The sequence below is a fragment of the Caproiciproducens sp. genome, from assembly GCF_053840905.1.
Window position 1 is genome coordinate 1 of sequence record NZ_JBNLXQ010000016.1, and the last position, 51,404, is coordinate 51,404.

Sequence of the window (51,404 nt, forward strand, 5' to 3'; positions counted from 1 at the left end):
TCATCGGCACCGGCGCCGGACTGCCCAGCTTTATGAATATTCCGGGCGAGGAGCTGGTGGGGACTTACTCGGCCAATGAATTCCTGACCAGAGTGAACCTGATGAAGGCCTATCTGGACGAATACGACACCCCGATCATCCGGCCGAAGAACGTCGCCGTTGTGGGCGGCGGCAACGTGGCGATGGACGCCGCGAGGACCGCCAAACGTCTGGGCGCGGAGAAGGTGTATATCGTGTACCGCCGCGCCGAAGAGCAGATGCCCGCGCGGAAAGAGGAAATCCACCACGCGAAGGAAGAGGGTATTCTCTTCAATCTTTTACGCAATCCCGTTGCCATCCACGGCGACGAAAACGGCAGGGTGAAGTCGATCGAGTGCATCGAGATGGAGCTTGGCGAGCCGGACGCCTCCGGCAGGCGCAGGCCGGTGCCCAAAGAGGGCTCGAACTTTGAAATCCCGGTGGACTGTGTGGTCATGGCGATCGGCAACTCGCCGAATCCGCTGATCCGCTCCACGACAGAGGGCCTGGAAGCGAACAGGAAGGGCTGCATCGTTGTGGATGAAGCGACCATGGCGACGACCCGGGAGGGCGTTTACGCCGCGGGTGACGCCGTCAGCGGCGCCGCAACCGTGATTCTGGCCATGGGCGGCGGCAAGGAAGCCGCCCGCTCCATCGATCAGTATATTCAGGCGAGGGGAAAGTCCTGAAGACTGTCCGCCAAAGGGTGTCTGCCCTGCGGCGGCTTCTTTCTGATTTTATATGGAAAAGGTGGGGAAGATCGTGTTAAAAAATATGAAAATCGGGAAAAAATTGATAATATCTTTTCTGATCATCGCGTTTCTTTCGAGTTTCAGCGGTGTGGTAGGATTTGTCATTATGAGGACCATGAATCAGCAATATTCGGGCGCGCTGGTTCAGTATGGGTTTGCGCAGGGCGATATCGGCCTGTTCAATACTGAGTTTAATAACAACAACGTCATTATGAGGGACATTATTATTCAGCCGGGCGTCAACGAGAGGCTGAAAAGCAAAGAGGAACTGGATCAGTCCAGCGAAAAGTTGGTACAATACCTTACCAAAATGAAATCCGGGATCGTCGGCAGCAGGGAACAGAGCTACTACGATACGATCATGAGCGATCTGCAGGAATATACGGTTGCGCGGGATCAGACGGTTCAACTGGCCATTTCCGGAAAAGACACGGACGCTTACATCATGATGTTCCAGAAATGTTCCCCGCTTTCCGCGGAGCTGCGCACAGCCATCGATTCTTTGGTTACGGAAAAGACGAATTCGGGAAACCAGTTGTCCAAAAGCCTGACCATGCAGGGAGAACGCGCTTATGTGATGATGAGCGCGATTCTTCTGATTTCCATTCTGCTGTCCGTTCTGATCGCAGTCTTCATTTCACGCGGAATCAGCAGGCCGGTTTCCGAATTGCTGGGCGCGGCACAAAAAATGGCCCAAGGCGACTTGAAAGTTCAGGTGAAGGTAAAATCGAGGGATGAAATCGGCCAGTTGGGAAACGCGTTTGCGGAAACAATCGAAACCCTGAATCAGTACATAACGGATATTCAGTCCACACTGCTTCAGGTGGAACAGGGAGATTTAAACGTGGCGCGCCATTTTGAGTATAAGGGTGATTTTATTCAGCTGCAAAAGTCGATCGAAGCGATCATCCTGTTTATCAACGATACGATTATCCAGATGCAGCAAGCCTCTCAGCAGGTCGCAAGCGGCTCCGAGCAGCTGTCCTCCGGCGCTCAGGAGCTGGCGCAGGGCGCGACGGAACAGGTGAATTCGGTGGAAAGACTGTCAGCCGCGATTGCCGAAATTTCAGCGCAGGTCAAAGAGAACGCGGAGCATGCGGAAAAGGCCAGCGCCAATGTGGATGATGTGAACTCTGAAATAGAAATCTGCAATCAGCATATGCAGAAAATGGTACAGGCCATTTCCGGTATTCAAAATTCCTCCCAGCAAATCGAAAAGATCATCAAAACCATTGAAGACATCGCTTTTCAGACCAATATTCTCGCGCTCAACGCCGCGGTAGAGGCCGCGCGGGCCGGAAGCGCCGGAAAGGGATTTGCCGTGGTAGCGGACGAGGTGAGGAACCTTGCGGGCAAGAGTGCCGCGGCGGCGAAGGACACAACGTCATTGATTCGTAACTCCATCAGCGAGGTGACGAACGGGACCGTCATCGCGGATGAAACCGCGAAATATCTGCTTCATGCGGTAAAGAGTACAAAAGCTGTTTCTGAAATTGTAGAACATATTTCGAAAGCCAGCGTGAGGCAGTCGGACGCGATTGAGCAGGTGAACCGTGACGTGGAGCGGATTTCCAGCGTGATTCAGACGAATTCCGCAACGGCCGAGGAAAGCGCGGCGGCAAGCGAGGAGCTTTCCGGACAGGCCCAGATCATGAAAGCCCTTGCGGAACAGTTTCAGCTCAGGGAGGAGGCAGCCGGTCAGGCTTCGGTTGGGGATGAAGAAGAACCCGAAAATACCGTATCAAACATTGGAATGCGTCAGGAGATGACGTCCATCTGATCGATAAAGCTCTGTGATACAATCCCGGGAATCCTGTTCTGGCGTAAAAATACCCCCAAAGCCAGCAGCTTTGGGGGAGCCGTTTTATTTGTACCGTGCGGTGCCTCTGCCGAAAAATGCGCGTCACCGGGAAGGTCAATCGGCTGTATTTTCCGCCGCAGGCGTTTTGGCGGGACGCAGTGCGATCAGGCCGATCAGCAGAGCGCACGCCAGGATGCACGCCGTGACCAGAAACGTATTGTGGAAACTGGAGGCAATCTTTTGGGGGCTTGCGCTGCCGATCGACGTCGTGTGGGCGAACGCATAGAAGACGGCGCCGATCACCGCCGCGCCGGTCGTCAGCCCGATGGTGCGCGACAGATTGAGAAGGCCCGACGCCAGTCCGCGCTGTTCGGGCTTCGCGTGCGAAATAATGGAGGCGTTGTTCGGCGTCTGGAAGAAAGCCAGGCATCCGTTAAAGAAAAACCATATCATGGAAAACGTAACGTTGCCTGTCGAAAGGCTGACCGTCGACATCAGCAGGGAACCGGCCCCCATGGCCGTTATTCCGAAAATCATAACGGGAAAGTCGCCGAAACGTTTCGCGGCGGCAGCCGCCAGCGGCGTCAGCAGTGCGCAGCCGACCGCGCCCGACATCATCATGACCCCCGACACGGAAGTGGAAAGCCCCTTCGCCTGTTGAAGGTAAAAAGGGAAAATCACAACCGCCCCGGTCGTGGTCGTGTAAATCAGCACGCTGATCGCAAGGCTCGCGCTGAATGCGGAGTTCCGGAACATATTCAGGTCGACAAGCGGGAGGTCCGTCCTTTTTTCAAGGAACAGGAAGACGGTGATACCCGCGGCGGCTCCGGCGCCAAGCAGGAGAACGCTTTTGCTGAGCCCCTGATTTTCGGCGAGGGTAACGCCCAGCACATAGCAGACCAACGTGGCGGTCAGGACAAGCAGGCCTCGTATATCGAGTCTTTTGACCTTCTCCGTAATGGGGATGGCGGGGAAGCGCAGGGCGCACAGGAACGCGGCGGCGCCGATCGGCACATTCAGAAAAAAGACCGATCTCCAGCTGAAAACGCCGATCAGAAGCCCTCCGACAGAGGGTCCCAGGGCGAAACCGGTCGGGAGCATGACGGTCAGAATCGACATGGCCCGGGTGATTTTTTCTTTCGGAATCATGTCGCCCGCGATGGCGAAGGACAGCGCCATCAGAATCGAGCCGCCGATTCCCTGAAGGGCGCGGAACGCGATCAGTTCGTAAATGGAACCGGACGCGCCGCACAGCAGAGACGCCAGCGTAAACAGTCCGATGCCGAAGAGAAAAATCCTTTTTTTACCGAAGATGTCGCCGATGCGCCCGATACCGACGATCAGCGAGGTAACGGCCAGCAGGTAGCTGAGCACGACCCATTGAAGGCTTGTAAAATTTGCGTTCAGGGCTTTTCCGATCGTTGGCAGCCCGATGTTGACGATGTTGGTGTCGATTGCGGACATCAGCGTGGTCAGGGAAAGGACAAAAATGACTGAACCGTATCCGGTCGTTTTACCGGATTCACTGGTCTGGGACATGACGGTTACTCCTTTATTGATGCCGCTTTCCTTTTTTCGCCGTGTTGCCATCCGGAAGAAGGGAACGGATCATGATAGATTACTCCTTATATAAGGATAAACCATCTCTCCGGGTTTGCCTAATTGCCGTTGCGCATAAGGGATATAGCTGAAACGCATAACTCATGAAAGGAACAGGATGGTCAGTTTAGAACAAATACGGTATTTTCTCGAAATCGTCCGCTGCGGCAGCCTGAACAAAGCCTCCGAACGCCTTTATATCTCACAGCCGTCGCTTTCAAAACGGCTCCGGCAGCTTGAAAAGGGGCTTGGCTGCGAGCTGCTGAACCGAAATTACGACGGCGTGAAGCCGACTGCGCAGGGGAAGCTCCTCTATGAGAGGATGAGCGGCGTGATGGATCAGTTCGATCGGACGGTCGATCTGGTGCGGCGCTCCGGAGAAGTCCCTCAGCTGCGGATCGGCGGGCTCGAAAACCTTGTGACGTATTTTCTTCCCCGATATATGGAAAAGCTGAAAGCGGGCGGGCAAAATCAGGTGACCGTCGACACCTGCCTTTCCAACGGGGAACTTTTGGACGGCGTCAAAAACGGGAAATTCGACATGGCGCTGCTTTCCAATGCGGAGCCGCAGCGGAGCGTTGCCGTGATCCCGCTCATGACGGAGCCGCTCTATGCGGTATTTCCCGTGACCCATTCCCTTCGCTGCCGGGAGGAGATCAGCTTCAGGGATATCGTCCTGCATGAAAAGCTCGTGCTCTATAAGGACCCGTGCACGATCCGCGCCTCCATCCGCAGGGAGTGCGGGCGCATGGGAGTCGTACCCGATATTGCGCTGGAGCTTGATCTCACGGAGTCGCTTCTCAGCTATGTAAGCAGCGGGGAGGGGATTACCCTTTTGCCCTCGATTGTGGCGAACGGGATTCAGTCCCCGTCCATTGCCGTACGGAAAATCAGCCGGCCCGCGATTTACCGGGAAATTTCCGTCGCCATGAAAAAAGAAAAAGTACCCGCTTATCTGCCAATGTTTACCGAAGACACAGCCGCTAAGGGCTGAACCTGACAGATAGCCGGGTTGTTTCCACCGGAAGTCCGGAGAGATCACTTTTGCGGCATCCCTGCTGAAAGCCTGAGAAGAAGGTTTCGGAAAAGAATTACGAGCGGTCGATCGACGCGTCTACGACTTCAAAGTGGTCCTGAATCGCGCGGACCGCATCGTCCTCGTCGTTGCGGCTCAGGGCGTCCACCAGCTTTTCGTGCGACAAATGGAGCTGTTCCGCCTGTTCGTCATCCTGTACGATGCGCCCGTACATAATGCTGATAAAATCATTGATGGTCGAAAGCATAGCCATGAAAATCGCGTAGATCAGCTTATTGCCGGCGGCTTCACAGAGAAGCGTATGAAATTTCTGGTCGAGCAGGGAGGCTTTTTCGGCGTCCGGCTCCTCGCGCATCCGGCGTACCAGCTCCGCCAGCTTGGCCGTCTGACGGGGAAGGATGCGGCTGGCCGCCAGGCGCGCCGTCTCGGATTCCAGCCCTCTGCGCAGCTGGCTCACCTGCCGAAAGTTGGTTTCTCCCATCATCATCATAATCCGGAGCGTCTCGCCCAGATTCTGCTCCAGGTCGCACGATATAAAATTCCCTCCGCCGTGTACGCTGGAGATGAAACCCATCATGCTCAAGGTACGCATCGCCTCCCTTACGGAGTTGCGGCTTACCCCGAGCAGATCCGCCAGATCCCGTTCCGAGGGCAGCCGCTCCCCCCGCTTGAGGTTCCCGCGCCAGATTTCATCCTTTACGTAATCAATCACCCGTTCATAGGCTTTTTCACTTTTTTCCGCTTTTGCGTCCATAGAAGCATCTCCCTGCAGCCAAGCTGTCTTTCCGTGGTTTTCCGCCGAAAATTCCTTTGATAATCGATGCGGAGAACCGCGGAATTTGTTTATTTTTAAGTTTGATTTCTGAGTTCCGTGTAACTATGTATTATAGCATTTCCGTGTGTCTTAAACAAGAGTGCATTCAGCTGCAGAGACAGCAGGCCGCCGGCTGGTTCCAGCCGGCGGCCTGCTGCTAGTATGGATAAACGAGTATGGATAAAAAGGAGTAAGTGAATTTATTTGACGCCCATCCAACCCGAGATGACCATGCGCTGTACTTCGCTGGTTCCTTCGTAAATCTCGGTGATTTTTGCGTCGCGCATCATGCGCTCAAACGGATATTCACGGGTGAAGCCGTAGCCTCCGACCAGCTGCACACAGCGGCGGGTTACGTCGCTGGCGGTGTCGGCGGCAAAAAGCTTCGCCATCGCGGCAAGGTGGCTGTATGGGTCGCCGTCCTGTTTGGCCTGCGCCGCGCGGTACGTCAGCAGACGGGCCGCGTCGACATGCGTCTGCATATTGGCCATTTCAAACTGCGTGTTCTGGAACTGGCTGATGCGTTTGCCGAACTGGATGCGCTGGGTAATATAGGGAATGGTCTGATCGATACAGCCCTGAGCGATGCCGACGGCCTGTGCGGCAATGCCGATCCGGCCGCCGTCCAGCGTCATCATGGCAACCTTGAAGCCCTTGCCGATTTCGCCCAGAAGATTCCCCTTGGGAATCCTGCAGTCTTCAAAGACCAGCTCGCAGGTGGAGGAGCCGCGGATTCCCATTTTCTTTTCATGGGAACCGATGCGGAAGCCGGGGGTGTCCTTCTCGACAATAAAGGCGGAGATGCCCTTGGTTCCCAGACTCTTATCCGTCATTGCGAAAACAACAAAGACGGACGCAAAACCGGCGTTGGTGATGAAAATTTTCGAGCCGTTAAGAAGCCAGGAGTCGCCCTTGTCCTCGGCGACCGTGCGCTGCATGGCGGCGTCGGTCCCGGCGCCGGGTTCGGTCAGGGCAAACGCGCCCAGTTTTTCGCCGGAGCACAGATCCGGCAGGTACTTTTGTTTCTGCTCCTCCGTGCCGAAAGCGAAGATCGGCCAGGCGCACAGGGAGGAGTGCGCGGAAAACATGGTGCTGGTGGCCGCGCAGTGCTTTGAGATTTCCTCAACCGCGGCAATATAGGAAAGGTAGCTCAGGCCGGCTCCGCCCGCTTCTTCCGGGTAGGCCATGCCCATCATGCCCATTTCGGCCAGCTGATGCCAGGTTTGCTCGGGAAATTTCTCCTGCTCGTCAATCTCCGCGGCGAGCGGAGCGACCGACTTTACGCAGAAATCATGCAGCATATCCAGAATATCCTGTTCTTCGGCGGTAAATTTAAAATCCATATTAAAAGACCCCTTTCTTGTTAATCGATCTCAGGCTCTTGCTTTTTTGATCTCGGCAGTCAATGCGGGGACGATCTCAAAAAGATTGCCCACAAAGCCGTAGTCCGCGACACCGAAAATCGGGGCGTCAAAATCCTTGTTGATCGCCACGATGACGTCGGAGGAGCTCATACCGGCCAGATGCTGGATAGCGCCGGAGATGCCGCAGGCAATGTACAGCTTCGGTCCGACTGTTTTGCCGGTCTGGCCGACCTGATGGGAATGGGTGATCCAGCCCTCGTCCACCGCCGCGCGGGACGCGCCGACGGTAGCGCCCAGCACGTCCGCCAGTTCACGGAGGACGGCAAAGCCTTCCGGCCCGCCGACACCGCGGCCGCCCGAGACGATGATGTCCGCGCCTTCAAGATCGACGATTTCGCCCGCTGCTTCACGGATGGTTTCCAGCAGTCTGGTACGGATCTGGTCCGCGGATACATGAAAATCCTCGCGGAGAATCTCCGCCCTGTCCTCGCAGACGTCGGGCTTCTTAAAGACTCCCGGCCGCACCGTACCGAGCTGCGGGCGATGGTCCGGGCAAAGGATTACCGCCATCAGGTTTCCGCCGAATGCCGGTCGGGTCCAGGCGATATTGCCGCTGGCTTCGTCGATGTCCAGCGCGGTGCAGTCGGCGGTCAGGCCGGTGCCGAGGCGGCAGGACAGGCGCGGCCCGAGGTCGCGGCCGTTCGGGGTAGCGCCGATCAGCATACTCGTAGGCGCGTATTTTTCAAGCAGGTGCGCCAGCGCGGCGGTGTAAGCGTCCGTGGTGTAGCGCTGGAATTCCTCGCCGTCCACCACGATCACCCGGTCCGCTCCGTGAGCGCCCGCTTCTTTTACGGCTGCATCTGTGTGGCAGCCGATGACAACGGACACCAGCTTTCCGCCCTGCTTGTCGGCCAGGCGGCGTCCGGGGTTCAGTAATTCTATTCCGACATTCTTGGCAGTGCCGTCTTCATTGGTTTCCAAAAATACCCAAAGGTCTTTGGTCTTGGCTTCCATTTCCCGATCCCTCTCTTTCAAATCACATGCGCTTTGCTCAGCAGCTCATACAGCTTGTGAGCGGACGCTTCGGTGGTTTCTTCCTTGACCACAACGCCGGCTTCTTTGCGCGGCGGCACATAGGTGCGCTTCACTTTTGTGGGCGAACCTTTCAGGCCGGCGTGCTCCGGGTCGATGTTCGTCAGCTCCGCTGCGGTAAGCTGAGCGATCTGCGCTTTGCGTGCCGCCATCTTGCGTTTGATGGTGGGGAAACGGGGATCGAAAGAGGGTTTGGTAAAGGTGATCAGGCAGGGAGTCTGTACGCCGATGACTTCCTTGCCGTCTTCCGCCTCACGGTAGACATGAAGGCCGTCTTCCGCCGATTTTACTTCCAGCGCGTAGGTTACCTGCGGGCAGCCCAGGTGTTCCGCGATTTCCGGGCCAACCTGTGCGGTATCGCCGTCGATCGCCTGCTTGCCGCAGAAGATCGCGTCAAATTTCGCGCCTTCCAGCTCTTCGACCTTTGCGATTGCCCTGCTCAGGATATAGCTGGTGGCCAGCGTATCGGAACCGCCGAAGATGCGGTCCGTCACCAGGTAAGCGTTGTCGGCGGCAATGGCCAGACACTCCCGCAGCGCGTTCTCCGCCTGCTTCGGGCCCATGGAAAGCACCGTGATTCTGGTGTCCGGCGCGTCGTCCCTCAGGCGTGCCGCCGCTTCCAGCGCGTAGCCGTCGAATGGGTTGACGATACTTGGCACACCGTCGCGCACCAGGGTGTTGGTGACCGGATCGATCTTGATTTCATTGGTATCCGGTACCTGTTTGACACATACAAGAATGTTCATATCGTTACTCCTTTTAAATGATTCTCCTGAAACTATTCTCCCTTTCTCGTCAGGCCCATACAAACCTTGCCGGGGTTCAAAATCAGCTTCGGATCAAATACCTTTTTAATACCGCGCATCAGCTCCATGTTCACCGGGCCCATTGCGCTTTCCAGGAAATGCACCTTTCCGTAGCCGATGCCGTGCTCGCCGGAAATCTGGCCGCCGAGCTCCACCGTCTTCCGGTAGAGAGCGCTCAGGAACTGATCGACCTGCTTCTTGAATGTTTCCTCTTCCATTTCCGTGGAGCAGGTGTAGATATGCAGGTTGCCGTCGCCGGCGTGACCGAAATATTTTACCTCAAAATCATAGTTTTGCTTGATCTCATTGACATATGCGACATAGGACGCAATTTTGTTTACCGGAACGACCACGTCGCATTCATCCAGCAGCTTGGTCTGCTCCTCGATGCCCTCCAGGAAAGAGGAACGGGTCGCCCAGATGTCCTTCAGCTTTGGCGCCGTATCCGCCACAAGGACGTCCAGCGCGCCTTCTTCCACCAGCATCTCGGACGCGCTCTCGACGATCGGGTCCAGCTCATCCATGGAATCGCCGTCAAAAGTAACCAGCAGATAAGCGCCGACCTCCGTGCCGTCGATCTTGCGCGGGAAGACCTGCTTGCCCAGATACTCTTCGGAAGAAATCAGGATTTCTTTCTCAAAGAACTCCAGTGCCTGCGGACGGAAATGCTTCATAAAGAATTTCGGTACGGCAGAAATGCAGACTTCCAGATCCTCGAACGGGGCCATCAGGCTTACGGTGGCCTGCGGGGCGGGGATAAGCTTCAGGGTCAGCTCGGTGATGATGCCCAGCGTGCCTTCCGAGCCGATCATCAGGTTCGTAAGGCTGTAGCCGGAGCTCGTTTTGGAAACCGTGCCGCCGAAACGGGTGATGTCGCCGTTCGGGAGGACCACGGTCATGGCGCGGACATAGTCGCGGGTAGCGCCGTATTTTACGGCGCGCATGCCGCCCGCGTTGGTGGCCACGTTGCCGCCCAGGGTCGCCATCTTCTCGCCCGGGTCCGGGGGATACATGCAGCCGTGCTTCAGCGCGTCGTCGGCCAGCTGCTGCAGCAGGACGCCGGGCTGTACCGTGACCGCGAAGTTTTCAAGGTCGTAGGACAGAATCTTGTTCATGCGCATGGTGCAGAGCACGACTCCGCCGCAGACCGGGGTGCAGCCGCCCACCAGACCGGTGCCGGCGCCGCGGGTCGTGACAGGGATGTTGTGCTCACAGCAGATTTTCATGATGGCGGAGACTTCTTCCGTGCTCTGCACGTCGATGGTGACGTCCGGCATGCGGGTACCGTAAATGGGCATTTCGTCGCGGGAGTAGTCCGGGTTGACATCTGCGCCGGTGACCACGTGACCGGGCGCCGCTTTTTCCAGTTCGGCAAGAATTTCCTGTGTGACCGGATTATAATTTGCCATGATAAATCCTCCTGATAAAATATTTTTATAGCTGTTAAGCCGATTCTCTCACCATAACGGAGATGCCGTTGGGGATCACGACCAAATGGGCGTCCGCGCCCTTGATGCCCCTTGCTTCCTTCAAAGCGGTATCCACATCCGGGGCCCACGCGATCTTCATGTCCTCAATGGTCTTCCGCTGCGCGGGTTCCGTGACAAAGATGACGGGGTGCTTGCACAGCACGCGGCAAAGGATCTGGAATTCCCACTGGTCGGGCCGGGTCCGGTCCTGCGGGGTGGCGAGGATCTGTTCCGTCAGATTCTGTGGGGAAACGCAGTCGCGCAGCGCATGGTAAAAGCTTTCTCCGCCGTGTCCGTCGCTGCAGGAGCTGACCATGATCAGCACGGCGCCCGGCGCCGCCGCAGCTTCCGCCGCGGTAAGGCCTTTTACGCTCTGGTAAATATTCTGGTCCAGCGGGTAGCCTCCGTTGCTGGAAATCACGATATCGCCGCGTTTTTCCGGCTGTACCTGACAGTATTTCAGCAGCAGGTCGCAGCCCCGGCGGTGGGCGGTGACGGCGTCCCCGGCGAAGGCGGCCGCCACACGTTTATCTTCGTCAATAATGACGTTCACTATGTATGCCAGATGCGCCATTTTTGCCGCGGCGAGCATATCCCTGTGCAGCGGGTTGCCGTCCAGGACGCCGGTGCGCGCATAAGGCGAAGCGATAAATTCGGAGCAATGGTTGCCCAGCACCGTCACCTGATCGCAGACACCCGGCAGCACGCTCTTGCGCCCTCCGGAAAAACCGGCGAAGAAGTGCGGTTCGATAAAGCCTTCGGCGACGAGCAAATCTGTTTGTGCCGCTATTTTGTCGATCACGCACGCCGCTCCGGAGGGGAGCACGCCGATCTGCACGTTGCCCGACGCGTCCCGGCTGTCATGGATCACGATTTTTTCATGCTCCGCGATATCGCGGCCGAGTTTCGCCGCCAGCTCTTCCTTGCCGGTCGGACGGTGGAACCCGGTAGCCACCAGCAGGGTGATGTCGATGTCCGGGCTGCCCTCGCGCAGCTCGGCGAGCATGAAGGGAAGAATGTGCCTGCTCGGGACCGGACGCGTGTGGTCGCTGATAATGACCGTGCAGGTCTTTTTGCCGGCGGCAAGCTCCCGCAGGCGGGGGGAGTCGATCGGATCGGCCATGGCGGCCAGCACCAAACCGTCCTCCGTGTCGGCGGCTTTGAGTTCTTCCACATGGGATTCCAGAATTTCCGCATCGCTCAGATCCGCGTGCAGCGGCATCCCGGATTTGCCAAAGGGAATCATGATGGACATGAAAGCGCCTCCATTCTGATTTTACACCAACCGTTTTTACAGATGCAAGCGGTAAAAAAACCGCCTTAAAATTGGTAGCTCCACTTATGTATGCTACCATCTTACCACATTTTATTTTTAATACAATGCCAAATCGAGTGATTCTATTTTTCTGACAAAATTGAAGTTGGATATTCGTCAAATATACTAAAATATAATTTTTGATATAACTTCATATGGACTTTATGCTGGTTTGGGGATATAATGTATCCAGTATAGAAATATTATTTTCCGAAAGGATTCATTTTTGCTGTTATTCGTTTTATATATCGCCGGAATGTTTGTCGAAACTGGTAGAACCAAAAGCAGGTAAACTGTGACTATTGCAGCCACTGAAATAAATAGGGGAGGTCTCTTATTATGCTTCAGTCCTATCTTGCTCTGGTGCCAATCGTCTGGCTGATTATCGCGCTTACATATCTGAAGATGCCCGGCCACAAGGCGTGCCTCAGCGCGCTGGCCGTTGCCGTCGTCCTGGCGCTGACGCTTTGGCACATGCCGGCGGCGGACTGCGCCACCTCCGCGCTGGAAGGCTTCGCCACCGCGCTGTGGCCGATCATTCTGGTTATCATCGCCGCCATTTTCACCTATAACCTTTCCTTAAAAACCGGCGCCATGGACATCATTAAGCGGATGCTCACAGGCGTTTCCGCCGATAAACGCCTTCTGATCCTCCTGGTGGGGTGGTGCTTCGGCGGATTTCTGGAGGGCATGGCCGGCTTCGGCACGGCAATCGCCATTCCGGCAAGCATGCTGGCCGGAATGGGCATGAATCCGATTGAGGCCTGTGTGGTCTGCATGATCGCCAACGCCTTTCCCACCGCGTTCGGTTCCGTCGGCATCCCTACCGTTACCCTGCAGGCGGTGACCGGGCTGGACGCGCTGCCGCTGGCTTTTACGACGGTGTTTCAGATGGTGCCGTTTATGATTCTGGTTCCGTTCCTGATGGTCATCGCGGGCGGGGGCGGCGTCAAGGCGCTGAAGGGCGTTGTGGGCATCACGCTGGTGTCCGGCCTGTCCTTCGTCCTTCCGGAGCTGGTTGTTTCCAGATTCCTCGGGCCGGAGCTGACCGTCATCGTGGGCTGCGTCGTCTCGCTGGCCTGTACTTTCCTGATGGCCAGAGCACGGAAAAATAAGCCGGTTCCCGCGGAATATGATATGAGCGCGGGGATTGCCGGCACGGCGCAAAAGCAGGACGAACCGGCAATGCCGCTCGCGGTGGCCGGCCTGCCGTTTATTCTTATTTTCGTACTTCTTCTGCTGACCTCCAAGCTGGTTCCGCCGGTCAACAGCTTCCTTTCTGTTTTCAAGTCCACCGTAAAGATCAGCACGGCCCCAAGCGCCGGTCCTGTTTCTTTCAGCTGGATCAATACGCCCGGCGTCATCATTTTTGTCGCCACAGTGATCGGCAGCCTTGTGCAGAAGGCCAGCGGAAAGATGATGTGGCAGGCGCTGACCGGCACGGTGAAGCAGATGTCTAAAACGATCGTTACCATCATGTCCGTGCTTGCCGTTGCCAAAATTATGACATATTCCGGGATGATCGCCGATATGGCGCATCTTTTTGTCGTTCTCACCGGCCGCTACTATCCGTTTGTGGCGCCGGTCATTGCCGCAATCGGTGCGTTCGTCACCGGCAGCGGCACCAACACCGAGGTGCTGCTGGGAACCTTGCAGACGGCTGCCGCGCAGCAGATCGGCGTTTCCAAGTACTGGCTTGCCGCGGCGAACTCTCTGGGCGCCGGCGTCGGCAAAATCATGTCTCCCCAGTGCGTTGCCACTGCGGTGGCGGCTGTCGGCCTCGTCGGTCAGGACAGCAAAGCGCTGCGTGCGGTCCTCAAGTGGGCGCTCATTATGCTTGCGATTGCCTGTGTGGTAGTCGGCTTCGGCGTTCCTCTTTCTCCTGCCTGAGCACTGCTGACGGCTTCCGGGTGTTTTGGATACAGCCGGACGTCCTTTCAGCACATCAGGATTTCTGATTCACAAACAAGCTTGGCATGCGTTGTCATATATCTCCTTCCAGCGACCTAAGGAGCCCTTCTTCCGCCGATGTTTCAGCGGAAGAAGGGCTCCCGCCGTTCTATGCGACGCGAAACGATGATATTGCCTTTTCCGTTGGGGGGATGGAATTGTTTATTGTTTCTATTCGGTATTTGCAGTATAATATAGCCAAATTATGCCAGCTGGAAGCGCTTACGGCAACGGCGCGGAAGGCCGCTGATCGGCGGGTAAACGGGTAAAAGCGGAATGCTCCAAACCCATGGCTGCGGCGATTGGATCTCAGTTTATCAACAGGAGAATGGAATGATGGAGAGAAAGCGCAAACTTTTCTGTGAGATATCACCCTTTACATACAAATTATCTTTACTGAAGTGTCGGGTGATACGCCATGTTTTCAATTTGACCTGTCTTAAAAAATTCGCCACAACAAAAAGCAACGAGCGTTTACCCGTTTTGGTATATAGACATAAATCGTTGATTCGCCGGAAGCTGGGAAATGTAGATGTACAGTTACAAAACAATAAAGCGGCGAATTTAAATATTGCCGCACCCAAAGTGTCAAATGTTATGATACGCCCCGGAGAGTGCTTTTCGTTTTGGAAATTAGTAGGTTCCTGCACTGTGAAAAAGGGGTATAAAGAAGGGTTGACCATCAGTAACGGACAACTGGGGAAAGATATTGGCGGCGGTATGTGTCAATTTACAAATTTGATCCATTGGATGGTTCTGCATACCCCCATGCAGATTGTGGAACATCATCATCATGACGGATTGGATTTGTTCCCCGATTATGGCAGGCAGATTCCGTTTGGGGTTGGGACTTCGATTATGTACAACTATCTGGATTACCGTTTTATCAATCCAACCGAGTACGTCTTTCAGCTGATCGTTTATACGACGTCGGAATATTTGTGCGGGGAACTAAGGGCTGATCGGGAACTTCCGTATAAATATCATATTAAATTGACAGATGAATTTTTTTCCGAAGAAGCGGATGGGATATTTCGCAACAACTGTATTTACAGAGAATGTTATGATAAGAAAACAGGCGGGCTTATTACAAAAGAGCTCCTTAAAAGAAATCATGCAAAAGTGATGTATGATACGAGTAAACTCTCCGTAACGGAACGCACTGTGTAAATCTTCCGAAGTTCGGGATGCACTTCCAACTTTTTCTAAGACCGGCAGGGTATCCCTGAAAAGCAAAAACGACTTTCGCGGTTTGTTTAGGGCAGGCAGCCGGAAAAACTGCTTCAATGAGGTGTGAAATATGAGCCAAAAAGAGTTTAAACGGGAAAGCAAAGGACAAAAGCCTGTGCTGGCCATTTGCTACGATTTCGACAAAACCTTATCGCCGGATAATATGCAGGCGCAGGGTTATATTCAGTCGGTAAGATATGACGTAGGGGATTTTTGGACGGAATCCAACGAACTGGCCGAAAACAACGAGATGGATCAAAACCTGGCATATATGTACAAAATGGTTCAGACAGCGGAGGGGAATATCGTCTTTACCAAAAAGACGTTGGCCGATTACGGCGCGCGGGTCAATCTGTTTCCCGGTGTGGAAGATTGGTTCAAAAGAATCTGTGAATATGGGACTGCAAAGGGTGTTATTGTTGAACACTACATTATTTCCTCCGGGCTGAAAGAGATGATTGAGGGGACGTCTGTTGCCAGACAGGGCGTTTTCAAAAAAATATACGCAAGTTCATTTTACTATGATCCCCAAACCGGCGTTGCAAAATGGCCCGCGCAGGTCGTTAACTATACAAATAAAACACAGTTTTTGTTCCGGATTGAAAAAGGAGTCCTGGATATCAACGATCAAGGGGTCAATGATTCTTTTGCCCCTGAAGAAATGCGTGTACCGTTTCGCAATATTGTCTATATTGGCGACAGCGACACAGATATTCCCTGCATGAAGCTTGTAAATTCCTACGGCGGGCATTCCATTGGCGTTTATAATGCCGAGACGAATGATAAATCTAAAGTTTATAAAATGATGCACGACGGCAGGATAAAGTATTATGTACCGGCTGATTATTCGCAGGGAACGGAATTGGACAACTTGGTGAAGTCAATTATTGACCGTACAGCTGCCAATGAAATTTTGGAAGATATTTACTATCAATGTAAAAAGGAAAACCTTGAGGCCGATAAACAAAACAATGAAGAAGGCCGCAAAAAAACGGATTTATTCATTGCGCTGGAAAGCAGCAGAAGTTTTGCAACGACACATTCCACAATCAAAGAGCTTACTGGCTTTGACGATTGGACGTTAGACGAAAAGGAACTGTTATTTAACATTGCGGTTGAGAACAGCCAGGTGTTTTATGTCCTGGGGGATTTGGACGTAAAAATTTTCTATCAGAATCTGCTTAGGAATATTCCAAGACTTACGGAAAACGCAAGAAAAGTAAAGGACAAAATTGAAAAATAAAACGGATCTAACATCCTTCGTAAAACCTTCATAAGCATATCCGGCTGTTGTGCACTTCGCACAAGTGTGCTTAGAGTACTCTTCCGGCTTCCTGTAAGACTGCTTATATACACACCAAAAGGGAAATAATGATGACAAATGCCGAATTCAGGAGAAATACAATGATCTGTAAAATTGAAAAAGTCCCTGCGGAGGAATAAACTCCGATCCTCCGCAGCCCCGGAGCCGTTTTTGCCTGAACCCGGTTCGTGCTTTATCCTAATATGTGCAGCGTTTACAGCGTTCCCGGTTGATTCCGCAGCAAAGCTGACGTTCCTCCCCTGCCGAAGGTGGGGGAGGAACGTGTTTTGTTTCGTAAACTAAGATGGAGTTGCCGCAGAATGAATTTCAGGGAAAAAGAATAAATATGGCATTCTTTTTCTTTTTGGGATACACTAAACGAAACAGAAAAAAGAAGGTGATCAAATGCCTGATACTGAAAACAGGGTGCCCAATCGGCTGATCCATGAAAAATCTCCTTATCTGCTGCAGCACGCCTATAATCCGGTCGACTGGTACCCGTGGGGAAAAGAGGCTTTTGAAAAGGCGAAAACGGAGGACAGGCCGGTCTTCCTCTCCATCGGCTATTCGACCTGCCACTGGTGCCACGTGATGGAGCACGAAAGCTTCGAGGACGACGAGGTCGCACAGGAGCTGAACCGGAATTTTATCGCGATCAAAGTGGATAAGGAGGAGCGGCCGGACGTGGATGCGGTTTACATGACGGTCTGTCAGACGCTCACCGGCAGCGGCGGGTGGCCCCTGACCATTCTGATGACCCCGGACCAGCGCCCGTTTTACGCGGGAACGTATTTCCCGAAGCATTCCCGGTATTCCATGCCCGGGCTGATGGACCTGCTTGCTTCCGCCGCGCAGCAGTGGCGGGAAAACCGGAAGGAGCTTCTCGGCTCCGGCGAGCGCATTGCCATGGCGCTTCGGGGACAGACGGTGAAAAAAGCGGGCAGGCTCACAAAGGACCTTCTGGTTTCCGCCCGGTCATGGTTCCGGCAGACCTTTGACCGCCAGTACGGCGGGTTCGGCGCCAGCCCGAAATTCCCGTCTCCGCACAACTTGCTGTTTCTGCTTCAGTATGCTATGCTGGAAAAAGACGGGGACGCTCTTCAGATGGCGGAAAAAACCCTGCGGCAGATGTACCGCGGCGGGATTTTCGACCATGTGGGCTTCGGCTTTTCCCGTTATTCCACAGATGACAAATGGCTGGTCCCCCATTTTGAAAAAATGCTCTACGACAACGCCCTCCTGACCATCGCGTATCTGGAAGCGTTCCGGATCACTCAAAACGATTTCTATAGAGCGGTCTCCGTAAAGACAATGGAGTATATTCTGCGGGAAATGACCGACGAAAACGGCGGCTTTTACTGTGCGCAGGATGCCGACAGCGACGGTCAGGAGGGAAAATACTACGTTTTTACCCCGGATGAGATCGTTTCCCTTTTGGGCGAAAGCGACGGCCGGGCCTTTATCGAATATTTCGGAATGACGCCCGGGGGCAATTTTGAGGGAAAAAACATTCCGAACCTGATCGGAAACCCCGATGCCGAGCATCCGGACGAGGCGATCGAACGGCTGCTTCCAAAGGTGTATGAATACCGCCTGACGCGTACAAAGCTGCATAAGGACGATAAGATCCTGACCTCCTGGAACGCGCTGATGATCACGGCGTTTGCCGATGCCTATCGGATTCTGGGGGATGACCGTTATCTGGCCGCGGCGGGAAAGGCGATGCGCTTTCTCCAAAGCAGCCTGACCGACGAGCGGGGCGGCCTGCGGGTACGTTATCGCGGCGGGGAGGCCGCGGGCACGGGCGGGCTGGACGACTACGCGTTTACCGTGTGGGCTTTGCTGAGCCTTTACGACGCGACCTGCGACGTGGATTATCTTCAGCGGGCGGAGGAATGGAACCGGACCATGCTGGACCGGTTTTACGACGGGGAAAACGGCGGCTTCTATCTTTCCGCAAGCGACGCGGAACCGCTTATTTACCGTCCGAAGGAGACCTATGACGGGGCGATTCCGTCCGGCAACTCCGCGGCGTCCCTCTGCCTGGTAAAGCTGGCGGCTCTTACCGGAAATCCGGCTTTGCAGGAGGCCGCGGATCAGCAGCTCCGTTTCATGGCGGGCGCCGCGCAGGAGTTTCCGGCGGGGCACAGCTTTGCGCTGACGGCCATGACGGCCGCGCTGTACCCTTCCAGGGAAATCGTGTGCGTGGTAAAGGACAGCGCCGATTTTGAACGGGTCAGATCCCTGCTGAACAAAAAAAGAATGCCCAACACCACCGTGCTTATAAAGAGCGCGGAAAACGCGGAGCAGCTGGAGAAGCTTGCGGAATTTACGGCGGAATATCCGCTCGGGGATGGCCGGAGCGCTTATTATATCTGTCAGAACAATACCTGTTCGCCCCCGATTTATGATCTGGAAGAGCTGGAACAAAAACTGTCGCAATAAAAGACTCCGTGCGGAACCCGCTGGTTCCGCACGGAGCGATTTTTGATGAAAAGAGGAAAAGAACTTATGGTAAAAGTAGGATTTCATGATTTGGACTATGTGAAGAACGACAGCCTCAAATATGCCATCATTGCGGCGCGCATGGGAGAGAAATGGATTCTCTGCCGCCATAAAGAACGGACAACCTGGGAAATTCCGGGCGGCCACCGCGAGAATGGGGAAGATATCCACGACACCGCGAAACGGGAGCTGTATGAGGAGACGGGCGCGGTGGAATTTCAGATCAGGCCCGTCTGCATTTATTCGGTGGAAGGGGAGGACGACCTGATACATAATGCGAAGCCCACTTACGGCATGCTGTTTTACGCGCAGGTGGAATCCCTTTCCGATTTGCCCGCCGATATGGAAATGGCCGAAATCCAATTTTGCGCGGCGCTGCCGCAAAACCTTACCTATCCGCAGATTCAGCCCGTGCTGTGGCGGTGGGTCGTCAAAAACGAAAAGCTTTAAACGGTTTGCGCCGCGTCCTCGCAGGAACGCATCGCCAGAATGGTCTGTTCGATCAGGTAATCCAGCTCCCAGCCGAGCATCTCCGCGCCGCGCCCGATCACTTCCCGGGAGCAGCCCGCCGCAAAATTCAGACTCTTGTACTTCTTTTTGACCGATTTCAGTTCCAGGTCCTGTACGCTCTTCGAGGGGCGCATCAGCGCGACGGCACCGATCAGCCCGGTGAGCTCGTCGACGGCGTAAAGCACCTTTTCCATCGTGTGCTCCGGTTTGATATCCACAGTCAGCCGGTACCCGTGGCTTGCGGTCGCGCGGATGATATCCTCGCTGACTCCTTTTTCGCGCAGGATGGCCTGTCCGCGAATGCAGTGCTCGTCCGGGAAAAGCTCAAAATCCAGGTCGTGCAGGAGCCCGACGATGCCCCAGAAGTCCTGTTCCTCCTCAAAGCCGAGCAGTTTGGCAAAATATCTCATGGTCCCTTCCACAGTGAGGGCGTGTTTCAGATGAAACGGGTCCTTGTTGTACTCTGTAAGGAGGGCCCATGCCTGCTCCCGCGTAATATTCAAATCCATTTGCTACATCCTTTCCGCAATCAGCCCGCTTGCTTCCGGCGGCTCTTCTACCGGACGGGTTTTGCCGACATTTTATTATTTTGTCTTTTATCATACTGTCGCCCGGATAAAATGTCAATCTATTACCGCTTTGATAGGAAAAGACTTTTTATTTCAATAACCGATTGATAAAGGCCGGCTGGTACGGTATAATTTATTCCGTGAGATCTGCAGCAATTCCATTTCCGTTTGCGGGATAATACACGTTCCTCCCCCGCCAAAGGCGGGGGAGGAACGCAATTTTGCTGCGGAATCAATTGGAAATGCTGTAATGATAAAATTGATGATGACTCAATATACAGGTGGGAAAGAAATGTTAAATGAATTTTCGAGGACGGAGCTTTTGCTGGGGGCTCCCGCGATGAAAAAGCTGCAGGAAGCGGCGGTGGCGGTGTTCGGGATCGGCGGGGTCGGTTCCTACACGGCCGAAGCGCTCGCAAGAAGCGGAATCGGCGGCATCGCGCTGTTTGACGACGACAAGGTCTGCCTGACCAATATCAACCGCCAGCTGATCGCCACGCGCAAAACGGTCGGCAAGGCAAAGGTAGAGGTGATGCGCGACCGGATACTGGAAATCAATCCTTCCGCAAAGGTGGAGATTTTTCCTATGTTTTATACGGCGGAGAACGCCGATACCGTCGACCTGTCCCGATATTCCTATGTGGTGGACGCGATCGACACCATCTCCGCCAAGCTGATCCTGATTGAAAGGGCGAAGGCTGCCGGTGTTCCCGTCATCAGCTGCATGGGGGCGGGGAATAAGCTTGACCCCACAAAATTCGAGGTCGCCGATATCTATCAGACCTCCGTCTGTCCCCTTGCGAGGGTGATGCGCAATGAACTGCGTAAACGGAACATCCCTTCCCTGAAGGTGGTGTACTCCAGGGAGCCGCCGATGACGCCGATCGACGACGACGCCACCAGCTGTAAATATCACTGTATCTGCCCGCCGGGCACAAAGCGCAAATGCTCTATCCGCCGTCAGGTGCCGGGCAGCGTTTCCTTTGTCCCTTCCGTCGCGGGACTGATTCTGGCTGGGGAAGTCGTCAAGGATATCGTCCGGGAATAAAACAGAAAACAGCAGGAGCGGGATCAAAACCCCGCTCCTGCTGTTTTTTCGCCGATCATTAGCTGATAGCCGACGTTTTTGACGCAGTGGATCCGGATGCCGGAATGAATCCGTTTCAGCTTGTGGCGCAGATAGGTGATATGTACCTCGAGGCTGTTTTCCGCCGTGGAGTTTTCAAAGCCCCAGAATTTCGTCAATAAATTTTCCCTGCTGCTGATATTGTGTCCCTGTAAAAGAAAGAATTTCATCAGCTCGAATTCCTTGTTGGAAAGAGGGACGCTTTCTCCGGCGTCGGACAGCTCGTAGGTGCTCAGGTTCAGCTTCAATCCGCCGAAGGACAGGGTATCCGCAATCAGCTCCCCTTTCCTGCGGGAAACCGCGCAGAGCCTTGCGAGCAGCTCGGCTTCCGCAAACGGTCTTTCCATAAAGTCGTCGGCGCCCCCGTTCAGCCCGCGGACCTTGTCGCTGACGCCGCATTTCGGCGACAGCATCAGGATGGGGACACAGTGGCCGGCTTTCCGTATCTGCCTGAGCGCTTCCAGCCCGCTGCAGTCCGGCAGCGCGGCGTCCAGAATCACCGCGTCGTAGACGCCGCTCATCGCTTCATCGGCTCCGTTTTCCCCGCGGGAAACGGAAAAATATTCAAAACGGTTCCGGCTCAGCAGTCTGCCGATTTTATCCGCGGCTTTTTTATCATTCTCTATCAGCAGTATTTTCATCCGAATCCCTCCATTTGTCTTTTCTATATTATAGCAGAAGCGCGTTTTTCGCATGTGACGGCCTTGTGAAGATGCGCTTAAATTTATGTGAAGCGCCGAAAATTTAGGTTTCGGTTAAGATTAAATTCCTATAATTGGATGTAGAAAGCGAAAATTGGAGGTCAGTTATGAAAGAGAAAGCACTCAAAATAAAAAATAAAGGAATCCGTTTGGTTCAGAATCATAAAAAATGGTGTATCATCATCGCCTCGGGCGTCGTCCTGGGCGCTGCCGTTCTGACGACGGTTCTGCTGTATCTCCATCAGATCAAGACTTCGCAGAATACGGTCAATTACCGCGAGTATACCGTTGAAAAGGGCGACGTAACCGTGGGCACCAGCGAAAGCGGCACGGTTGCACTGGATGAGCAAGCCGTTTCGTTCCCGGTGGATGTCACCATCGACAGCGTGCTTGTGAAGGTGGGCTATTCGGTCAAGGACGGGGAGTCGCTGGTAAAGCTGGATCAGAACAGCGTGACCGACGGGACGCTGGATTCCCGCACGAAGCTGGCGGAGGCTAAGCTTTCCCTTGAGCAGGCTCTGGCCGATCAGGACAGCAAGCTCAAGACCGCGAAGCTCACTTATGAAAAAAGCAGGTCGGACGCCGCCAACGCGTACACGCAGGAATCTTTGGACAAGGCGCAGATTCAGAACGACATCGCTTCCGCCAAGGAGGATCTCAAGGAAAAGCAGGACGACCTTGCGAAATACCTTGCTTTGCAGAAAAGCTACCCCACGGATTACGCAAAGCTGAATCAGCTGAAAAAGTGGAGGGACGACACGGAAACGACAAAGAGCAGCTACGAGGATCAGCTGGAGCAGTATGAAAAGGACCACAAAGCGGCGCTGGACGGACTCAGCTCTCTGGAATCGGCGAAAAATTCCGCGTATTCCGCGTGGGTCCTGGCCAAAGCGCAGGACGACGGGGAAGACGAGGCGGAAACGGAATACGACGCGGCAAAGGACGCCTACAACGATTATGCCGACTACATAGCCTCTACGGTTTCCGCAAAAGAGGCGCTGGAAACGAAGGTGTCCCTGTACACGGCGGAATATGGAAACTATTCCTCGGCTTATGACGATTACAATGAAACCTTCCGGAGCAAGTACGGCTCCAGCTCCGGCAGCAGCGACGACAGCGATACGGCGGCTTCGTCGGATGAAATCGACTCCAAGGTGACCACGCTCCAGAATGAAGTGAAAACGGCCCAGTTTGCGCTGGAAAAAGCGCAGAAGTCCGCAGCCGGGAACATCGACGAAGCGGAACAGACGCTGCAGAGCAGCCTGATCGGCGGCTCCGGCGCCGAAGCGGCCTATGAGCTGACGGTCAACCAGCTCGCGCAGGCGGTTTCCACCCAGCAGGAGACGTACGACAGCCTGCAAAGAGAACTGGACGACGTCAACAGCGCGATTAACGGAGACGGTACGATTACCTCTCCCTGCGACGGAATCGTCGTTGCGGTCGGCTGCACCGACGGAAGCGACGTAAAAGCGGGGGAAGCCATGATCACGATTGCCAAAACCTCCTCCGTCAGCATGTCCGTTTCCCTGTCGGAAGAGGATGTCACCGACCTGTCGATCGGCCAGGACGCAGAAATCACGCTGACCTCGTATGAGGGCCAGACCTTCGCCGCAGCGGTGGAAAGCATCGCCGCTTCCCCCTCGCGCAGCGGGTCCGCTTCCGTTACCTATGCGGTCACGGCAAAGATGACCGACCCCAATACGAAGAAAGTGTTTGTGGGTATGAGCGGGGAGGTCGAGTTTATCAAAAAGCAGAAAAAGGATGTGCTGTATGTTTCCGATCAGGCCGTTACCTTTGAGGACGGCGTTTCCAGCGTGCTGGTGAAAAACGCGGACGGTACGACCAAAAAGACGACGGTCACCACCGGGTTTTCCAACGGGCAGTACGTTGAAATCGCAAGCGGCCTGCAGGAAGGGGAAACCGTTCTGGTCGAAAGCGCGGTGACAAAGTCATGAGATTCAGTGAAATCCTTCATCTGGTATGGATCAATATTCTGGAAAGTAAAACCAAGGTCATGCTGACCTCCCTCGGGATCATCGTCGGCGCCGCGACCATCGTGCTGGTCATTGCCATCGGGCACGGCGGAGAGGTGGACGTTCAGGAGCAGTTTAAAACCCTGAACGTCGGCGCCATCAACGTGACCGTCAGCACGCAGGCCGATATGGCCGACGCGATGGCCGGGATGATGCCCCCGGGGGATATGGGCGGCGGAGGCGGTTTCAGCGGCGGCGGCTTCAGCGGCGGGACCCGGGGGGGCTTCAGCGGCGGAAGCCGCACCGGCGGGAGCGGCGGCGGAATGTCGGGCGGCCAGACGGGCGGGGGAAGCGCCAGGCAAAAGGGAGTGACCCTGACCACGACGGACGTGGAGGATATCCTCTCCTATGTGCCGGACCTTTCGTCCGCGTCGATCGTCATCAGCGGAACGGGCGCGGTGCTGACGGATAATCTGGACGAGGAAACGGATGAGACGATCGTCGGCTGCCTGCCGGAGTACCAGGATATCAGCAACCTGGAGCTGCTGCAGGGCGATTTTATTACGCAGGACGACGAGGACGGCAAGAATAAAGTCGCCGTTATCGGCAACAGCCTGGCGAAAACGCTGTTCGGCAGCGCCTACGCCGCGTACGGCGACGTGCTGACGATCGAGGGGAAAAGCTACACGGTGGTCGGCGTGCTTTCGGGAATCGGAACGGTCTCGTCCGGCGTCAGCCCCGACGATTCCATTTATCTGCCCTATTCCACGGCGCAGAAATTCGTACTCGGCAGCACGGCGACCCCGTCCATTATGGCGATCGCTTCGGATGTGAAAGAGGTTTCCGACGCCATGGCAAATATTACGGCGGTGCTGACGGAAAATTATCCGAACGGCAGCTTTACCCTGACGGACGCGGGCAGTGAAATGGAAGCGGCGACCACTTCGGCGAACACGCTTTCCATGCTGCTGATCGCCGTCGCGATCATCGTATTTATTGTGGGCGGGATCGGCATTATGAACGTGCTGTTTGTGTCGGTCAGGGAGCGCACGCAGGAGATCGGCATTTTAAAGGCGTTAGGGTGCAGCAAGCGGGAAATCCTGCTGGAATTTCTGATGGAGGCAAACTTCATGAGCATCTTCGGCGGGGCGCTCGGCGTCATTGCCGGGTTTGCCCTTGTGCCGGCGGTGCGTATGGCCGGAATGACGGTGGAGCCGCTCGCCGTGAGCGGCGTCCTGGCGCTTGCGTTCGCGGTGGTGACCGGCACGGCGTTCGGCTTTTATCCCGCCTATAAGGCGGCCCAGCTCACGCCGATCGAAGCTTTGCAGCAGGAATAAAAGGAGGAGTCAACATGATAAAACGAAGAACGGTATGCGTCCTCATTGTTTTGCTGGTTGCGGTATCCGCCCTCAGCGGCTGCTCGTCGGGGAAGACCTCCCAGAGCGAGGGGGAGCGCACAACGTCCGGGCTGAGCCGTGAAAACCGGCAGGAAGGGACGCGTACGGGCACAAAAGGCAGCGGCGCAAAGGGCGATTCCTCGTCGCAGTCGCAGAATCAGATCATCGGGAAGGTGACTTCCATTGTCGGGAATGAAGTGGAGCTGGAGCTCGGAACGATGTCCGGGGAAAGCGGTTCGGGGGAATTCGTATCCTCCGGAGAAACGAAGACGCTGCTGATACCCGTGGGGCTTTCCCTGTCTGGTTCCGGTACGGGGGGTACGACGCAGGCCGGGGGAACGGCCGGGGAAGCTGAGGCGGGCGCCCAGCAGGGAGCCGCGTCCGCGGGGGGCGCTGCGGCCGGCCGGACCGGAACGGGAACGTCCGCCAGCCGGACCGGAACGGGAACGTTCGCCAGCCGGTCGGGTTCGGCCAAATCCGGCTCCACTACTAAGACAACGGCCGGTACCGCAGCGGCGGGGACGACCACGAAACGCACGAGCGGATTTTCCAGTATTACCGCGGGAATGATCCTGCGAATCTCGCAGAAGGAAGTCAACGGGACGCTGACGGTCGTCAAAGTGGCCGTTGTTTCAAAATAAACGAAGGGGCGCCGAAAATGGAAAATATCATTACCATGAATCAAATCCACAAATGCTACCAGGTCGGCGGCGATACCCTGGATGTGCTCAAGCAGATTTCACTCGATGTGGAGTCGGGCGAATACCTTGCGGTTCTGGGGCCCTCCGGCTCCGGGAAAAGCACGCTGATGAATATCATAGGCTGTATGGACAGCTTTCAGGACGGGGAATATTTTCTGACGGGACAGCCGGTCCATCAGATGAACGATTCGCAGCTGACGCATCTCAGAAATCAGCAGATCGGGTTTATCTTTCAGAAATATCACCTGATCCAGAAATACGACGTGCTGCAGAACACCATGCTTCCCCTGCTGATCCGCGGGGAAACCCGCAAAAAGGCGGAGGCTCTTTCCATGGAAAAGCTGGAGATGCTGGAAATGGACCAAAGGATCCACCACAAGCCGAACGAGCTTTCCGGCGGCCAGCAGCAGCGGGTCGCCATCGCCCGCGCGCTGGTCGGCAGGCCGAAGCTCCTTTTGGCGGATGAGCCGACGGGCGCGCTCGATTCCGCAACCGGCAGGGAGGTCCTGAAGCTGTTCAGCCAGCTCAATGAAATGGGAAACACCATCGTGATGATTACCCATGACCTGCACGTGGCGTCCCACGCGAAACGGGTCATCAATATTATCGACGGCGAGCTTTTTGAAAACGAGACGGCTACGGCCTGATGAGAAAGGAAGGAACTGCCATGATCAAGAAAATGAGGACCGCGGTGCTGGTTCCGGTCATCGCGCTGCTGCTCGCGAGCTTTTCCGCCGCCGCTTTTGCGGATTCGGCGCTGAACGACGAAAACTGCTCCGCGTCGGTCACACTGAATGAGATTTCGCTGGTGCAGAACACCAGCTATGTCAGCGAAGCGTATTTCGGGGTCATTTATCTGCGGGTCGACGACGACAGTATTATCAAGGCTTCGGCGGACTCACAGGGGCATGTGGTGATGACCGCCGTCGCCGCCGGCACAACCAAGGTGCGGTATTATTACAGGACTCTTGCGGAGAGCGACTGGACAAGCGCGGCGGTACCCGTCACCGTAACAGGCTCCTCCGCGGCCCCCGCCGTTTCCTCCTCGGGGCTTGTGTTTTCCCAGAGCAGTGTAAAAATCGCGAAATTCGGCGACTATACGCCGGACAATATTACGCTGAACGGAAATAAGGTGGAGGCTTCCTCGCTTTTGTGGGTGTCCTCTTCCGCCGGCGTGGCTGCCGTAGACGCGTCCACCGGCAAAATTACGGCCGTGGGCGGGGGTACCGCGGTCATTTACGCCATAGACCCCGCGACAAAAGCCGCGGCGGATATCAGCATTTCCGTCTATTGAGTTCGGCTGTAAAGACGGAAAATGCCGGGGGATTTGGGAAAATATGCCTCCTTTTCCGGCCGTGAAAAAATGATCGAAACAGGTCTGACAGGAATATTCCTTACCTCTTTGTGCAAATGTTCCATAGAAACCTGTAATTTTTAGAAACCATTGGCGTTATTCTGCAACTTTACTCTTGCAAACTTGCAAATAAAATGATAGAATAGGCTTGTTTAAGGCAAAGGCGCTTGACTGTTGGTGTTAGGCGCCTGTCTTTTTATCCCGTTGCTTTCCTCATTTACAGTGTTTTGGCTTAAAAGCATGACTGCGAAACCCCGTAAAAGCGCAACCCTGTTAAAGCAGAAAATTGGATAAAAGAATGATGAAGAGAGGTTTTAACGATGAAAAAGAGCAAAAGACTGCTGGCTGCCGTTCTTGCGGCGGTGATTGCCTGCGCCGGCCTGACGGCTTGCTCGGGCGGCGGTAAAAGCAGCACCGCGGCGGAAAGCGGCGCGGCGTCTGCGGCAGATACCAGCAAAAGCAGAGCACAGGACACCCTGATCTACGCGCAGGGCGCCGACCCCAGAGGTCTGGACCCGGCACTCGTGGATGACGGTGAATCCGCGAAGATCATGGTAAACATTTACGAGGGCCTTTTAAAGTACGACAAAGATTCCACAAAGGTTCTTCCTTCCCTTGCGGAAAGCTGGGATGTCAGCGACGATGGTCTTACATACACCTTCCATCTGAAAAAGGGCGTCAAATTCCAGGACGGCACCGATTTTAACGCGGAAGCCGTTAAATTCAACATTGACCGCCAGCTTGCCCCGAACGTAACGGAGGATATGGGCTACGCCGGATTCGTATTCGGCTCCGTCAAGGATGTTGAAGCCGTGGATGAAAACACGGTCAAAATCAACATGAAAGCCGCCTGCACACCGTTCCTCAACAACCTCGCCATGTGCCTGGGCGCGCCGATGGTCAGCCCCAAAGCGCTGAAGGACAACAATAATAATGTGAACGAGCATCCCTGCGGCACCGGCCCGTACAAATTCGTAAGCTGGACCAAGGGCCAGAACGTTGTTCTGACGCGCAACGACGAGTACTGGGGCGACAAAGCTCTGACAAAGAACGTGATCTTCAAGTTCATCAAAGACAACTCCGCAAGAGTGGTTGCCCTGAGCAACGGCGAAGCCGATATGATCGACGGAATCGACGCGACGGTCGTCAGCCAGATCGAAAGCGCGGGCAACAAGATTTACGAAGCGCCGGGCATGAACATCAACTATCTGGCTTACAATACCACCAAAGCGCCCTTCACCGACGCGAAGGTCCGCACGGCGGTTTCCCAGGCAATCAATGTTCCCGAGCTGGTCAAGAGCCTGTATCAGGGCTATGCGGATCCCGCCACTTCCGTCCTGCCTACCTTTATGGAGGGCTACGACGAAAGCGTCAAGCAGGTTGCGTTCGACCAGGCGGCCGCGAAATCCGCCCTCGCCGCGGCGGGCGTAAAGACGATCCACATGATTACCTACACCAACCCCAGACCGTACAACACCGCGAACGGCCAGGCGCTTGCGGAAGCCATCCAGGGCTACCTGCGCAATGCGGGCGTGGAAGCCACGATCGACGCTTATGACTGGACCACCTACAAAGAGAAGGTCAAGGCGGGCGATTACGATGTCTGCTTCTACGGCTGGACGGGCGACAACGGCGACCCGGATAACTTCATGAACCTGATGGCCGACAAAGACCCGACCATGAACGTTGCCCGCTATGACAACGCCGATTATAAGGCACTGATTGCGAAAGGCCTTGCCGCGAAAGCCGGCGACGAGCGCGACAAGATTTATACGGATCTTGAAAAGAAAGCCGCCGAAGAAGCCGTATGGCTCCCGATTTCCCACGGCAAGACTCTTTGCGGCTACAGAAGCAACGTAAAGGATTTCTACTACCACATGACCGGCGTCGTGTTCCTTTCCGGTGTTTCCAAGAGCTGAACTGGTGTTTGTAGACAAAACGCAGAATTCTGTTTGAAAGGATTCTATGAATTGCCGGAGGTTGTTCAATACGACTTCCGGCATCCTTGTTTGTTATGATACAACGAAAGGTTGTTGCAAATGTTCAAGTATATCGTCAAGCGCATATTGATGCTGATTCCCGTGCTGCTGGGAGTCTCGGTCATTGTGTTCTTAATCATGCGGGTTTTTTCACCGGACCCGGCCCCGATCGTTCTGGGGCAGCACGCTACGGTGGAAGCCGCCAACGCGTGGCGTGCGGCAAACGGTCTGGACGCCCCGCTCTATCTCCAGTTTTTTAACTTCATCAAGGGCGCCGTCACCGGCGACCTCGGAACGTCTTACTATACAAAAACGCCTGTTACACAGGAAATTTTCTCGCGCTTCCCGGCCACCATCGAGCTTGCGATTGCCGCTATTATTTTCGCGTCCCTTTTCGGCATCATCATCGGCGTTGTTTCCGCGGTGAAAAAGAATTCCTTCTTTGACCACGCGGGAATGGTGCTCGCGCTGATCGGTGTTTCCATGCCGATCTTCTGGCTGGGCATTCTGCTGATCATCCTGTTTGCGGGCGTGTGGCATATCCTGCCTTCTGGCGGCCGGATCGACCCGCTTCTGCAGCCTATGGCGGCGTCGGGCTTCTACCTGATCGACACGCTTGCTATCGGGGATACGGAGGCTTTTGTCGACGTGCTCCGGCATCTGATTCTGCCGGCGCTGGCGCTCGGTATGTACTCCATGGCGATTATCACCAGAATGACCCGTTCCAGCATGCTGGAAACGCTCAATCAGGATTACATCCGTACGGCGCGGGCGAAGGGCGTGTCCGAAAGGAAAGTGATTTCCCACCACGCGCTGCGCAACGCGATGATCCCCGTCACGACGGTCATCGGCCTTCAGCTCGGCTCCCTTCTGGGCGGCGCGGTTTTGACGGAAACCGTCTTTTCCTGGCCGGGCATCGGCAATTATACCGTGGAATGCATTCTGAAATCCGATTTTCCCGTCGTACAGGGAGTCGTGCTTCTGATCGCGTGCATCTTCGTGCTCATTAATCTTGTGGTAGACGTTGTTTACGCGTTTATCGACCCCCGCATCAAATTTTCCAGGAAAGAAGGTTAGCTTGTCATGACACAGAAAAAAGCAGAGCAGCCGCAAACAGAATCCTCATCACAGGCAGCCGTCGTTCTCGAAAAACCGGAATCCCAGTTAAAAGAGATGTGGGAAGCGCTTTGTGAGGATAAAGCGGCGATTACGGGCCTCGTCGTCATCGGCTTCCTCGCGCTGCTGGCGATCTTCGGGCCGCTGATCATGCCGTACGATCCGAATTTATCGGATATGACCAAGAGCTTTCTCCAGCCGAACGCCGAGCACTGGTTCGGAACCGACCAGCTTGGCCGCGATATTTTCAGCAGGATCATTGCCGGAACGCGCATTTCGCTTACCGTCGGCCTGAGCGCGGTCGCCCTTTCCCTGACGGTCGGCGTCGTGCTGGGTTCGATTGCCGGCTACAAAGGGGGAATGACGGATACGATTATCATGCGCTTTATGGATATGATGCTCGCCATTCCTTCCATTTTGCTGGCCATCGCCTTTATGGCGGCTTTGGGCAAGGGCATCGATAAGGCGGTCATCGCCATCGGCCTGGTTTCCATCCCCGAATACGCGCGCATTGTGCGCGGCTGTATCCTGTCCGTCAAAGAAAACGACTATGTGCAGGCGGCCAGGGTCATCGGGAACAAAAACAGCCGCATCATTTTCAAGCATATTCTTCCGAATGTGCTTTCCTCCATTGTGGTCAGGGCGACGCTGGGAATTTCCACCGCGGTTCTTGACACCGCCGCCCTGGGCTTTCTGGGCCTCGGCGTGCAGCCGCCGGCGGCTGAGTGGGGCGATATGTTAGGCAGAGCGAGGGGCTTTATCTTCACCGCGCCCTACACGCTCATTTTCCCCGGCATCGCCATTACCCTGACGGTTCTGGCGTTCAATCTGCTGGGCGACGGTCTGCGCGACGCGCTCGACCCGAAATATAGAAAGAATTAGAGGCGGTGAAGTTTTATGTTGCTTGAAGTAAACCATTTAAAAACGGAATTTCAGCTGAAACATGGCACCGTCAACGCCGTGGACGATATCAGCTTCTCATTGAATAAAGGCGAAATCCTGGCGATCGTGGGAGAGTCCGGCTCCGGAAAAAGCGTAACGTCACTTTCCGTCATGGGCCTTGTGCAGGAGCCGGGCAGGGTGACGGGGGGAGAAATCCTGTTTAAGGGCGAGGACCTCCTGAAAAAGAGCAAATCGGAGATGCAGGCGATCCGCGGGGACCAGATCTCCATGATCTTTCAGGAGCCGATGACTTCGCTCAACCCCGTATACCGCATTAAAGACCAGATCATGGAGAGCATCATGACGCATATGAAGCTCTCTAAAAAAGAGGCGTGGGAACGCGCTGTCCATATGCTCGACATCGTAGGCATCCCTTCCCCGGCGGAGCGCGCGAAGGATTACCCGCACCAGATGAGCGGCGGGATGCGCCAGAGGGTCATGACCGCCATGGCGCTTTCGTGCCGCCCGGAACTGCTGATCGCCGACGAACCGACCACCGCGCTGGACGTGACGATCCAGGCGCAGATTCTCGACCTTCTTTATCACATGCGCGAAAAATTCAACATGGCCGTCCTGCTGATCACCCATGACCTCGGCGTGGTGTCGGAGGCCGCCGACCGCGTCATCGTGATGTACTGCGGGAAAATTGTTGAGGAAGCGGATGTGAAAACACTGTTTGAAGAGACGATGCATCCCTATACGCTCGGCCTGCTCCGTTCCATTCCCCGGCTGGAGGACGAGAGCAGCGAACCGCTCTATATGATCAAGGGCATGGTGCCGAATCCGCTCCAGATGCCGTCCGGCTGCGCTTTTTCCGACCGCTGTGACCGGTGCATGGACTGCTGCCGCGAAAAGATGCCGGCACTGGTTGAAAGGGACGGCCATAAGGTGCGCTGCTTCCTTTACGGAACGGAAACAGAGGAGGCGGAAAAGCATGAGTGAAGGATTGGTAGAAGTTAAAAATCTGGCCAAATATTTTAATCTGGAAACCGACTTTTTCGGCCGCCCGACCAGCGTCCTGAAAGCGGTGGACGACGTGTCGTTTGCCATTCATAAGGGCGAGGCCTTCGGACTTGTCGGCGAATCCGGCTGCGGGAAAACCACGATCGGCAAAATGCTGGTCAATCTTTATACCCCTACGCGCGGACAGATTATTTTTGAAGGCACCGACCTGACCGGGCTGTCCGAAGAAAAGCGCCGCGGCTTCTGCAAGGATATCCAGCTGATCTTCCAGGACCCCTATGCTTCGTTAAACCCGCGCATGACGATCGGCGACATCATCGCGGAGCCGATCAAAATCAACAAGCTGCTCCCCGGCAACGAGATCGAGAAAAGGGTCACTTATCTTCTGAACTGCGTCGGGCTGGCCAACCATCAGCGGAACCGCTACCCGCATGAGTTTTCCGGCGGACAGCGCCAGCGTGTCGGCATTGCCCGCTCGCTCGCCGTACAGCCGAAGCTGATCGTGTGCGACGAGCCGGTTTCCGCGCTGGACGTTTCGATCCAGGCACAGGTCCTGAACCTCCTTGACGAGCTGAAGGCGGAATTCGGCCTGACCTATCTGTTCATCGCCCACGGACTGAACGTCGTGAAGCATATCAGCGACCGCGTGGGCGTGATGTATCTGGGAAAGCTGGTGGAGATCGCGCCGAAGAAGGAACTGTATGCCAACCCGCTCCATCCCTATACGCAGGCTCTGCTTTCCGCGATTCCGTTTATTGGCCCGACGAAATCAAAGCAGCGCATTATCCTGAGCGGCGACGTGCCGAGCCCGATCAATCCCCCCGAGGGGTGCCGGTTCTGCTCGCGCTGCTTCAAAAAGACCGACGAGTGCGACGGGTATACGCCGCAGCTCCGCGAAGTGTCCCCCGGGCATTTCGTCGCCTGCCGTTTTTACGACAAGCCGTTGTCCTCCTGATTCATGAACCGGCAGCCGGACTGTTTTTCAGCAGTCCGGTTTTTTTATGTCCGAAGGGACGGGAATTTCCCGCAATCCGTTTCCCCCGCAGAAATTCCGAGGGATAACAGGGCGGAAAACGGCTTTTTTATTTGGGGGTTACATAAAAAGCCAGCAGGGAAATCATACTAAATAAAATGAGAAAAATACCTTGAAAATTGCGGAGCGAAGTGGTATGATAATAATCAAACAAAGATTGTTATACTTTTAACAATTGCAAATAAAAAATCAGGAGGAATATTTATGGCACGATTCACCTTACCAAGAGACATCTACTTCGGACCGAACGCGATCAGCGAGCTGAAAAATCTGAAGGGCTATCAGAAAGCTTTTATTGTGACCGGCGGCCATTCTATGAGAAAAACCGGGTTTCTGCAGAAGCTGGACGATGTTTTAAAGGACGCCGGCCTGCAGACCTTTATCTATGACGGTGTCGAGCCGGACCCGTCCATCGACAGAGTATACGACGGCGCCAAGGCCATGCGCGAGTTTGAGCCGGACGTGATCGTTGCCATCGGCGGCGGTTCCCCCATGGACGCTGCAAAGGCGATGTGGGTGTTCTACGAATATCCGGAGAAAACCTTTGACGATATCAAGAATCCTTTCACCATGCCGAAGCTCAGAAAGAAAGCGATTTTCGTCGGCATCCCCTCCACAAGCGGGACCGCTTCGGAAGTGACGGCTTTTTCCGTGATCACGGACTATTCCACCGATATCAAATATCCTCTTGCCGACTTTGAAATTACGCCGGACATTGCGGTCCTGGATTCCGATATCCCGATGACCATGCCGAAAACCCTGACCGCGCATACCGGTATGGACGCCCTGACCCATGCGATCGAGGCCTATGTTGCCTCCGCCCGTTCGGATTTTTCCGACGCGCTGGCGCTCAAGGCAATTTCCAGCATCTTTGACAGTATCCTTGATTCCTACCACGGCGACGCCGAGGCGCGCGGCAAAATGCACATCGCCCAGTGTCTTGCCGGCATGGCGTTTTCCAACGCGCTTCTGGGAATCTCGCACAGCCTTGCCCATAAGACCGGCGCGGTGTTCCATATTCCGCACGGCTGCTGCAACGCCATCCTGCTGCCGAACGTCATCCAGTACAACTCCAGAGTCTGCATGGAAAGATACGCGCAGATTGCCAGGGAAGTCGGCCTGCCGGGCGCTACGGACAAACAGCTGACCAATTCCCTTGTGGAAGCTGTCCGCGAGCTGAACAGAAAGCTCAGTATTGCCCAGACCTATCAGGCAAACGGCGTCAGCGAGGAAGACTTCAAGGCGCACTGCAAGGAAATTGCGGTCAACGCCGTCGGCGACCCCTGCACAGGCTCCAACCCAAGAGAAACCGACGCGGACAATATGCTGAAAGTGCTTACCTGCGCCTATTACGGCGAAGACGTCACCTTCTGATTACACGTCAATTCACCATAACAAAGCAAAGCGGCCGGGAACGATATCGTTCCCGGCCGCTTTGCTTTGCGGAAAAGAGCGGCGCCGGTGAGACCGGAGCGCTTTCGCTTTACGCGGTTTTCATAAAATGGGAGGGGCGTATATTTTCTGGGAATAACATGACCTCCTGTCGTAGTTTCTATTCTACAACAGGAGGTCTCTTTTTCACTGTCCGTTCTTCGGAGTATAGTCCGGTCCAATCCTACGACTGGAGGTTTTTTCTTTCAATTCTGTTTTTCCTGGTCTGGTTCACCTACGAACGGAAGCTTTCTTCATGCGCTGAGAACGCTCAGGGAAACCAGCGGGTCCGATGCCGATGGCTCAATTTGTAACGGAAGCCACCGCCACGGGTGCTTTTTGAGAATTGATGTAGAACCCTGAGCCCGTGCCGGCCTTGCCGACCGCCGTGACCCGGAAGAAGTGATCTTTTCCGGACGAGTTGATAAAATCGACCCGGAATGCGGAAACGGTTCCCGCCACAAAGACCGGTTTTGCGTCGGCGGTAAGCTTGAAGACATAGGACGCGCCCGCTTTGACCGTGAACGGAAGGGTGGTGTCGCTCTTTACGGCGGAAGCCGCGTTGACGACCGTTGCGACAGCAACCTTGACCCCGTTCATGTATATGCCGGCCTTGGCACCATCCGGACCGACTGCCGTAATCTTGAAGTAGTAATCATTGCCATCCGTTTTCACAAGCTGCGTGGTAAACACGCCGGAAGTCCCCACCACAAAGTTCGGGATCAGGCCGTTCCGGCTTGTAATCTTGAATACATACGTGCTGTTGACGGAAAAGTCGGAGGTGGTGTCACTCTTAAAGGTTTCGGATGGCTTGACTTCGGGGGTATCAACTGAATCCTTCCGAGGACTTTCAGAAGTCGTATTTTTTCGATAGTGGAAGACGACGGTCGCGGGTGTCCCCGTGAATTGCCCGATTGCCGTGCCGCTCCCGACGAGGGAATAACCCTGTATGGTTTTAGCCGATATTGTATAGGAAGTTCCCACTTCGCCGCTGAGCGTGTCTGCACTGTGGATCTCTCTGCCGGATTGATCCTCCACATACCTTACGGTGACTGTGCCTGTCGAGTGAGAACCCTTTTGGTAGCGAAACGTAATTGTTGCAGGATCTTCGCGGAAACGTCCGGTTATTGTGTCGTCTCCGACAACGGTATAGTCTGGAATAGCTTCAGCCAAGGCGGTGTACGGTGTGTTCACCTCTCCGCTCAAGGTTGCGCTTTCCCGGAGGTCATGGTCGTCTTCGTCCACATATCTCACAGTGACCGTCCCCGTGACCGGAATATCTTTCTCATACATATAGGTGACTTCAGTTACTCCGTCGGTTATTTTTCCCGTTTCGTTTTCCGGAGTTTGTTTGAGGGTATATCCGGCGAACTCCTTTCGCTCCGTTTTATAGTCCGCTGCGATCGGTTTGCGAAGATTAACGGTGTCCGCCAACGGGTTATTTTCTGTGTCAACATAGGAAGTTTTCACGAGGCCCGTGTTGATTCCGGGAAGCAGCGTAAAATTATCCAGATTTGCTGCTGCGTTGTACAACCGGTAGCCTGTTTTCCCTTCCGGAATATCTTTATCGGATGTATAGGAAAGCACAAGGTCGTCGTTTACATACACGTCGATCTGCCTTCCATGGACGTTCACTGCCAGATTATAATCTTTACCGTAATCGAAGATGAGGTAGGGTTTTTCCTGCGTCAGAATTACGCCCCCATTGCGTAAGATCTGGATTCCGCTCGCATGATCGAACCTCACATGATAATAATTGGAGGTGTTCGTATATCCGAATGTCAAACCGCCAGAGGTGCTTCCGTTTTGAAAATTGATATCGGAGCTTAAATAAAATGGGGCAGAAACGGTTTGGTCAGTCACATACCAGGCCGAGGCACCCGGGAGGATGTTTCCGCTCAAGGTTCCGTTTTCCGTATTCCATGTTCCGCCGCCGTCCGGCTTCCATGTAAGAGAGGAACTCCCATCAAAACGCTCCGTAACCATGCCGTTTGATGAGTTTACGGTTAACGGCCAGTCCGTTTTTGCAACTGCTTTGTTTTGATCATCCTTCCCTGTCAGCGTTAAAGTGTACTCACCGTCGGGCACATTTTTGTACGCAATGGAAAAGGCACCGTTCTGATGATCCAATGATCCCTCTCCGGCTGTGCCGCCCGTCTTGTTTTTCAGTACCGCTTCCATCGAAGCGATGCCCTTTGTCGTACCAGTCACCGTAAAACCGGCATTGTAGATCTCAGCGTCATATGCCGGCGAAGTGACGGTGATGTCCCGTGTGTTTACCGTAACAGGCACCGCATCGGACCAGACGGTTTGCCCATCTTTTGTCACTCCGACGCGGAGCGTGGTGTTCCCCGCTCTGAGGGCGGTTATCGTGCCGTTTTCCTCCACGGAAAGGATGGTGTCGTTGCCGGCTTCATACTCGACCTTGTCAAATTCGGAAAGGTCGGTAACTTTGCTTCCGTCGTCCATGACGACGCTGGGGTGCACGATGTCGTTGACAGTATCGTTGACCGCGGTGGTTATGGAATCGCAGCCCAGCGAAGCGCTCAGCATCAGTCCCTGCGGTTCTCCGCCGGTGAGCTCGTAATCGTGCCCCGCCTCATAGGCGAACCGGATCGCAGAGGTGTTTTTCTCCACCGTGAATTCCACCGGTTCCTCGGTGGTGGTGTCGGTCACCGTCAGTGTATTGGGATTGAAGCCGTCCATGTCGGCAGTGATGGCGGAGGTCGTCTCGCCGTCCACATAGGTATAGTCGTATACCGTCCCTTTTTTCACCACCGGATACACCTCGGCGAAATAGTTCCCCTGATTTTCCTGATCTTCTCCGACAAGGATTCCCTGGCCGCCAACAAAGGCCGGTGTCTTATCAAGGGGTAATTCGTAATTCTTGAGCGTCACGGGGCCTTTAAAGGTTTCACCCGTTTCAATATCCATCCAGTCGCCTTCTGGCAGATAAATGTCCCGTGAAGTCTGAGATGCATAGTCGTTACCCCAGATGGGAGCCGCCAGAAGCGATTCTCCCACCATCCATTCCCAGGTCTGTGTATCGGCATTATAAAGTTCATGGGTGGCAGGGTCGTTCGGATTTGAGATGTAAAGCGGCGTATGGGCGTAAGGGTAGCCTGTTTCATAGTTTTTCAGCGCCGCGCTGTAAATATAGGGCGCATAGGTGGAGTGGAACGTAACCGCCTTTTTGATGGCGGATTCATATGCTTCGTTCTTCATTTTCCAGATGGGAAGTCCGACGGACATGGAGGGACACAGTGCGTCGAGCCAGGCTTCCCGCGTGGTCCACAGGTTAAAGTCACTGTTTGAGGTGCTTCCTCCCGTGCCGCCGAGGATATCGGGATAGACGTTGCCCTGCCCGCTGGCGGCAAAGGCGCCGAGATTCATCGGCATACGGTTGTAGTTGTTTGCAGCTGAGTAGTTGAAATCATTGGCGCGCAGGATGTCGCCGGGCACCGAATAAGCTCCGCAGCGTACGATCACCAGCTTGTTCCGGTCACTGGAGAGGGGGAAAAGGACCTTATCAAAGTTAGAGTCGTCATGAGCGCTGGTGCACAGCATGGTGTCTTCCTTGAACCCGTCGACACCCCACAGGTCGGTACCGTCCAGATACCAGTCCACCGCATCGGGATTGGAGCCGTCAATAAGGCCGCAAAGCGTGTTATTGCCTGTTGGTTTAACCAGGGTAATCAATTTCGTCATAAAAGTATTTCCGGAGCGGTGATCTTTCAGAAGATAGCCGTTGTCAACTGCCTGCTGAGAGAAGGGACCCTCGTATTCCGGAATATAACCGCCGCCGTACTCCTCCGGCATCCTGAAGTTAATGCGCAATCCGAGCAGCAGCGCGACTCCTCTGTCTTGGAAAAAGGTTTTCATTCCGTCCGGACTTGGAAAACGCGGGTTGGGCCGTCCGTCTGACCGTTTGTCGCCTTCAGCGGGATCGGCCGTATCGTCCCACATGCCGAAGCTGGTGGTCATTCCTTGATTTTGGGATTTAAGATTCCCTTCCCAAAATCCGGAACCAACGGCGCCCCATGTCAGATGATATCCTCTGTTAATGAATTCATCGACGGTATCCTCGACAGACTGCTGGTAAACACTTTCTCCAAGCGAGCCGTATGCTTCCCAGCCGATACCGAACATCTGGTAGCGCGGTTTCGTGTCATAGTAGCCTTCCGCTTCCCGGGCCTCCCGATAATCGCTGTAGATTTGTTTGGTGTCTCCGAAAAAATAGTAGAGGGTCAGCTTTTGCGTATACAGGCCGCCCAGCAGGCTTTCGTCCGTCTGGAGGGAGACGCGCTTGTCATCGGTCTCAAAGACTACCATGGCAAAATCACGGTCCGGCGCGATGATGAAGCCGGAGACATATCGGCGGCTAAAGCCATAGCCGTCGTTTCTCCCGGCGAACTCCCCGTTCTTCATCCTGTTAATCCCCAGAAGGTTGGCTGTGTTGCGAACATTGTTACCGTTGTCGTAGGCGCCAAGGTCGCCCAGACCGTATGTATGGGGAAGCCCTCCGACGCGGGCGTCGATGACGAAAAAGGAATTTTCGTCCGGATTATTCGGTTCAATCTCAAGCTTCGCGGAGGTATCGGAGAGGTCCAGCGTGACGTTGGCGGTATTTCCGTCTTTGTTGGTGACCGTGAAAGTCGCGGTGTCATCCGTATAATCTTCAAATTCGGATGAAACAGCAGGAGAAGGTTCCTGCCCTGCTGTGCCAAAGCGGATTCCGGATTCTTCATGTTCTTCCACATACGGGGTCCCGTCCGGTTTGTAGAAACCGTAGCGGAACCCGTCTTTTACCACCTTTAAGGTATAGTTCTCATTTCGTATGGTAACGATTCCGCCGCTGTCCGTTACGGGTTCATCCTCCCCGGAAGCGGCGAAGGCAGGTAGATACAGGGTGCCGAGCATCAAGGAAAGTGCCAGAAAAATCGCTGAAAAACGTCGATGGATTCTTTTCATTTTCTCTTCTCCTCATATAATAAGTTTTAGCTCATCAAACCGAGCGCAGTCGGCTTGATGGTGCCCATGATATCATTGACTATTGTCAATCAGGTAAAAGTTCTTGCACCCCCTGTTGGGCCGAAAGGCCGTTCATTTAAAGTCTGTTCCCCCTCTTCAAACCGACGGCTGGTTGCCGGCTGACGGTCAGCCTCATAGCAATGTGGGTTCGCAGCTGAGTGCTGCCGGGATTCTGATATGCGAGGGTGTTGATGCTCCGGTATCGAGGGTATTACCAAACCGATTGGCTGAAAATCCGCCGCAGAAAGGAGGTGAAAATGTGAATCAACTTTTCGGTGGAATTGATGGGGGAACTGCGACAATGCGGTGTACATCATGCTCATAGCTCCTTTGCCGTTCAAATTCCGCTCCTCATTAAAACTTTCTCCCTTTCTTCAATCATCAAGGCACGACTTTTGCAGGTTGGCCTTTAATTGCCGCCCCCTGCCACACTGATTGTATGAATCATATCTATTACAGTCAATAAGATTCAACAAAAGTGTATGAAATTGTAAAAATAATGTAATACCATCAACGCCGCGGAAAAGCATTTTCGTTAAAATCAAAAAAAATTATACTTTTTCTAAAAATTTTTGAAATAAAATTCTCGGCCTCTGCGGATCTGTATGGGGTGGGACTGCCGCTTTTTGCAGGCCTGACGCCGATTTTTCCGATTTTCTTCTGCAGACCGGGTCAAAAAACCGGGAAATCTAAAAATTTTGATATTCCAGGAATCGGCAATGAGAGAACGGAAGCTTGATGAATTTTTGCAATTATTAGCACTATTGTTTGATTTCGTTGACTTTAAGCGGGAATTTTCTATAATTGAAATCGTTCTTAAACGAAATCCGCGGGGCGGGCAGACCGTCCGTGGGCGGAAGCTGTCGAACAAAAGGATGAAAGGAATCCGATCATGGAAATTTGTCATTTTGACGTTGTGGTTGCGGGCGGCGGTCCTTCCGGGGCGTGCGCGGCAATTACGGCGGCCCGGGCGGGAGTAAAAACCGCTCTCATACAGAATCGCCCTGTTCTGGGCGGGAACTCCAGCAGTGAAATCCGGGTGTGGACGCGCGGTTCGGTGGGCGGCGGCTCGCTGTATGCGGAGGAAATGGGCGTCTTCGGTGAGATGAAGCTGCACAATCTGCATATCAACCCCGATTACAACCCCGTGCTGTGGGATGAGGTGCTGCTGGACAAAGTCCTTGCGGAACCGAACATTACCCTGTTTCTCAACTCCCATGTAACAGATGTTCAGATGCATTCGCCGGAAAGAATACGGGCGCTGATCGTCAGCCGGATGGGGACGGAGGAGCAATTTAAAATCTGCGGCAAGATTTTTGTGGACGCCACGGGCGACGGCACGGTGGGCTATCTGGCCAACGCGGCCTTCCGCGAAGGGCGCGAAGCCACGGACGAATACGATGAAAGCCTGGCCATGCCGGCAAAAGACAACTACCGCGAAGGCAGCACCCTCATGTTCCAGTCGAAGGACGAGGGAAAACCGATCCGCTTTGCAAAGCCCGATTACGCCTACGATATCCCTTATATTGAAAAGCTGCTGGACCGGGGCGGCCGCATTGTCGACGAGAAGATGAACGGCTGCGACTATTGGTGGCTGGAATACGGCGGCACAAAGGACACCATCCGGGATAATCAGGAGATCATGATTGAGCTGAAAAGACTGGTGATGGGCGTATGGAACTATATTAAGAATTCAGGAAAATTCGACGCCGATACCCTGACGCTGGAATGGGTGGGAAATGTACCCGGCAAACGGGAATCCCGCCGCTTCATCGGTAATTATACCCTGACCCAGAATGATCTTGAGCAGGAGCGGAGCTTCCCCGACGCGGTCTGCTGCGGCGGATGGTACATGGATTTCCATCCCAGCGAGGGGATTTACTCGGACGGAGCGTTCTGTACGCAGATTCCGGTGTTTGCCTATCAGATTCCCATGCGCTGTTTTTTTACCGACAGCCTGCAGAATCTTGTCTTCACCGGCAGGAACATCAGCACGACGCACGCCGCGTTCTCCTCCAGCAGGGTGATGGATACCTGCAGTCAGGTCGGGCAGGCTTCCGGCGAAATTGCGGCGCAGTGCGCGCTGCACGACTGCAGTCCCTCTCAGGCGTATGAGCGGCATCTGGAAACTATCCAACAGGAGCTGTTGAAAGCGGACCTGAATCTGTTGGGAATCGGAAACCGTGACCCCGGTGACAAGGCGCGCAAGGCGGAAATCACGGCGTCTTCCGTCCGCGCCCCGGAAAACCGCGCCTCCTGCGGAACGATGGACCTGAAGGAAGAGTCTTTTCTGGCGGCCCATCGCGGGGTAGGGGCGTTGTCCCTGACGGTCGGCATCGAATGTGACCGGGACACGGCGCTGGAATGCACACTTTTTTCCTGCCGTCTGCCGTCGCGCAAGGTGGACGGGGAGAAGGTCTGCACGTTTACCTGCCGTTTGAAAAAGGGTCAGCCCTCCGTGCGGATCGATTTGAGCCGGGCACCGAAGCATTGCTACGTTAAGCTTGTATTTGCGCCGAACCCGGATGTCCGGCTGAAAATTTCCCGGCAGAGCATGACCGGATTTTTGGTCGGGCATAAGGAATCCCCCGAGTATTTCCACCCTTGCCTTTCCGCGGACGCTCCCGTTTACGGCGCCGAAAATGTCGTCAACGGTTTTGCCCGTCCCCAAAACGGGGTCAATCTCTGGTGCTCCGAAAGTCCTGCGGAAGGCCAATGGCTTCAGCTGAAGTGGACGGAAGCGCAGACCGTTTCCCAGATTCGCCTGACGTTCAATCCGGATCTCTCCATGGAGCTGCCGAGCTCCATCAGCAAAATTTCCAGCCAGCATCACGGCTTTGCCCGCAGGGAAGGGGACCCGAAGGAACTGGTCCGTTCGTTCTCCGTGCTGGCATTCCGGGATGGGCAGTGGACAGAGCTTGCCAGAAAAGACGGCAATTATCAAAGACTGTGTGTTGTGAACTTCCCTGAGGCAATGACGGACAGAATCCGGATCGTCTTCCACGAAACCGGCGGTTCTCCGTTTGCCGAAGTGTTTGAAGTCCGGGCCTACTGACCCGAGCAATAGATGATAAGATTCAGAAAGGAAAGTAATGCGATGACCAAATCTAAGCGTCGTAAAGTTACGCTGAACGACAGCACGGTGGGCTTCGTTCTGGTGCTCCCAGCGCTCGCCATTTTTGTCAGTATTATCTTATACCCGTTTATCAATTCCCTGTTCATGAGTTTTACCAACAAGACTCTGATGAACCCGGATTATGAGATGGTCGGGTTCCGAAACTACCAGAAGGTGTTCACCGACCCCACTTTCCTGCGTACGCTTGAAAACACGGGCGTTTTCGTATTCTTTTCCACCCTGCTGCCGTTTGTGATGGGCATGATCTGGGCGATCGTACTGAATGTCAAGTTTCACGGATCGGGGTTCCTGCGCAGCGTCACCTTGGTCGACTGGATTATCCCCGGTGCTTCCATCAGCTTTCTGTGGTCGTTTATTTTTGACGTGAACCATGGACTGGTCAATGAAATTCTGAAGTCGTTGGGCCTCATTTCCACCAGCATCAATTTTCTCGGGCAGAGCGGCACCGCGATGATGGTGGTGGTCATTGCGCGCACATGGCAGATGCTTCCGTGGTATATGGCTTTCCTCACGGGCGGGCTGCAGGGAATCGAATTCGACCAGATCGAGGCCGCCCGGATTGACGGGGCAAACAATCTGCAGGTTTTCCGCCGTATTGTGCTGCCCGGCATGAAGTCGATCATCGTCATCGTTCTGGTATTGGGCATTATCGGGAACCTTCAGCATTTCGACATTCCCAAGGTGCTCACCGCCGGAGGACCAGCAGGCGCCACGACGATTTTTTCCATTTCCGTTTACCGGCAGGCGTTCGAAAGCTACAAAGTGGGCATGGCCGCCACGATAGGAACCGTATGGGCCATTCTGCTTGCGGCGTTCAGCTTCCTGTATTCGCGCAAGGCTTCGTAAAATTAGGAGGAGAAATATGTTTCAGAAAACCCGCAGTTATAAAGTATTCATCGGCATATCCGCCACCGTGATCGGGCTCTTCGTTTTCTTCCCGCTTCTGTGGATGATCAACACCGCGCTGAAGCCCTCGGCGGACACATTCAGCCTCAATCTGTTTATTACCAACCCCACGCTGGAGAACTTCTCCAAGGTGTTTCAGTCGGCCGATATTCTGCACAGCATGGGCAACAGCCTGTTCGTTTCCTTTATCAGCTGCTTTGCGGCGACGTTGGTTTCCATGTTCGCCGGGTTCAGCTTTTCCAAATTTCGCTATGCGGGCAGAAAAGTCTTTATGTCCACCGTGATGATGGCGCAGGCGTTTCCGCAGGCGATCCTTCTGCTTACGCTTTACATTATGATGCAGAAGATGCGGATGGACGGCAGCTACATGGCGCTGATCCTGTCTTATATCGCGTTCGGTCTGCCGGTCGGCACATGGACGCTGAAAGCCTATTTTGACCAGTTGCCGGATGCGCTGATCGAATCCGCCAAGATCGACGGTGCCGGATGGCTGCGGATCATTTTCCAGATCATTTTCCCGCTTGCCATCCCGGGCGCAATTTCCACCGCGATTTATAGCTTCGTCTGGAGCTGGAACGACCTTCTGTATTCCCTTACGCTGATTACGGATGCCTCCCGCAGAACGCTGGCACCGGCTTTGGTGATGAAATACATGGGAGAATTCACTAACAATTGGTCCGAAATGATGGCGGCGTCCGTCGTCGTTTCCATCCCCGTAGTCCTCATTTTTGTGTTCCTGCAGAAATATTTTATCGCGGGCCTCACATCCGGCGCGGTAAAAGGATAATGTTGCTCTGCGGCGAAAACCGCTGGCATATAAATTTTTTAAATAAGAAAGGGAAGAGCGTATGAAAGCAAAAAGATTAGCGGCGCTGATTCTCGCGGGCGCCATGGCTGTTTCGACAACCGCGTGCGGCAGTTCGGAATCCGCAAGCTCGGCATCTTCCGCCGGAGCTGTGAACTCCTCCGCGGAAAGCTCCGCACTCGAAAAGGCAAACCTTGTCTGGGCCGGATGGTCCGGGGAGGAAGACAGCACCAAGGCAATTGTGAAAGAAATGATCGACTCCTACAACGCAAAAGGCGGCTCGCAGGTCGGCTGGGTCGGCTGGCCGTGGGCGGATACGCAGCAGCAGCTGGTGATCCGCAATCAGGGCTCCGAGGCGCTTGACATTGCACAGGTCGACATCGGTATGTTCGGCGCATTGTCCGAAATGGGCATTCTGGCCGATATGAACGACGTGATGGGCAAGGATTATCTGGCCGAAAACTACGACCCGGCGGCGCTGAAAGTCGGTCAGGTAGACGGCAAACAGCTTGCCATGCCCTGGTCCATCGCTTCGATCAGTATGGTCTATAACCCGACGCTTCTCTCAAAGGTCGGTTACACGGAGCCGCCGAAGACCGTCGCAGAATTTGAGGAATGCCTGAAGAAGCTGAAGGAATACGACAAGGATATCATTCCTTACGGCGTAGCGACAAAGGAGGCCACGATGGCCACCGACTTCCAGCCATGGCTGTGGACCTTCGGCGGAAGCCTGCTGGACGACAGCGGCAAGGTCACCATCAAGAGCGACGCCGCCGCGAAAGCCATGGACTGGTACAAATCTCTGAAGGATAAAGACTATATCCAGATGAACATCACGCGCGCCGACGCCCGTCAGCTGTTTGCAAAGGGAAAGATTGCCTTCTATGACGACGCTATCGCGTCCCGCGGCGTCGCCAAGAGCAACGGAATCGCCGACGCGGATCTGGATAACAGCATCAAGCCGATGAAGCGCCCCGTCCTGAAAGAGGGAGACACGCCGCAGTCCGCCATGTGGGGACATCTGCTGGTCGTGTTCAAAAAGTCCGCGCATCAGCAGCAGGCGGCAGATTTCATCAAGCATGTCGTCAGCGAAGAGCAGTCCCTGAAATATCTGAAATCCAACGATATGCTTCCCGTCCTGAAAACTGCGCTTGTCAGTGAGGACGTTAAGAAGAACGACTGGGACAACACCTGGGTGGGTATCACGCAGAACGGCAGAACGCTGGAATTCGCGAAGAAGAGCAACGGCACGGAACTGAACAACATCATTGTGGAAGAGTTGCAAGGAGTTCTGCTTGGTCAGAAGACATCCGCCGCCGCAGTGGATTCTCTCGATCAGCGCCTGAATTCATCGCTTGATTAAAAAATACCGAATGCTTCGGAAACTACCGGCATAAACAGAATCCTGTGCGGCGTCGCCGCACAGGATTGTTCTGGTTCGGGGCGGATTGAACAGGATCTTGAACTTTTGCATAAAAAGGAATTAACATTGCCGGAAAAAACAGTAAAATAAATCCAGAGGGCGGGAGGATGAAATTTTATGCCGAATAAAGAGAAAAAGGCGCATTTGTATTTTCCGTTTTCCCTCCGGGTTTTTCTGATCATCATTGTGCTGATCATTATTCCGGTCTATCTGATGTTCCTTTATTTGAACCATACCTTCGTGGGGTATATGGAAGACGAGATCTCTTCGCGCGCGGTGCAGAACATCGATAACAGCCAGGAGGAAATCGCGCGCAAAATGGAAAATCTGATCAATGTTTCAAATTTCTTTGTCTCGGACCCGGAGTATGAAGCGGTGATGACCAATTCGAAAAACAGCCGCTATCAGAAAAGCTGCTATTTCGATGCGTTCGTCAACAAGCTGGGAAACAGCAACATGTTCGATCTGGACGAACTGAAAATTACATATTTTGATGAAGATAAAAATATCTATACCAACTGGGGCGTCAATTACCACGATTATTCGTTTCTTCTCCACGAGGAATGGGTGCAGAAGAGCGTCACGGACCGGGGTTATCTGACATGGAATATGTTTGGATCTTCCTATATTCAGGAGGAAAAAGGAAAGGGAATCCGCTATGTTTCCATGGCGCGCCCGCTGCTTACCTCCACGCCGGAAAGCGGGGACCGTGCCTCCGGCATGCTGATTATCAGCCTAAATGAAAGAGTGCTTGACGACCTGCTTCAAAAATATACCTACAGCGACGGGGACCGCATCTTTTTTTATTCGCACTCGGCCGGCCTTTTCCCGCCTCCCGCGGGCGATCCCGTCTTGAACGGCGAGGATGCCTGGGAAATTCTGAACCGCGTGGACGGAACGCGCGACAATTTTATGGATTTCATCCACGGCAGCAAGTACATGGTCAGCTACTATACGCTCTCCACCCCGTGGAATTACGGGGGAAGCGACCTGAAAGTGGTCGCCATGATGGATTACCAGAATCTGGCTGAGAAAACGAACGGCTTTCTGATGAAAATCACCGTTCTGTTCCTGATGTTCATCTGCCTGATGCTGGCGGTGGTATGGGCGGTTGTCAATGCCATCGTAAAGCCCGTTAAGGATATTTCCGGAAAGCTTTCGGATTATCAGGTGGGGAACATTTTGGTTTACAATTACCACCGCAATGATGAGATCGGCCAGCTGTACGCGGCTTTCGATAAAATGACGGGGAACATCGAGGACCTGTTCTACCGGCTTGGGGAAGAGTACGAAATCAAGGAGAAATACCGTTTCGAATCCCTGCGCGCCCAGCTGAATCCCCATTTCATCTTCAATACGCTCAACAGCATCCGGTGGATGGCGATCATCAAAAAGCAGGACAATATCATGCAGAGTATCGACGCGATGACCAATATGCTCCAGTACAGCATGGGGAAAGGAGGAGAGTTTGTCACGCTCGGGCAGGAGCTGAGCAGCGTCAACAGCTACCTCTTCATTCAGAACCTGCGGTACGGGGAGCGGTATGAACTGCATATGGACATTCCCCGGGACCTGCTCGACTGCCAGGCCATTAAGTTTTCCCTCCAGCCCATTGTGGAAAACTGCATCATCCACGGATTCAGCGATTTTGCCGGAAAAGGGGAAATTACCGTTTCCGGCAGGCGGGAGGGAAACCGTCTGCAGCTGTTTGTGGAGAACAACGGCAACGCCATTTCCGATGAAGCGATCCGCAAATTTGAGGAAAACAAAACAGGGAAAAAGCGGGACGAAAAAAAGTTCACCGGAATCGGCATGACGAATGTGGACGAAATGATACGCATTACCTATGGAGAGGAGTTTGGCCTGCATCTTTTGCGGCGCGGCGGCAACACGGTGGTTTGCTATACGCTGCCGTACCGGAAGCAGGAAACGGAGATTGATGAAGAAAATCATGATCGTTGACGATGAAATACTGGTTCGGGTAGGAATCAAATCCATCGTCGAGTGGGAGAAATACGGATATCAGGTCGTGGGCGAAGCAGCGGACGGGAAGGAAGCGCTGGCCATGATGGAAAAAAGTCCGCCGGACATCGTTCTGACGGACCTTGTCATGAGCCCGATGGACGGCTTCGAGCTGATCGAACAGTGCAAAACCCGCTTCCCGCGTGTGCGGTTCGTGGTGCTCAGCAGCTATAACGACATGGACAATGTCAAGCGCGCCATGAAATTAGGTGCCATGGACTATGTGTTCAAGCTGCAGGTAACGGCGGAAAGCTTGATTTCACTACTGGACCAGGTCAGCGGCGAAATGGAGAAGGAACAGCCCGCTCCGCAGGAAAGCGGCGCGGTGAGCCGGAAAAATGTCCCGGCTGTCAGGCAGCGCCTGATGCAGACGATTGTGGAAAAAAGCTACTTGAATCAGGAAGATGTTTTTCGCGAGCTCAGCCAGCTCCAGCAAAATGCCTCTCTGAAAAAACCGTTTTGCCTTCTGCTGATGAGTATCGATGACTTTGAAATCAAGGAATTCAGCGAGGTGATTCAGGAAGCGCAGCTGCTGAAATTCTCCATGGCAAATATTCTGGAGGAGGTGCTGGGGCAGGGCTTTGTCAGCGACGTTTACGGCGCCGCCGGTGGGGATCTGATTGCTGTGCTTCAGCAGGACCGCAGCGAGGAAGCTATGCTCGGCGATGCGGAAAAGGCGTTCGAGCAGGCGAGCGAGTACATCAGGCGCTACCTTGACATCAGCATTTCCGGGGCGGTGAGCGGCGTATGCGCTTCCATTGGGCAGATACCGGGGGAAACGCGTTCCATGCGCCTCTGCCTTCAGCAGCGTATTTACCGGGGCGAAGCCTGCTTTTTCACCGCATGCGGGGGAACCGGCCGCACGCGCACGTTCAAGGTTTCACCCGAAGGGCTTGCGCGCGACATGGACCGCGCCGTCAGCAAAAAAGGCGATGAGCTGATCGGCTATCTGGACCGCTTTTTCAAAACGGCACAGATGCTGGAAAGCGTGCAGGACAACGATGTCCGCGAATCTTACTTTGAATTGTACCATGCGCTGAACCACTGTGCATCGGGCTACGGGATCGACGTCAACCAGCTGACGGACGAGGATGGGAGCCGCCTTCATTACGTGATTTTGAAAGCCGATACCATGACCACGATCCGCACCAGCTTCCTCGCGGTGGCACACCGTTTTCTGGAGCTGCTGCGGTCGGGGAAAAGGCCGTTGGTCCGGCGGGATATTCTGGAAGCGCAGAAGTATATCCGGAACAATCTTTCCGAGCATCTTACCGTATCCGGTGTGGCCGAGATGCTGAACATGAACAGCAGCTACTTTTCCCATCTGTTTAAAAAGCAGGCGGGCAAGAGCTTCGTGGATTATGTGAATGAGGCGCGCATTAAAAAGGCTAAGGAGCTGTTCGCCACCACGGATTACCGAATTTATGAAATTGCGACAATGGTGGGCATCGACAGCCCCAATTACTTCAGCGCGCTGTTCAAGAAAATCACCGGGAAAAATCCGAACGATTACCGGCAGCGCTGAAAGGAGGATCCGTGTGAGAAAGGCAAAGAAGATCGGGGCCGTTTTGGCGGCGGCGGTCCTGCTGGCTGTGCTGGCCTGGGGAACGTCTTTCCTTTCGCGGAGCGACGAGGCCCCAAAAACGGGCGGCGATCCCATCACCCTGAAGGTCTGGGGAAGCGTTCCGTCGGAGGCCGGCCCCGCGAAGGTAATGGAGGAATTCAACCGGGCGTTTGCGGACCGGAACCTGCGGGCAGAATATGAGTTTTTTCCCAACAACGAATCAGGGAACGAGCGGCTCGACACCACCATGCTGGCCGGCGGCAATGTGGATATCTATTTTACCTACACGACCCGCCAGCTGGAAAAACGCGCCATGGGAAACATGGCCGTCGATCTTTCCTCCCTGATCCGGCTCGACCATATGGACCTTGAAAAGGATTTCGGCGATTCCGTATCCTCCTATTTTATCAACGGCAAGCCGTACAGCATTCCCACCAAGTCGGATCAGTACGGCATCACGCTGAACAAGGACGCGTTCGACAAGGCCGGGATCGCCGTTCCTAAGGAATGGACCTTCGACGAATTCCGAGCCATAGCGAAAAAGCTTTCCAAAGGTGAGGGGAACAACCGGACTTACGGCATGTTTTTCAGCACCCAGCAGGATATTTCCTATATTGTCACGTACTTTGCGTCGCGCAGTCTGGGCGGGGATCCGCTTTATAAACCCGGTGGCTGGGAAACCAATTTTGACAGCCCCGTCCTGCACGACGCGGTCGGACTGGTTTACAACATGATGAAAGTGGACCGCTCCGCCCCGACACATGAGGACACTGTGGGGCAGAAGCTCACGCAGGAGTCCATGTTCCTGACGGGCCGCTGTGCTATGACCATCGGCCCCTGGGTCATCCGCAGTATCAAGGACCGCACTACTTACCCGCACAGTTTTACCACAGCGTTCGCGCCGTACCCGATTTCCAGCCGCGGCACGCAGGTTTATGAGCAGGGGGGACTTGGCGATCATCTCTCAATCTGCCCGACCTCCCAGCACACCGGGGCCGCATGGGAGTTTGTGAAATGGTATGCGACCGAAGGCGTCATCTATATGACGGAGGGCGGTCGGGTCCCCGCTTACAGCGGTTTCGCCGAGGACGACGTCATGAAGCTGCTGATGAAAGATGCCGACGGCCTGATTGACGAGGAGAGTGCTAGAAAGATACTGGTGACACCGCGCGAGCATTACTCCGTCCCCACCACGACGAAACTTCTGTCCCAGATCAGCGGTGTGCTGAACGGGCACATGGAACGGATTTTCACCGGGGAGGAGTCCGTGGAGGACGGCCTTCGCGCCGCCAAAAAGGAAGGCGACGCATGGCTGAAAAACAGCGGATCCTGAGCCGAAAGCAGCTGTGATGCGGCTGGTTTTGAACGGGAACCGGGCATTACTGTTAGATTCAAGATACTGCTGATAATCAGACCATTCTCCGGTTCTTGACTTCTCCATTTTGAACATACCCTCTTATACTTTTGCAGTATTTCAGAGACACGGCGCACTGCAAGGAAATTGCGGTCAACGCCGTCGGCGACCCCTGCACGGGCTCCAACCCAAGGGGAACCGACGCGGACAATATGCTGAAAGCGCTTACCTGCGCCTATTACGGCGAAGACGTCACCTTCTGATTACACGTCAATTCACCATAACAAAGCAAAGCGGCCGGGAACGATATCGTT

38 protein-coding genes are annotated in these 51,404 nt (G+C 54.4%); 28 read left to right on the forward strand and 10 right to left on the reverse strand.

The window, feature by feature from the left end; all coding sequences use genetic code 11:
* Nucleotides 1–707: FAD-dependent oxidoreductase (locus ACQGQ5_RS13920; RefSeq protein WP_455737097.1), on the forward strand; the 707-nt coding region annotated here is incomplete at its 5' end.
* A gap of 73 nt (nucleotides 708–780) precedes the next feature.
* Entirely contained in the window at nucleotides 781–2,550 is a 1,770-nt protein-coding gene (locus tag ACQGQ5_RS13925) for a methyl-accepting chemotaxis protein (protein ID WP_455737098.1), read from the forward strand.
* A gap of 135 nt (nucleotides 2,551–2,685) precedes the next feature.
* On the opposite strand, the gene ACQGQ5_RS13930 is transcribed toward ACQGQ5_RS13925, so the two are convergent.
* Nucleotides 2,686–4,110 (reverse strand): MFS transporter, encoded by a 1,425-nt coding sequence (locus ACQGQ5_RS13930; protein WP_455737099.1) that lies wholly within the window; start codon nucleotides 4,108–4,110, stop codon nucleotides 2,686–2,688.
* A 178-nt stretch (nucleotides 4,111–4,288) separates the two neighbouring features.
* Between ACQGQ5_RS13930 and ACQGQ5_RS13935 the strand changes: the two genes are divergently transcribed.
* Nucleotides 4,289–5,164, forward strand: coding sequence for a LysR family transcriptional regulator (locus tag ACQGQ5_RS13935; RefSeq protein WP_455737100.1), 876 nt, complete (start codon nucleotides 4,289–4,291; stop codon nucleotides 5,162–5,164).
* A 97-nt stretch (nucleotides 5,165–5,261) separates the two neighbouring features.
* On the opposite strand, the gene ACQGQ5_RS13940 is transcribed toward ACQGQ5_RS13935, so the two are convergent.
* From ACQGQ5_RS13940 to larA, 6 genes are all read right to left on the reverse strand, one after another.
* Complete coding sequence (locus ACQGQ5_RS13940; RefSeq protein WP_455737101.1) at nucleotides 5,262–5,960, reverse strand: FadR/GntR family transcriptional regulator; 699 nt, start codon at nucleotides 5,958–5,960, stop codon at nucleotides 5,262–5,264.
* 260 nt (nucleotides 5,961–6,220) lie between these two features.
* On the reverse strand, nucleotides 6,221–7,363 hold the full coding sequence (locus ACQGQ5_RS13945) for an acyl-CoA dehydrogenase (RefSeq protein ID WP_455737102.1): 1,143 nt from the start codon (nucleotides 7,361–7,363) through the stop codon (nucleotides 6,221–6,223).
* Nucleotides 7,364–7,393: 30 nt separating this feature from the next.
* On the reverse strand, nucleotides 7,394–8,398 hold the full coding sequence (locus ACQGQ5_RS13950) for an electron transfer flavoprotein subunit alpha/FixB family protein (protein ID WP_455737103.1): 1,005 nt from the start codon (nucleotides 8,396–8,398) through the stop codon (nucleotides 7,394–7,396).
* 17 nt (nucleotides 8,399–8,415) lie between these two features.
* On the reverse strand, nucleotides 8,416–9,222 hold the full coding sequence (locus ACQGQ5_RS13955; RefSeq protein ID WP_455737104.1) for an electron transfer flavoprotein subunit beta/FixA family protein: 807 nt from the start codon (nucleotides 9,220–9,222) through the stop codon (nucleotides 8,416–8,418).
* Nucleotides 9,223–9,254: 32 nt separating this feature from the next.
* Nucleotides 9,255–10,691, reverse strand: coding sequence for an FAD-binding oxidoreductase (locus tag ACQGQ5_RS13960; protein WP_455737105.1), 1,437 nt, complete (start codon nucleotides 10,689–10,691; stop codon nucleotides 9,255–9,257).
* A gap of 34 nt (nucleotides 10,692–10,725) precedes the next feature.
* Nucleotides 10,726–12,006, reverse strand: coding sequence for a nickel-dependent lactate racemase (gene larA, locus ACQGQ5_RS13965; protein ID WP_455737106.1), 1,281 nt, complete (start codon nucleotides 12,004–12,006; stop codon nucleotides 10,726–10,728).
* A gap of 399 nt (nucleotides 12,007–12,405) precedes the next feature.
* Here larA and ACQGQ5_RS13970 point away from each other — a divergent pair, with 399 nt between their 5' ends.
* The 5 genes from ACQGQ5_RS13970 to ACQGQ5_RS13990 all read left to right on the forward strand — a co-directional run bounded on the left by ACQGQ5_RS13970 (nucleotide 12,406) and on the right by ACQGQ5_RS13990 (nucleotide 19,504).
* On the forward strand, nucleotides 12,406–13,956 hold the full coding sequence (locus ACQGQ5_RS13970; RefSeq protein ID WP_455737107.1) for an L-lactate permease: 1,551 nt from the start codon (nucleotides 12,406–12,408) through the stop codon (nucleotides 13,954–13,956).
* Nucleotides 13,957–14,349: 393 nt separating this feature from the next.
* Nucleotides 14,350–15,186, forward strand: coding sequence for a VanW family protein (locus ACQGQ5_RS13975; RefSeq protein ID WP_455737108.1), 837 nt, complete (start codon nucleotides 14,350–14,352; stop codon nucleotides 15,184–15,186).
* Nucleotides 15,187–15,316: 130 nt separating this feature from the next.
* Nucleotides 15,317–16,489 carry an HAD family hydrolase gene (locus ACQGQ5_RS13980; RefSeq protein ID WP_455737109.1) on the forward strand — a complete coding sequence of 391 codons (1,173 nt, stop codon included), beginning with the start codon at nucleotides 15,317–15,319 and terminating at the stop codon, nucleotides 16,487–16,489.
* 465 nt (nucleotides 16,490–16,954) lie between these two features.
* The gene (locus tag ACQGQ5_RS13985) at nucleotides 16,955–18,994 is read left to right on the forward strand and encodes a thioredoxin domain-containing protein (RefSeq protein ID WP_455737110.1); all 2,040 of its coding nucleotides are present in this window, start codon (nucleotides 16,955–16,957) and stop codon (nucleotides 18,992–18,994) included.
* Nucleotides 18,995–19,060: 66 nt separating this feature from the next.
* A complete protein-coding gene (locus ACQGQ5_RS13990; protein ID WP_455737111.1) occupies nucleotides 19,061–19,504 on the forward strand; it encodes an NUDIX hydrolase in 444 nt (147 codons plus the stop codon).
* On the opposite strand, the gene ACQGQ5_RS13995 is transcribed toward ACQGQ5_RS13990, so the two are convergent.
* Nucleotides 19,501–20,073 carry a hydrolase gene (locus tag ACQGQ5_RS13995; RefSeq protein WP_455737112.1) on the reverse strand — a complete coding sequence of 191 codons (573 nt, stop codon included), beginning with the start codon at nucleotides 20,071–20,073 and terminating at the stop codon, nucleotides 19,501–19,503. The two genes, ACQGQ5_RS13990 and ACQGQ5_RS13995, sit on opposite strands and share 4 nt — an antisense overlap.
* A 352-nt stretch (nucleotides 20,074–20,425) precedes the next feature.
* Between ACQGQ5_RS13995 and ACQGQ5_RS14000 the strand changes: the two genes are divergently transcribed.
* Nucleotides 20,426–21,181, forward strand: coding sequence for a tRNA threonylcarbamoyladenosine dehydratase (locus ACQGQ5_RS14000; protein WP_455737113.1), 756 nt, complete (start codon nucleotides 20,426–20,428; stop codon nucleotides 21,179–21,181).
* A 23-nt stretch (nucleotides 21,182–21,204) separates the two neighbouring features.
* Here ACQGQ5_RS14000 and ACQGQ5_RS14005 read toward each other — a convergent pair whose 3' ends face one another.
* The gene (locus ACQGQ5_RS14005; protein ID WP_455737114.1) at nucleotides 21,205–21,900 is read right to left on the reverse strand and encodes a response regulator transcription factor; all 696 of its coding nucleotides are present in this window, start codon (nucleotides 21,898–21,900) and stop codon (nucleotides 21,205–21,207) included.
* 167 nt (nucleotides 21,901–22,067) lie between these two features.
* Between ACQGQ5_RS14005 and ACQGQ5_RS14010 the strand changes: the two genes are divergently transcribed.
* The 11 genes from ACQGQ5_RS14010 to ACQGQ5_RS14060 all read left to right on the forward strand — a co-directional run bounded on the left by ACQGQ5_RS14010 (nucleotide 22,068) and on the right by ACQGQ5_RS14060 (nucleotide 34,792).
* Nucleotides 22,068–23,915, forward strand: coding sequence for an efflux RND transporter periplasmic adaptor subunit (locus ACQGQ5_RS14010; protein ID WP_455737115.1), 1,848 nt, complete (start codon nucleotides 22,068–22,070; stop codon nucleotides 23,913–23,915).
* Nucleotides 23,912–25,270, forward strand: coding sequence for an ABC transporter permease (locus ACQGQ5_RS14015; RefSeq protein ID WP_455737116.1), 1,359 nt, complete (start codon nucleotides 23,912–23,914; stop codon nucleotides 25,268–25,270). Before ACQGQ5_RS14010 ends, ACQGQ5_RS14015 begins: the two co-directional genes overlap by 4 nt.
* 14 nt (nucleotides 25,271–25,284) lie before the next feature.
* On the forward strand, nucleotides 25,285–25,971 hold the full coding sequence (locus tag ACQGQ5_RS14020; protein ID WP_455737117.1) for a hypothetical protein: 687 nt from the start codon (nucleotides 25,285–25,287) through the stop codon (nucleotides 25,969–25,971).
* A gap of 17 nt (nucleotides 25,972–25,988) precedes the next feature.
* Nucleotides 25,989–26,678, forward strand: coding sequence for an ABC transporter ATP-binding protein (locus tag ACQGQ5_RS14025; protein ID WP_455737118.1), 690 nt, complete (start codon nucleotides 25,989–25,991; stop codon nucleotides 26,676–26,678).
* A 20-nt stretch (nucleotides 26,679–26,698) separates the two neighbouring features.
* On the forward strand, nucleotides 26,699–27,325 hold the full coding sequence (locus tag ACQGQ5_RS14030) for a hypothetical protein (RefSeq protein ID WP_455737119.1): 627 nt from the start codon (nucleotides 26,699–26,701) through the stop codon (nucleotides 27,323–27,325).
* A gap of 380 nt (nucleotides 27,326–27,705) precedes the next feature.
* Nucleotides 27,706–29,304, forward strand: a complete 1,599-nt coding sequence (locus tag ACQGQ5_RS14035; RefSeq protein ID WP_455737120.1) for an ABC transporter substrate-binding protein — start codon at nucleotides 27,706–27,708, stop codon at nucleotides 29,302–29,304.
* A gap of 120 nt (nucleotides 29,305–29,424) precedes the next feature.
* Entirely contained in the window at nucleotides 29,425–30,441 is a 1,017-nt protein-coding gene (locus ACQGQ5_RS14040; protein WP_455737121.1) for an ABC transporter permease, read from the forward strand.
* 6 nt (nucleotides 30,442–30,447) lie between these two features.
* Nucleotides 30,448–31,362: a nickel transporter permease gene (gene nikC, locus ACQGQ5_RS14045; protein ID WP_455737122.1), complete on the forward strand. Its 915-nt coding sequence runs from the start codon at nucleotides 30,448–30,450 to the stop codon at nucleotides 31,360–31,362.
* 15 nt (nucleotides 31,363–31,377) lie between these two features.
* Nucleotides 31,378–32,364, forward strand: coding sequence for an ABC transporter ATP-binding protein (locus ACQGQ5_RS14050; protein ID WP_455737123.1), 987 nt, complete (start codon nucleotides 31,378–31,380; stop codon nucleotides 32,362–32,364).
* Nucleotides 32,357–33,340 carry an ABC transporter ATP-binding protein gene (locus ACQGQ5_RS14055; protein ID WP_455737124.1) on the forward strand — a complete coding sequence of 328 codons (984 nt, stop codon included), beginning with the start codon at nucleotides 32,357–32,359 and terminating at the stop codon, nucleotides 33,338–33,340. The genes ACQGQ5_RS14050 and ACQGQ5_RS14055 overlap by 8 nt, the downstream gene beginning before the upstream one ends.
* Before the next feature lie 282 nt (nucleotides 33,341–33,622).
* Complete coding sequence (locus ACQGQ5_RS14060) at nucleotides 33,623–34,792, forward strand: iron-containing alcohol dehydrogenase (RefSeq protein ID WP_455737125.1); 1,170 nt, start codon at nucleotides 33,623–33,625, stop codon at nucleotides 34,790–34,792.
* A 360-nt stretch (nucleotides 34,793–35,152) separates the two neighbouring features.
* Here ACQGQ5_RS14060 and ACQGQ5_RS14065 read toward each other — a convergent pair whose 3' ends face one another.
* A complete protein-coding gene (locus ACQGQ5_RS14065; RefSeq protein ID WP_455737126.1) occupies nucleotides 35,153–39,820 on the reverse strand; it encodes a MucBP domain-containing protein in 4,668 nt (1,555 codons plus the stop codon).
* Between the two features lie 952 nt (nucleotides 39,821–40,772).
* Between ACQGQ5_RS14065 and ACQGQ5_RS14070 the strand changes: the two genes are divergently transcribed.
* The 8 genes from ACQGQ5_RS14070 to ACQGQ5_RS14105 all read left to right on the forward strand — a co-directional run bounded on the left by ACQGQ5_RS14070 (nucleotide 40,773) and on the right by ACQGQ5_RS14105 (nucleotide 51,353).
* Complete coding sequence (locus tag ACQGQ5_RS14070; protein ID WP_455737127.1) at nucleotides 40,773–42,935, forward strand: FAD-dependent oxidoreductase; 2,163 nt, start codon at nucleotides 40,773–40,775, stop codon at nucleotides 42,933–42,935.
* A gap of 42 nt (nucleotides 42,936–42,977) precedes the next feature.
* Nucleotides 42,978–43,862: a carbohydrate ABC transporter permease gene (locus tag ACQGQ5_RS14075; RefSeq protein WP_455737128.1), complete on the forward strand. Its 885-nt coding sequence runs from the start codon at nucleotides 42,978–42,980 to the stop codon at nucleotides 43,860–43,862.
* 16 nt (nucleotides 43,863–43,878) lie between these two features.
* The gene (locus ACQGQ5_RS14080) at nucleotides 43,879–44,709 is read left to right on the forward strand and encodes a carbohydrate ABC transporter permease (protein ID WP_455737129.1); all 831 of its coding nucleotides are present in this window, start codon (nucleotides 43,879–43,881) and stop codon (nucleotides 44,707–44,709) included.
* Between the two features lie 61 nt (nucleotides 44,710–44,770).
* Complete coding sequence (locus ACQGQ5_RS14085) at nucleotides 44,771–46,090, forward strand: ABC transporter substrate-binding protein (protein ID WP_455737130.1); 1,320 nt, start codon at nucleotides 44,771–44,773, stop codon at nucleotides 46,088–46,090.
* Between the two features lie 177 nt (nucleotides 46,091–46,267).
* Nucleotides 46,268–48,112, forward strand: a complete 1,845-nt coding sequence (locus ACQGQ5_RS14090) for a cache domain-containing sensor histidine kinase (RefSeq protein WP_455737131.1) — start codon at nucleotides 46,268–46,270, stop codon at nucleotides 48,110–48,112.
* Entirely contained in the window at nucleotides 48,090–49,697 is a 1,608-nt protein-coding gene (locus tag ACQGQ5_RS14095) for a response regulator transcription factor (RefSeq protein ID WP_455737134.1), read from the forward strand. Before ACQGQ5_RS14090 ends, ACQGQ5_RS14095 begins: the two co-directional genes overlap by 23 nt.
* Before the next feature lie 13 nt (nucleotides 49,698–49,710).
* Nucleotides 49,711–51,069 carry an extracellular solute-binding protein gene (locus ACQGQ5_RS14100; RefSeq protein ID WP_455737132.1) on the forward strand — a complete coding sequence of 453 codons (1,359 nt, stop codon included), beginning with the start codon at nucleotides 49,711–49,713 and terminating at the stop codon, nucleotides 51,067–51,069.
* A 131-nt stretch (nucleotides 51,070–51,200) separates the two neighbouring features.
* The gene (locus ACQGQ5_RS14105; RefSeq protein WP_455737133.1) at nucleotides 51,201–51,353 is read left to right on the forward strand and encodes a hypothetical protein; all 153 of its coding nucleotides are present in this window, start codon (nucleotides 51,201–51,203) and stop codon (nucleotides 51,351–51,353) included.
* The last annotated feature ends 51 nt before the right edge of the window (nucleotides 51,354–51,404 follow it).

Coding starts and splice junctions, on each gene's coding strand:
- ACQGQ5_RS13930 (WP_455737099.1), bottom strand. CDS start 4,110: ATGTCCCAGACCAGTGAATCCGGTAAAACGACCGGATACGGTTCAGTC.
- ACQGQ5_RS13935 (WP_455737100.1), top strand. CDS start 4,289: ATGGTCAGTTTAGAACAAATACGGTATTTTCTCGAAATCGTCCGCTGC.
- ACQGQ5_RS13940 (WP_455737101.1), bottom strand. CDS start 5,960: ATGGACGCAAAAGCGGAAAAAAGTGAAAAAGCCTATGAACGGGTGATT.
- ACQGQ5_RS13945 (WP_455737102.1), bottom strand. CDS start 7,363: ATGGATTTTAAATTTACCGCCGAAGAACAGGATATTCTGGATATGCTG.
- ACQGQ5_RS13950 (WP_455737103.1), bottom strand. CDS start 8,398: ATGGAAGCCAAGACCAAAGACCTTTGGGTATTTTTGGAAACCAATGAA.
- ACQGQ5_RS13955 (WP_455737104.1), bottom strand. CDS start 9,222: ATGAACATTCTTGTATGTGTCAAACAGGTACCGGATACCAATGAAATC.
- ACQGQ5_RS13960 (WP_455737105.1), bottom strand. CDS start 10,691: ATGGCAAATTATAATCCGGTCACACAGGAAATTCTTGCCGAACTGGAA.
- larA (WP_455737106.1), bottom strand. CDS start 12,006: ATGTCCATCATGATTCCCTTTGGCAAATCCGGGATGCCGCTGCACGCG.
- ACQGQ5_RS13970 (WP_455737107.1), top strand. CDS start 12,406: ATGCTTCAGTCCTATCTTGCTCTGGTGCCAATCGTCTGGCTGATTATC.
- ACQGQ5_RS13975 (WP_455737108.1), top strand. CDS start 14,350: ATGATGGAGAGAAAGCGCAAACTTTTCTGTGAGATATCACCCTTTACA.
- ACQGQ5_RS13980 (WP_455737109.1), top strand. CDS start 15,317: ATGAGCCAAAAAGAGTTTAAACGGGAAAGCAAAGGACAAAAGCCTGTG.
- ACQGQ5_RS13985 (WP_455737110.1), top strand. CDS start 16,955: ATGCCTGATACTGAAAACAGGGTGCCCAATCGGCTGATCCATGAAAAA.
- ACQGQ5_RS13990 (WP_455737111.1), top strand. CDS start 19,061: ATGGTAAAAGTAGGATTTCATGATTTGGACTATGTGAAGAACGACAGC.
- ACQGQ5_RS13995 (WP_455737112.1), bottom strand. CDS start 20,073: ATGGATTTGAATATTACGCGGGAGCAGGCATGGGCCCTCCTTACAGAG.
- ACQGQ5_RS14000 (WP_455737113.1), top strand. CDS start 20,426: ATGTTAAATGAATTTTCGAGGACGGAGCTTTTGCTGGGGGCTCCCGCG.
- ACQGQ5_RS14005 (WP_455737114.1), bottom strand. CDS start 21,900: ATGAAAATACTGCTGATAGAGAATGATAAAAAAGCCGCGGATAAAATC.
- ACQGQ5_RS14010 (WP_455737115.1), top strand. CDS start 22,068: ATGAAAGAGAAAGCACTCAAAATAAAAAATAAAGGAATCCGTTTGGTT.
- ACQGQ5_RS14015 (WP_455737116.1), top strand. CDS start 23,912: ATGAGATTCAGTGAAATCCTTCATCTGGTATGGATCAATATTCTGGAA.
- ACQGQ5_RS14020 (WP_455737117.1), top strand. CDS start 25,285: ATGATAAAACGAAGAACGGTATGCGTCCTCATTGTTTTGCTGGTTGCG.
- ACQGQ5_RS14025 (WP_455737118.1), top strand. CDS start 25,989: ATGGAAAATATCATTACCATGAATCAAATCCACAAATGCTACCAGGTC.
- ACQGQ5_RS14030 (WP_455737119.1), top strand. CDS start 26,699: ATGATCAAGAAAATGAGGACCGCGGTGCTGGTTCCGGTCATCGCGCTG.
- ACQGQ5_RS14035 (WP_455737120.1), top strand. CDS start 27,706: ATGAAAAAGAGCAAAAGACTGCTGGCTGCCGTTCTTGCGGCGGTGATT.
- ACQGQ5_RS14040 (WP_455737121.1), top strand. CDS start 29,425: ATGTTCAAGTATATCGTCAAGCGCATATTGATGCTGATTCCCGTGCTG.
- nikC (WP_455737122.1), top strand. CDS start 30,448: ATGACACAGAAAAAAGCAGAGCAGCCGCAAACAGAATCCTCATCACAG.
- ACQGQ5_RS14050 (WP_455737123.1), top strand. CDS start 31,378: ATGTTGCTTGAAGTAAACCATTTAAAAACGGAATTTCAGCTGAAACAT.
- ACQGQ5_RS14055 (WP_455737124.1), top strand. CDS start 32,357: ATGAGTGAAGGATTGGTAGAAGTTAAAAATCTGGCCAAATATTTTAAT.
- ACQGQ5_RS14060 (WP_455737125.1), top strand. CDS start 33,623: ATGGCACGATTCACCTTACCAAGAGACATCTACTTCGGACCGAACGCG.
- ACQGQ5_RS14065 (WP_455737126.1), bottom strand. CDS start 39,820: ATGAAAAGAATCCATCGACGTTTTTCAGCGATTTTTCTGGCACTTTCC.
- ACQGQ5_RS14070 (WP_455737127.1), top strand. CDS start 40,773: ATGGAAATTTGTCATTTTGACGTTGTGGTTGCGGGCGGCGGTCCTTCC.
- ACQGQ5_RS14075 (WP_455737128.1), top strand. CDS start 42,978: ATGACCAAATCTAAGCGTCGTAAAGTTACGCTGAACGACAGCACGGTG.
- ACQGQ5_RS14080 (WP_455737129.1), top strand. CDS start 43,879: ATGTTTCAGAAAACCCGCAGTTATAAAGTATTCATCGGCATATCCGCC.
- ACQGQ5_RS14085 (WP_455737130.1), top strand. CDS start 44,771: ATGAAAGCAAAAAGATTAGCGGCGCTGATTCTCGCGGGCGCCATGGCT.
- ACQGQ5_RS14090 (WP_455737131.1), top strand. CDS start 46,268: ATGCCGAATAAAGAGAAAAAGGCGCATTTGTATTTTCCGTTTTCCCTC.
- ACQGQ5_RS14095 (WP_455737134.1), top strand. CDS start 48,090: ATGAAGAAAATCATGATCGTTGACGATGAAATACTGGTTCGGGTAGGA.